A 57294-nucleotide genomic window follows, 5' to 3' on the forward strand; every position below is an offset into this window, starting at 1 on the left:
GTTTTCGCGTCGAAACACGACCCCGATCAGCCCGACGACCCGGATGACCTCGCGTAGGGGGTAGCTGATAAAGGTCGCCGCGAAGGTGCCGGCTACAACAATGCCCAAACCGGGCAGGTTGAGGAAGCTCTGCGGGGATTCCGCAGTAAAGAATAGGACGGTGGCAAGCAGCAGGATGCTTGAGAAGATGCCAATCAGCGTTGATGGATTCATGATCCCCTGATGAATAACTGATGAATAAGCTGCGGAATGGATTAAGCGCTGCCCGCTCCTTCATGGAGCTGGGCGCGCAGTCGGCTCAATGCTTGGCTATGGAGCTGACAGACGCGCGATTCGCTGACGCTGAGCACCGCACCGATCTCCTTGAGATTGAGCTCTTCCTGATAATAGAGCGCCATTAACAGCTTCTCCCGTTCGGGAAGCGCATCGATCGCCGCAATCAATCGGCTCCGCTGCTGTTGGTCGACGAGCTCGGCGAATTCGGGATCAGCGGGCCTGCTCGCGGCACCCGGCTCGACGCCCTCTTGGACCATCTCCTCGAACGGCAGGAACTGACCATTGTTGGTGTCGTTGAGGAGCTGGTGATAGTCGGCCAGATCCATCTTGAGCTCAGCGGCGATCTCGTGCTCGTCCGGCGCCCGGCCCAATCGCTGCTCGAGCTGTCGTACGGCCTCATCGAGCTCGCGGGCATGGCGGCGGACGCTGCGTGGCAGCCAATCTCGGCTGCGCAGCTCGTCGAGCATGGCGCCGCGAATGCGTTGGCTCGCGAAGGTCGCGAAGCTTGCGCCCTGGCCCGCATCGAAGCGCCCGAGCGCCTCGAGCAGTCCTAAGGTCCCCGCTTGGATCAGGTCGTCTAGCTCGATACTCGATGGCAGTTTGACCTGCAGCGCGAGCGCTTGGCGGCGAACTTGCGGCAGATATTCGGCGATCAGCTCGTTCTGGTCGATCTTGCCTTTCGCGGTGTACATCCGGCTGGCCTGTCTGCCCTCAGGGGGCTTTGTGCTCGTAGTTGACGATGACCTGCAGCCCCTGCACCAAAACGGCCCGGCGTTGGCCCGGTCTCAGCGAAAAGCGAAAACGGAGCGGCTGATCTGCCGGCAATCCCATCAGCCCAGGGCTCCTGCCGCGCGCAGTCGGCAGCAGGATGCAGTCACCCGCCTGACAGAGCCGTGCTTGCACGGTGAGACCCACGGGTGCCCGGATACGCCACATCACCTCGCGGATCAGACTGCCGTTCGGGACCTCAACCGGCGGCGACAGCGGATCGGAAACGGTTTCACGGTCGCCCGCGATGACCCGAAGCGGCGGGGCCGACGCCACCCAGCTTCCATCGGCAACCGCCCACTCGGGGCCGAGCGACAGCAGACCGATGGCTAACGCGCAGATCACCCGCACAGGCCTGTTCGCGCGCGCGCCCGCCATCATCGCCTTTGGTCTTCTCACCGTAACCTGACCTGACCTCGAGCGCATGCTGCTACTTGCCCCCGATCAGCTGGGTCACACGCAGGGTTCGATCATCCGGGATCTCGGCCTGCGACATCACCACCAAATGCCGGAGGCGCCGGCGCAGGAACCTGGCCAGCACCGCGCGGAGACTGTGCTGCACCACGAGCACCGGCGGATCGCCAGCGGCCTCTTGGCGGGCGAGGGCCTTCTCGGCCTGTTGCATCAGGGTTTCGGCGAGCCCTGGCTCGAGCGCGCCATTGCCGCTCATCGCCTGCAGCAGCACCTGCTCGAGCTGCGTATCGAGCCCGAGCACCCGCAGCTCGCGCTCACCGGGGAACCATTGCTGAACGATTGCGCGCCCAAGGGCGATGCGGACCACGCCGGTCAGCTCCCCGAGGTCCTGGGTTCGGGGCGCATGTTCGGCGAGCGTATCCAGGATGCTGCGAAGATCGCGGATCGGGACCTCCTCGAGCAGCAGGTTCTGTAGCAGGCGTTGGAGCTGCGTCAGTGAGATCAGTTTCGGCACCACCTCTTCGACCAAGCTCTTCTGGTCTTCGCCGAGCTTGTCGAGCAGGTTCTGGACCTCCGCGCGCCCGAGCATCTCGGCGGCATGCTGATGCATCAGGTGATTGAGATGGGTCGCGACCACGGTGCTGGCATCGACCACCGTGTATCCGAACACCTGGGCGTGCTCGCGCTGGTTGCTGTCGATCCAGACCGCCGGCAGTCCGAAGGCCGGGTCTTGGGTCGGGGTGCCCTCGAGCTTGCCGGTGACCTGGCCGGGATCGATCGCCAGCCACTTGCCGGGGAAGACCTCGGAGCGGCCGATCTCGGCGTCCTTCAGCGATACCAGATAGGCGTTGGGCTTGAGCTCGAGGTTGTCGCGGATATGCACGACCGGCGGCAAGAAGCCGACATCCTGTGCGAACTTCTTGCGCACGCTCTTAATGCGGCCGAGCAGCTCGCCTTGCTGGCGCTGATCCACTAGCGGGATCAATCGGTGGCCGACCTCGAGCCCGAGGGTATCGACGAGCTGCACGTCGTCCCAGCTCGCCTCCGGCGCCTCCTGCGGCGCAGGCGGGGGCTGTTCGAGCCCTTGCTCGACCAAGACCTGCTCGCGGTGGCGCAACAGATACCAGGCCAGACCGCCGAGCAGGGCGGTGAAGATCAGGAACACCAGGTTCGGCATGCCGGGGATCAGGCCGAGCATCCCCATGATCGCGGCCGCCAGGATCATCACCTGCGGATTGACGAACAGCTGGCTGATCATCTGCTGGCCGACGTCCTGCTCGGTGTTCACCCGCGAGACGGTGACGCCGGCGGCCGTTGAGATGACCAGCGCCGGGATCTGCGCAACGAGCCCGTCGCCGATGGTCATCAGCGTATAGGTCCGCGCTGCGTCATTGAAGCTCATATCGTGCTGCATCATGCCGATCAGCAGCCCGCCGATGATGTTGACGACCATGATCACCAGGCCGGCGATCGCGTCACCGCGAACGAACTTGCTCGCGCCGTCCATCGAGCCGTAGAAATCGGCCTCCTGGGCCACGTCTGAGCGGCGTTTGCGCGCCTCGTCCTCGCCGATCAGGCCGGCATTGAGGTCGGCGTCGATGGCCATCTGCTTGCCCGGCATCGCGTCGAGCATGAAGCGCGCGCCGACCTCGGCGATGCGTCCCGCACCCTTGGTGATCACCATGAAATTGATGATGACCAGGATCAGGAAGACCACCAACCCGACGGCAAAGTTGCCGCCGACGAGGAACTCACCGAATGCCTCGATGACCTTGCCGGCGCTGGCGCCGCCTTGATGCCCCTCCATCAGGATCACTCGGGTGGAGGCGACGTTGAGCGAGAGCCGCAGCAGCGTCGTGAACAGCAGGATGGCCGGAAAGGCGGCAAAATCCAGCGGCTTCTGGGTGAACATGCTCACCAGCAGCACCATCACGGCGAGCGTGATGTTGAAGGTGAACAACAGGTCGAGCAGGAATGGCGGCAGCGGCAGGATCATCATGCTGAGGATCAGCATGATCAGCAGCGGTCCGGCCAAGACCTTCATCGGGGCATTGGTCAGCCACCACTGTTTGTCGAGCAGGGCCGCCATTGCGGTCATGACCGCACCTCCTCGCTGGTGCCGCGCTGCGGTGTCTGCATCGTCTCGGGCACCGGCAGGTCCGCCGGCGTTGGGGGCGACTCAGCCCCTTGGTGGTCGCTGTGGCGCAGCCGGAAGGCCCAGGCCATCACCTCGGCGACAGCGGTATAGAGAGACATCGGGATCTCGTCGTCGAGATCGACATAGAAGTACAGGGCGCGTGCGAGCGGCGGTGACGTCAGCCGAGGCACGGCATGCTCGTCGCCAAGCTCGCAAAGGCGCGCGGCAAGGTGCCCGGTGCCCTTGGCGACCACGCGCGGCGCGCTCATGCTCTGCTCCTCGTACTGGAGTGCGACCGCATAGTCTGTCGGGTTCGTGATGATCACGTCGGCTTCGGGCACCTTGCTCATCATCCGGCCTCTTGCGATGGCCTGCTGCTGTTGACGAATGCGCGCCTTGATCTGCGGGTCGCCCTCGGATTCCTTGTGCTCGCGTTTGACCTCTTCCTTGGTCATGCGCAGCTTCTTATTGTGGCTGATCAACTGGTACGGGATGTCGATCAGGATCACGATGACGAGTGTTAGCACCATCAGCGCACTCGCCGCGAGGGAGAGGAGCAGGGCGTTGGCCACGGCCTGTTGGGTCGTCTGGTCCATCAGGTCCATGTAGTGACCGCGCGTGGCGAGCAGGAACGTGACCGCGACACTGCCGACCAGGCCCGCCTTGGCGATGGCCTTGGCGAGCTCCACCAACGCCTGCACGCCCAGCATCCGCTTGAGCCCTTTGAACGGATTCAGCTTCGAGAGCTGCGGCTGCAACGCCTTGGCCGAGATCAGCCAGCCGCCGAGCAAGGCCGGCGAGACCAGCGCGACGACGGTCAACAGCAGAAACAGCGGTAGCATCGCGATCAAGGTGCGCTCGATGAGGTCGGTGGCCTTGGCCAGCATCGGCAAGACCTCGAACGCCTCCCGCCGCTCGAACAGGAAGGCCTGTTCCATGATCAGGCCAAGCTGATCGTAGAGCATCGCGCCCATCAGCCAAAGTGACCCGACACCCACCAGCAGCATCATGAAGGTGGTCAGCTCCCGGGAGCGGGCGACCTGCCCCTCCTCGCGGGCCTTCTCCAGACGGCGCTGGGTCGGTTCTTCGGTTTTTTCTTCGTCGTTGCCTTGTTCTTCGGCCATGGCCGATCACCGAAGACCTGAAACAGGTCTCGCCACTGTGCGCGGTGAACGGGACGTACGAGGCATCAAGGGGCAAGAACGGGCTGGTCGGAATCGATCGCGGAATCTCTTGAGGTGAAGAAGGGGCGCAGCCGGTGACCGCTGCTGGGGCCGGTCAAAACCCGAGCTCGTCGAGCAGTGCGTCGACCTGATCCTGACTTCCGACGACGTCTCCGGCCTCGGGATTGATCTGCGGACCATTGAGCAGGCTTTCATCGCGCTGCCGGTTCTCCGCCTCTCGCTTCTCATCGGCGCGGCGCTGCATCTGGTCCCGGGCCTGACCTTCGGGGACGTTGTCGATCAGCACCTGCACGAGCTGATTCTCGATCTCGCGGATGACCTCCATCATCTTCTTGATCACCTGGCCCGTCAGGTCCTGAAAATCCTGGGCCATCATGATCTCGAGCAGCTCTTTGTTCGTCTCTCCGGTCTTGTCCGGTACCTCGCCGAGATAAGCGCGCGTGTCCCGCACCAGCTGACGGGCCTCGTCGAGCTCGCGCGGCTCGGCAAACCACTCCGCCCAACGCTTATCCAGGGCCTCGGCGCGCTCCCCGAGCTCATCCTGGATCGGCCGGGCGCGATCGATCGCATTCAAGGCGCGGTCGGCCGCTTGCTCGGTCATATTGGCGACATAGCTGAGCCGGTCCCGGGCGTCCGGAATCGCCTCAGCGGCACGCTCGATCTCCTTATCCAGTCCGAGCTCGCGCATGCTGTCGCGTAGCATCCGGGTCAGATGACCGATGCGTGCGATGACACTCTCGATGTTCTGCTGATCTTCAGCGGGCTGTTGTTCAGTGGTCATCGTGTGTCTCCTGCGAGCCCGATTGCTTCTTGCTCAGCACTGTTCACCAGCCAAGCTTCTCGAAGATCTTGTTGAGTTTTTCGTCCAAGGTAGCGGCAGTGAAGGGCTTGACCACATAGCCACTCGCGCCGGCCTGTGCGGCGGCGATGATGTTCTCCTTCTTCGCCTCAGCGGTGACCATCAGCACCGGCATGTTCGCAAGGTCTGGGTCGGCACGGATCTGCTTGAGCATCTCCATCCCATCGAGGTTGGGCATGTTCCAGTCCGCGACAACAAAGTCAAACCCGCCTGCCTTGAGCTTGTTGAGCGCCTCTTGACCATCTTCGGCCTCATCCACGTTGGTAAAGCCAAGCTCTTTCAGCAGGCTCCGCACGATTCGACGCATCGTCGGGAAGTCATCCACCACCAGGAAGCCTATGTTCTTGTCGACCATCGAGGACCCTCTATTCGAATTCACCGGAACCACTAAACGAGCAGCTGGCGACGCCGTGCAGCTGGCTCGACCTCATCCTGTTTTCAACCGCAGCTTGCCGCCTAGCCTGAGTCTATGCATCGGCGCTGGTCAAGTCGACCGCGGGCGCCTCATGATACCAGCGATGCCAAGCACTACCCCGATCTCCGCCGTCGGAATGGCGGGTCCGTTAGCGCCCTATCCTGTCCTGTCTCGTCCGATAAGGTTGAGACGCAGGCGGCATCTTTGACAAGCCGTGTTGACTAGACCCGTTGGGCGCGCCCGGAAGCAGCCGCCAGCGCGATCAACCGCTGCGCGATCTCGTCGAGTGCGACGATCTCGTTCGCGGCCCCCATTGCGATTGCTTCCCGCGGCATCCCGAAGACCACGCAGCTCGCCTCGTCCTGGGCGATGGTGGGGGCCCCGGCCTGGCGCATCTTGAGCAGGCCGGCGGCGCCGTCCTTACCCATTCCGGTCAGGATCGCGCCAATCGCGTTGCGCCCGACGTGCTGCGCGGCGGAGAGGAACAGGACATCGACCGACGGCCGATGCCGGTTGACGGGCGGGCCGTCGTCGAGTCTCGCGACATAATTGGCCCCGTTGCGGTCGACCTTCAGGTGTCTGTCGCCGGGCGCGATATAGGCGTGCCCAGGGATGATCCGCTCGCCGTCCTCTGCCTCCTTGACCGATATCTGACTGAGCCGGTCGAGCCGCTCAGCGAAGGAGCGGGTGAAGCCCCCCGGCATGTGCTGTGTGATCAGGATGCCGGGGCTGCTGGCGGGCAGAGGCTCGAGCACGCGCCGAATGGCCTCGGTCCCACCAGTGGAGGCGCCGATGATCAGCAGCTTTTCACTGGTGATGATCGGCGCCTTCAGGCGCTCCGGCGGTGCCTGTTTGGGCTGCAGCGCCTGGCGCGGCCGCGAGTGGGCCGCAGCGCGGATCTTATCGGCGATCTCCTCGCTGTATTCCTGCATACCGCGACGGATGCCGATCGACGGCTTGGCGACGAAATCGAGCGCACCGAGCTCGAGCGCGCGCAGGGTGACCTCGGACCCGGCCTGGGTCAAAGAGGAGACCATCAGCACCGGCATCGGGCGCAGCCGCATCAGACGTTCCAGAAAATCCAGACCGTCCATGCGCGGCATCTCGACATCCAGCGTCAGGACATCGGGGTTGTGGCGCTTGATCAGATCGCGCGCGATGATCGGGTCCGATGCGACCGCGACGACCTCCATATCCGGTTGGCTCCCGATGATCTCGCTCAACAGGTCGCGTATGAGTGCTGAGTCGTCGACACAGAGCACCTTAATCTTGGCTGAACTCAAGGCCCTGGGCCTCCTCTACCACAAAGTCGGGCGATGCGGGGGGCGTCGCCACGAGCTCGGCACACTGTCGATGCCAGCATGGCGGAAGCTGGCCGAACGTTAAGCCCCCGCGCTGGCTGAGACCAAACAGTTCAAGCAAGGGTATAGATGGTTTGGCCTCGAAGTCGGAAGGCGTCGCTGATATGCGAGAAGTTTTCGGAATGGCCCGCGAACAGCAGCCCGTCTGGTTTCAACAGGGGGGCAAAACGGCCAAGGATGCGTGCTTGGGTTGGCTTGTCGAAATAGATCATCGTATTGCGACAGAATATTGCATCAAAGGGTCCTCTGACCGGCCATTGTGACCCCATCAGGTTTATCGTCTGAAACTCGACCATCGCCCGGATCTCGGGCCGCACTCGGGCCAATCCAGCTTGGCCGCCTGTGCCGCGCTGGAAGAAGCGCTTGATTCGGGCCTCTTCGAGCTTGTGTACCTGCTCGAGCGGATAGATACCGGCCCGGGCCTTCGCCAGCGCCTCGGTATCGATATCGGTAGCGACTACCTTTGCGTCGACCGTCCGGTTGCTGAAGGTCTCGGCCAGCGTGATGGCGATCGAATAGGGCTCTTCGCCGGTGGAGGCTGCCGCACACCAGATGCGCACACTGCCGGTGCGGTCGCGGACATGCGCGACGAGCTGCGGAAAATGATGGGCTTCGCGGAAGAAGGCGGTCAGATTGGTCGTGAGCGCATTCGTGAAGGCCTCCCATTCTTGAGAATCGGGCCGGCGCTCGAGACGCGCGAGGTAGTCGCTGAATCGCGTCAGACCATAGTGTCGGAGCCGCTTCGCGAGTCGGCTGTAGACCATCTCCCGCTTGTGCTCGGCGAGGACGATCCCGGCCCGCTTATGGATCAGCTCCCGAACCCGCGCAAAATCGGCCTCAGTCAGCTCGAGATCTTTTTCGACCGAGCCGTAGGACGACCAGCCGGTGTTGCCGACACCCGGTTGTTGCGCAAGTTCGTTCAAGCTGCCTCCCGTGCCTTCAAGCGTTCCGGCGTTACCTTCCGTCTCCAAGCAAACCAGTTTTTTCGCCGGGCCACCATGATACTGCGCACACGTCATTGACTCGAGCGTAGTGCTGCAGCTCTATTCTGGCTAGGGAGGTGCGTCGATGAGCTGTTTGATGTATCGGCTATTCTGTCGCTGTTCTCGATCCGCTGAAGAGTCGGTTCAAGCCGAGGTCCTGATCTGACTGGGCTGGACCCCGCTGCGGCCGCGCGTATCGTAGAGCGTCTTCTCTGAGATCGCGTGGATCAGGTCGAGTATCTGCCGGTTGCGCTCGAGGCGCATGGTCACCATCGCCCCGACGAGCTGATTGAGATGGGCGGCGCGCTCGCTTGATGCGCGCACTGCGTTCCATGCGCCCAGGCAGCCCGCGTCCGCGGCGGCTCGGCGTGCGCCGGCATCACCTTCGGGATAGCCCTGGGCCGCCTGCTCGGCGCGGCGTTCCTGTTCCGACTGCTCCAGATCGACGAGGAGCGTTTGCTTGTCCGCGGCAAGGCGCTGAAGCAGCTCACCGTCGATGCTGCCATTCGCCAGCGCCTCGCGCTCCTGCTCCAGCAGTGAAATCAAGGCGCCAAGATGATCGTACTGGGTGCGCAGCAGCCTGATCAGACTCATCGGTGTCACCTCCCGAGCAGGCCCTGTACGCTTGCAATGAGGCTGTCGGCAATGCGGTCGGTCCGGATATCGAGCCTGCCGTCACGGATTGCCTCGCGAATGGCCTCGACCTGCGCGACATTGATATCTTGATCCGTTCCGCCCGTCTCGCGATGGAGGTGGGTCAGCACGGCTGGGTCGGGCTTGGCAGAATCTCCACGCATCGGCCCCTGGACCTTGCCGGGCGACTCCTGAGCAGGCTGTTTGACGGGGAGCAGAGGATGGTTGGTATTGATTTTCAAGTCGGTCGCCTCTTGCGCGGTGCTTATTAGGAACTATCGGCCTGAGGGGCCTTGACTTTAATATTCGATCACGAGTCGCGCCTTGTCGACGACGCGCGCCCGCACCAGCTCCCGATCGGGGAACCGGACCCGGACCAGATCGCCTGCGCCGCCCGGGTCCAGTGCCGTCCCTTCCCGGGTGACGCGGAAGTTGGACCCGCGCGCCTCGACCACGACCTGGTCACCACGCTCGACCAGCGGCTTGATCTCGAACTGGCGGTGTTGAAGCGGGACACCGGCGGCCAGGTTGCGGCGCGCGACCTGGCCGATCACGGATTCGGGCTCGCGCACCGCATCGCGCGGCAACCGGCTCAGGTTACCGTGCTCCGATCTCAGCATCGCTGGCATGACCTGGGACCCCGCCGAGAGCGGCTGCTTGAGCACCGGGTAGCGCCCATAGACGTCGATCTCGGCCTGCAGGTATCGAACCTGGCGACCGTCGTCGCCGCAGCGCACACCGACCGAGACCCGCCCGCCGAGCGAATCCGACGGCCGGGGCAGGAACGGCTCCGGTGACGGACAGGGTGGCAGCTCGGCGGAGGGCGGGTGGACCTCAATGACCACCTCCGCGCCCTGATCTCGCGTCTGCTCGTACAAGAAGCGCTCAACGGCCTCCAGTGCCGGCTCATCCGCTCGCTCGTCTGCTTGCGCAGGCGTGTTGCCCACGAGCCCGAGTGCGAGCGGGGCCGCGAACGCAGTGGTGCCGAGGATCAGGCCAAGATCGCGGCAGAAGGCGGGTAGATCGCGCAAAGGCATGATAATAGCTGGCTGGCGAGAGGGACTGGCGCCGTCGCCCTCGCGACGTCAGCAAGGCGGCATGTCTTATCAGCGACTTGTCGCGGGCGAAGTGTCGAAATGATCACAAAAGCCGAGACTATTCGAGGCTTCGACCTGGAAAGCTGCCGACTATGCTTTACACTCCGTTAGACAACCATAGCCCCCGGGAGCGCGGATGATCGATCAGCTCGCAGCGGCTTTCGACTATCAGCAGAAGGTGGTGGCGCTGCACCAGGAGCGCCACGAGATCCTGGCCAGCAACATCGCCAACGCCGACACACCGAACTATAAAGCGCGCGACATCGATTTTGCCAGTGAGCTCAAGAAGGCCGTCGAAGGCGAGCGGCGCACCTCGACCGAGGGATTGGCGCTGGAGCGGACCTCGGTCCGGCATATCGCGGGGCAGGCCGAGTCGCTCTCGAGCCTTGACGATAACCTGATGTACCGCATCCCCGCGCAGCCGAGCCTGGACGCCAACACGGTCGAGATGGATCAGGAGCGCACGCAGTTTCTAGACAACGCGATGCGGTACCGGATCGGCCTGACCTTGGTCAACCGGCGGATCCAAGGCCTCAAGGAGGCCATGCAGCCCGAGTAAGGGCGCCGCCATCTCCATAAAGCGTTTCTCCTCCGCAACAAGGCCCGCTTATATCCGATGTTTTCTGTCTTCGAGATCTCCGGCTCAGCCTTGCAGGCGCAGTCACAGCGCATGAACGTCACCGCGAGTAATCTCGCGAATGCCAATAGCGTCACCGGCCCCGAGGGCGAGCCCTACCGGGCCAAGCAGGTCTTCTTCGAGAGTCTGGCGACCAATCCGAAGGGGATCGGTGGGGTGCGCGTCCGAGAGGTGCAGGAGGACCCAGCGCCGATGCGCCTGGAGTATCGTCCGGATAGTCCGCTGGCCGATGAAAACGGCTATGTGCAGATGCCGAATGTCGAGCCGGTGCATGAGATGGTCAACATGATCTCCGCCTCGCGCTCCTATCAGGCCAATGTCGAGGTCATGAACACCAGCAAGCAGATGATTTCACAAACACTGAGCATTGGAGAGGGCTAGGTAGATGATCAACGGAATCGAAAGCCAATCGGCGGCCAGTCGGGCCAGTAATGGCGGCACCAGCCTGCCACTGACCCAGTCTCAGGAACTGCGCGAGAGCTTCTTGGAGCTGCTCACCACGCAGCTCCAGAACCAGGACCCGCTGAATCCGCTCGAGAATGCCGAGATGACCTCGCAGATCGCGCAGATCAACACAGTCAGCGGCATCGAGCAGCTCAACCAGACACTGAAGATCATCACCGGGCAGATCGACGCCGGTCAGGCACTGCAGGCGGCCGAGCTGGTCGGCCAAGGCGTGTTGATGCCGGGTAATCGGGTGCTGTTGCAGCAGGATGAAGAAGGCGATGCGGTGACCACGCCGTTCGGCATCGAGATGGAGCAGCCCGCTGAGAACGTCCGCGTGACGATCACCGGCCCTAGCGGTGAGGTGGTCAATCGTTACGACATCGGCTCGGTTGCGGCCGGCGTTCAATCCTTCACCTGGGACGGGCTGACCAGCGAAGGGGCGGTGGCCGCTTCCGGAGCCTACACCGTCTCGCTGGAGGCAACCGATGCCGATGGTGAGGCCGTCGATGCCGAGGCGCTGAACTATGCCCAGGTGCAGGGCGTGACGCCACAGGATCAAAACGGGCAGGTGCGCCTGGATCTCGGCGGCGTCTATGGCCAGATCGCCCTCGATGACATCCGCATGATCCTTTGATTTCCGTCTAGCCAGTGGAGCGGAGTAATAACCAATGAGCTTTTCCCAAGCACTTAGCGGCCTGCGGGCACAGTCCGAAAGTATCAAGGTCATCAGCAATAACATTGCCAACTCGCAGACCGTCGGTTTCAAGGGTGCCGATGTACTCTTCTCCGATGTCTTTGCAGGCGCTGCTAGTAAGGTTGGTCTCGGAGTGGCGGTGGCCGGCGTCGTGCAAGACTTCCGCTCGGGTGATCTGGAGAACACCGGCCGCGAGCTGGATTTAGCGATCGCCGGCCAGGGCTTCTACCGGCTGGAGAAGCCTGGTGGCGAGGTCGTCTATTCGCGCAATGGCCAGTTTAATCAAGATGAGAATGGCTTTCTGGTCAATGGCACTGGCCAGTTCCTGACCGGTTATGGGCTCTCTGACGCGAATGATCCTTTCTCGGAAGTAATCCCCGGCGGCGCCCCTCAGCGGCTGCAGATAACCTCCGACGACATCCCGGCCAATGAAACAGCTGAGGTAAGCGCGATCTACAATCTCGATGCCTCTACGGAAACGGGCGTTAACCTTCAGACCGCAACGGTCGATGACGGCGCGGGTAACCAGGAAGACGTTGACTTTGACTTCTCCTCGAGCTTTACGGCCTTTGATTCGCTTGGTAACGAGCGAACTATTACGACCTATTTTCAGAAAACAGGTGATAATCAGTGGGCTGCATGGGTTGCGCTTGACGGTGTAATAAATGGGTACACCGCAGCCGGGGCGCCGGGCAACAGTACGTTCGATTTAACGTTTGACTCAAGCGGGATTTTGACTGATACCGGCGCTGGGAATACGGACCCAATACCGCTTACATTTCAAGCCGCTAACTATGCGCTCGACGGTGCGGAAGACCTAGATTTTGAGCTCGACCTTGTCGGTACTACTCAGTTCAGTAATGATTCTGTTCAGAATAGCCTAACGCAAGACGGCTATAGTTCAGGATCTCTCGTCGGGATAGAAATACAAGAGGACGGTACTGTTACACGTATTTTCAGCAACGAGGAGCGTCGAGATGCTGGTCAGATCGTGCTAACCAACTTCATCAACCCTGAGGGGCTGCAGCCCGATGGCGACAACGCGTGGCGCCAAACCAGTACGTCTGGCGAGCCAGTCCTTGGCGCGGCCGGCACCGGGGTCTTCGGTACGATCGCGTCTGGGGTTTTAGAGAACTCGAATGTCGAGCTCGCTCAGCAGCTTGTCGATCTCATCGTCTCGCAGCGCTCGTACCAGGCCAACTCCTCCTCGATAAGCACTCAGGACGAGCTGCTGCAGACCGTCATTAATCTGTGACGCCTTTGATCTGCGCGAGATCGTCTTTCGGCTTTTCAGTTCATCATCTGGGCCCGGTCACCGCGGCCCAGTCGACTCCTCGAGGCTAAATGGACCGCATCCTCTACACCGCAATGAGCGGCGCCAAACAAGGCGTGGATCGTCAGGCGGTTATCAGCAACAACCTGTCGAACGTCAGTACGACTGGCTTTAGGGCGGAGCTGTTCGCCGCGCGCGCGGTCCCCGTTCAGGGAGAGGCTGCAACACACACGCGGGTCTCGGCAGTCGCGTCGACCCCGGGCAGTGATTTCAGCCACGGTCCGTTGACGACGACCGGACGTCCGCTTGACGTCGCGCTCGATTCGCGCGGCTGGATCGCCGTTCAGGCCCAGGACGGGTCTGAGGCCTATACCCGGCGTGGTGAGCTGCAAATCGATAACAACGGTGTGGTCAATATCGTCGGTCGGCCGGTGATCGGTGAGGGCGGGCCGGTCATTGTGCCGCTCGATTCGCAGGTCTCGATCGGCGCGGACGGCACGCTCGGCGCGATTGGGCCGGGACAGGGGCCGGATGCGCTCGTCGATGTCGGGCGGATCAAATTGGTTGACCCGGGCGAGCAGCGGCTGATTCGCGGTGATGACGGCCTGTTTCGCCCGCCCGAGAACCAGGACGGCGAGATCCTTCCATTACCGCGTAACGAAGAGGTTCGTCTCGTCAGTGGCACCCTGGAGGGGAGCAATGTGAGCGCGGTCGAGGCCATGGTCGCGATGCTCGATGCATCTCGGCACTACGAGATGCAGATGTCCGCGATCAGTAAGGTCGACGAGAACGCCCAGCGTGCAAATAGTCTCTTGTCAATACAGGGCTGAGTTTCAGCCTGAAAAACGTTAAAGGAATTCGCAGCATGATCCGTTCCCTGTGGACCGCGAAGACCGGCCTCGAGGGCCAGCAGACCAAGCTAGACGTCATCGCGAACAACCTCGCGAACGTCAGCACGAATGGTTTCAAGCGCTCGCGTGCGGTCTTCGAGGACCTGCTCTATCAGAACCTCCGCCAGCCCGGTGCGCCGAATAATGTTCAGGATCGCCTGCCGTCAGGACTGCAGGTTGGAAGCGGTGTGCGACCAGTCGCGACCGAGCGGCTTCATACGCCAGGCAGCCTCGAGAACACGGGTAACTCGCGGGATTTGGCGATCGACGGAAGAGGGTTCTTCCAGATCCTGATGCCGGATGGAACCATTTCCTACACGCGGGACGGTAGCTTTCAGTTGGACGAAAATGGCCAAATGGTAACGGCCAATGGGCTTCCGCTGGAGCCAGCGATTTTCATCCCCGAGAATGCGCTCTCCTTATCCATCGGTGAGGACGGCATCGTCTCGGTTACCCAGCCCGGTATTCCGCAGGATCAGGAGATTGGCCAAATTACATTGGCTACCTTCATCAACCCGACGGGCCTGCAGAGCATGGGGCGCAACCTGTACCAGGAGACCTCGTCCTCAGGACCTCCAAACGAGAACATTCCGGGGTTCAATGGTGCTGGATCGTTGCTGCAAAACTATGTTGAGACCTCGAACGTGAACGTGGTCGAGGAAATGGTCAGCATGATCCAGTCCCAGCGCGCCTACGAGATCAATAGCAAGGCTGTCCAGACCAGTGATGAGATGCTCGCGCGGTTGGCGCAGCTCTAACCGCAGGGGCGAATCCCTCGAGGACAATGAGACATCCTATCGTTGGACTGGCCATATTATCGGCGATGCTGCTCGTTTTGAGTGGTTGCGCGCAGCTGCCGCGCCGGTCGGTCGTTAGCCCACCAGAGCCGGTCAGCATACCGGATGCACGGCCTCCAGTGGCCAACGGCTCCATCTTCCAGGCCCAACGGGGCGTTCAGCCGTTGTTCGAGGATCGGCGGCCGCGGATGCCAGGTGACATTCTGACCATTGTGTTGGAGGAGGAGGTCAGCGCGACCAAGAACGCGGAGTCCAACGCCAATCGGCAGGGCTCCACCAGCCTGGATTTCGCTGAGGTTCCGCCCTTCATCACCGAGCGGATCGCGGAACTCGAGGATCTTGGTTTCAATGTTTCTGGCGCGAATGATTTCAGTGGCGGTGGTGATTCGCGGGCAAGCAATACCTTCGATGGAACGATCACCGTCACGGTCGTCGAGGTGATGCCGAACGGCAACCTGCGCGTACGTGGCGAGAAGCACATCGCGATCAATCAGGGGGCGGAGTTTATCCGCTTCTCTGGAGTGGTGAATCCGCGCACGATTACCGGTGAGAACACGGTGGCTTCTACGGCGGTCGCCGATGCACGCATCGAGTACGTTGGTGACGGTTATATCAACGAAGCGCAGCACATGGGGTGGCTGCAACGCTTCTTCTTGAACGTGTCCCCCTTCTGATCGTGGCTGATCGGCGCGAGGGTCTCTGTAAAATGTTACCAAGACCATTCTTGACGCTTAGGCAGCAGATGAACCGAGTAAAGAGAACTTCACTACGTATCCCAGCCGTCCTGCTTAGTAGTCTGGTTTTTAGCTTTATTGTCGCGCTACCGGCATCCGCTGAACGGATCAGTGAGCTAGCCGATTTTGCGGGCGTTCGCGACAACGCGTTGGTCGGCTATGGCCTCGTCGTCGGTCTGGATGGCACCGGCGACCAAACCATGCAAGCACCGTTTACCGGCCAGAGCCTGACCAACATGCTCTCTCAGTTGGGTATCTCGGTCCCTCCAGGCACCAACATGCAACTGCGGAATGTGGCGGCGGTGATGGTCACTGCCGATCTGCCTCCGTTCTCGCGTCAGGGGCAGCGGCTGGATGTCAATGTTTCGTCGGTTGGTAACGCGCGTAGCTTGCGCGGCGGTACCCTTTTGATGACGCCTCTCAAAGGTGCTGATGGCGAGATCTATGCAATCGCCCAGGGCAACCTGCTAGTACCAGGCGCCGGAGCTCAGGCCGGCGGCGCGGCGGTCCAAATCAACCAGCTTGGGGGCGGGCGTATCCCGGGCGGGGCTCTAGTAGAGCGTGAGGTCCCGCTAAACCTGGGCGCGAACAATGGGATACTGGAGCTTGTTCTGAAAGAGGCCGATTTCGGCACCGCGAAGCGCATCGTTGACGCCATCAATGACGAATTTGGCTGTGTGATGGCGAAGGGCGTGAATGGCCGAGTCATTAAACTGAATGGCCCCCCGACCGACAATATGCGTGTCAACTTCATGGCCCGGGTCGAGAGCATTCAGGTGACGCCGACCGAGGCACCTGCAAAGGTGGTGTTCAATTCGCGGACAGGCTCGATCGCGATGAACAGCGCTGTGACACTCCGTCGAGCGGCGGTGGCGCACGGTAACCTCGCTGTCACCATTGATACACAATTCGCCGTGAGTCAGCCGCCACCTTTCAGCGGCGGCGAGACCGTGGTCGTTCCCGACACTGAGATCACGATCGAAGAGCAGGACGCCTATCTACGGATGGTGGGCGGGGCGGATCTGACCGAGGTTGTGAGTGCGTTGAACGCCCTCGGGGCAACCCCGCAGGACCTGATGGCGATCTTGGAGGCGCTGAAGGCGAGCGGCTCGCTTAGGGCAGAGCTCGAGATCATCTGATGCGCGCAGACGGCGCAGCCAGTCAATTCGCTCTTGATATGGCGGGCTTGCAACGCCTGCAGCAGAGTGCTCGGCAGGATCGCCCGGAGGCGATCCGCGAGGCGGCTCAGCAGTTCGAGGCGCTGTTCCTGCACAGGCTGGTCAAGGGTATGCGCGATACCGTGCCGACCAGTGATCTCACGAACAGCAAGCAGACCGAGTTCTATCAATCACTGCTTGATCAGCAATGGTCGCAGACCATGGCCGAGCGCGGTATTGGCTTGGCCGATCAACTGGTTGCGCAGCTCGAAGCAGAAGGGACAGCCCGCTCTGCCCGAAACGATTTTTCACGGCCTTCTCCTGCGGTGTCCGAAGCGAGCGCGAGCGCGGAGGAGCCCGCTTCACTGATCGCCGGTATCCCGCGCGGTACACCCCAACCGCTAACGAATCCGGTGCCGGCGAGCGCCACGCGCAACGAAGGTGCCACGCAGGCGGGTGGTGAATCGTCGTTTGCGGGCTCGGCACAGGCCGGTGCATCGGCTGATCAGCCCCAGCGCTTCCTCGATGCCTTCGGCGGTCGCGCGACAGGTCCGCTAGTCGGGGGGTCACCGGACGATAGTGATCAGGTGACGGCGGGCGGCCTGAAGAATGGGCAAGGTGATGCCTCGGCAAGCCTGCTTCAGGGCTGGCGCCGGCCTACAGGGGAGCGCCCGGCTAGCTCGGGCAGCGTCGGCGTCGGGCTGTTTTCCGGATTGGGGAAGCACTCGGAGCCGGCTACCGATGTGCTTGCGGAACATGTACAGGCCTTCCTCGAGCCTTTGGCTGGGCCGGCTCAGGCCGCGAGCCGTCGCACCGGTGTGCCGGCTGAGCTGATCCTGGCTCAGGCCGCGCTCGAGACGGGCTGGGGCCAGTATCAGATCCTGACGCCGGAGGGGCAGAACAGCCACAATCTGTTCGGAATCAAGGCCGGCAGCCAATGGCAGGGCCCGACGGCCGAGGTCACGACGCACGAGCATATCGAGGGTCAGCGCGTGCGCCTCCGGGATCGGTTCCGTGTCTATGAGTCGTTTGAGGCGGCCTTTACCGACTATGCGAGCCTCATCAGCGAGAGCCCGCGCTACAACGCAGTAACCACGGCCCCCAATGCTGAGCACGCGGCGCGTGAGCTTCAGGCCGGCGGCTATGCGACAGACCCCGCCTATGCCGATAAGCTGATCAGCATCATGGAGAGCCTCGGCCCGGTCGTCTCGCAAGCGTCGCGCTCTCCGATCTTCTTCAGTTATTGACCGGTGGCAGGCACCAGCCGCTCAAGATTGCCTTCGGTTTGCCGATAAACCGGTTAGAACACGGGCTTGAGACATCGCTGCCGGAAACAAACAGCATGAGCATCTACTCCATTGGGCTCAGTGGCCTTAACGCGGCTCAGAATGCCCTAAAGACCACGAGCAACAACATCAGCAACGTCTACACGCCCGGCTACAACCGGGAAGTGACCATCCTCCAGGAGAATGGTGCCTTGCCGACGGGCGTGCGCGTGACTGAGATCCAGCGGCAATTCAATCAGTTCGTCGCCGAGCAGCTCAACGATTCGCTGACAGAGACTCGTAGTCTCGAGGCGTATCAGACTCAGGTAAGCCAGATCAACAACCTGTTGGCTGACCGTGAGGCAGGTCTCTCGCCGCTGATGCAGAACTTCTTCTCGAGCCTGGAGGATCTGGCGTCCGCCCCGTCTGACCCGGCTTCGCGCCAAGGTGTCCTGGGGACCGCGGAGACGATGACCGCGCAGTTCCGGGCCTTCGATGGATACCTTGACGACATGCAGCAAGGTGTCAACGGCCAGATTCGCGATGAGGTCACCCAGATCAACAACCTCACCGAGCAGCTAGCCGGGCTCAACCGTGAGATCGCGCTGGCGCGTGCAAGCCGCGGTCAAGCCCCAAACGGCCTGCTCGATCAGCGCGACCACGTGATCGAGCAGCTCAACGAACGGATGAATGTGCGGCTCAACATTCAGGACGGCACGACCTACAACATCGGGCTGCCGAATGGTCAGCAGCTCGTCACCGGGACCAGCGCCTTCGAGCTGGTCGCCGTGGATTCCCCTAATGATCCGCAGCGCACAATCGTCGCCTATCGAGACGGGTCTGGTAGCAATGCCAGCGTCATTCCGCTCGATGAGGGCCTGATCACGGGGGGAACGCTCGGCGGGCTCATGACCTTCCGCAGTGAAGCACTCGATAAGACCCAGAATCAGATGGGTCAGCTCGCTGCATCCTTGGTGACCGGATTCAACGACCAACACCGCCTCGGGCAGGATTCCAACGGCGATCAGGGGGCCGATTTCTTCGGCATCGGCCAGCCCCAGGCCTTCTCGAATGACCGCAATAACGGCACCGCAGAGGTGACCGAGGTGATCTTCGACGAGCCGAATATCGATCAGTTGCGTGCGACCGACTACGAGGTGCGGGTTATCGATGCGAGCGTCTCGCCACCCGAGTTTTCTGTCGTTCGCAAGGACAACGGCGAGGCACTGGCCGAAGCCCCCGCGGGGCAGGCGCCCGCGGCAGGGGAGTACGCATTCGCTGATCCCAACGGCGACGGCACCGATGCGACGCTGACCTTCGGTGGTGTTGTCCTCACCTTTGACGATTCGGACCTCCTTGCCGACAACGATCGTTTCGAGGTTCAGCCAGTGCGCCGGGCAGCCGGCGACATGGACACACTGATCACCGAGCTGGACGAGATCGCTGCCGGCGCATTGGTCGCGACCGAGGGCGATATGGAGATCAGCGTGCTGACGGCCGCCGAGGGGGCCTTCGCCGGAGCGCCGCCCGAGTATGAATTGGAATTATCCGACGCCGGTGGTCTTCAGTTTGCGAGCACGTCCCTGTCAGTCCCCGCAGACGTATTGGTCAACGGGGAAACGCGGGTTGTCGATGCGGACGGCGTCGTGCGCAATGCCGATGACACCGCCGATGCGGTACTGGCTGCCGGAGATCGGGTGACTGTCGACGGTGTCGGTTTCCGCATCGATGCGCTTCCGGAGGCCGCTGCCTCACCGGCTGAACTGACACTCCAAGAGGCGGCTTCCGGGCCGGGCGACAACCGCAATGCGATCGCGTTACAGGACCTGCAGAGCGAGGATCTGGTTGCCGGCCGGGCGACCTTGACACAGGCCTATGCCAGCATGGTTTCGGACGTCGGCAACCGCGCCAATATCGTTCAGGTCAACCTGGAAGCAAGCCAGGGGATCACCGAGCAGATCGAAGCGCTTCAACAATCGGAGTCTGGGGTCAACCTCGATGAGGAGGCCGCGAACCTGATCCGGTTCCAGCAATACTATGCCGCCAACGCTCGGGTGATCGATACGGCCTCGACCCTGCTCGACACCATCTTGGGCTTGCGCAACTAATCTCATTCTGGGTCTCTCAGCCATGATGCGTATCAGCACCGTCACCATGTTTCAGCAGAGCCTGACCTCGATGAACCGCCAGCAGAGCGAGTTCCTCAAGGTCGGGCAACAGATCGCGAGCGGCCGCCGGGTGGTCACGCCTGCCGACGATCCCCAGGCATCATCCCGTGCCGTGCGCGTCTCGCAGTCGCAAGCCGTGACGCAGCAGAATACCGATTCCCGTGTCAGCGCGCGTAATACCCTCGCGCAAAGCGAAAGCGTGCTCAACAGCGCCACTGATGTCGTCATTCGGGCCAAGACACTCCTCGTGCAAGCGGCGAGTGATACGCTCAGCGATAGTGACCGGAAGGCTGTCGCGTCGGAGCTGCGCGGCCTTCATGAGACACTGCTTGGTCAGGCTAACGCCACCGATGGTAACGGGACCTATCTGTTTGCCGGCTATCAAGACGAAGGGCCCCCCTTCATTCGTGCAAGCTCAGACGCTGGGATGGTGGGAGTCGAATACCGCGGCGATGATCAGGTCCGCGAGCAGCGAGTCGATGCGTCGCGCATCATGCCGGTAACCGATAATGGCAAGATGCTGTTCCAGAGTGTGGCAAGTGGGTCGACCTACGTCGCGCGAGCTGAGAAAACGGCCCCCAATCCCTCTGATATCGATCTCGGAACCCAGGTCGGGTATGTCCGCAACGAAGGCTCGGTCACTTTCTCCGGGCCGACGCGTGTTGATGCAAGCCACGCCAATTTCGGCGATGACTTCAGGGTCGAATTCAATCGCAGTAGGGTCGATGCGAGCGCACTGCTCAATGACGGCGTCGTGGATGTCTCACAGGGTGAATTGACGGGTTTCACGCCAAGCGTTCTTACCGACTCGAGTGACATCGTCAATGCCCTTGAAGCGACGAGTGAGATCGTGAGCGTCGTCGACCAGAGCGCTGCAAATGACGGCTCCGAGCTTGTGGTGACCTTTGCCGAAGGGGTAGCGGACGATTTCGACTTTACACTCGAAAGCGCAACGAATAACCATACCGCAGCCTTTACCAATGCCATCCAGGTTTCCGCTGTAAAGGTTCAAGAGGTCGATGCGAGCAGTTTGCTCAGGGATGGGAACGTGAGCCTGTCTGCAGGCGCGTTGACAGGGTTTACCTCTGCGGCCTTCAATGAGTCGGGGGAACTAATCGAGGCGCTTGAGGCAACCGATGAAATCGTTCGCGTTGTCGATAAGAGCCCTGACAAGGGCGGTTCCGAGCTCGTCGTCACGTTCGCGGAAGGATTGTCGAACGACTTCAGCTTTACGCTGGAAAGCGCGGATAACGGCTATACGGCTTCGTTCAGCAACGATGATACGGAGTTGCTGGGCCCACAAGACTACGAGTCCGGGGAAACACTGACGTTCGGCGGCGTCAGCATCGCGGTGGAAGGCGAACCGGCCGTCGGCGATCAGATCCAGGTCAGACCAGCTGATGACGCCCTTGCGAACCAAGATCTGTTCAAGACCCTCAAGGATGCGATTGATGTCTTAGAGATCGATCAAGCCGGCTTAGAAAGCAACCATGCCCACGTGCACAATACCATCGACACGATGATGCGCGAGCTGGACAACGGGCTGGATAATATACTCACGCGGCGAGCATCAGTTGGCGCGCGACTGAACGAGCTGGACGTGGTCGACACCGCCAGTAGCACGCGCGCGCTCAATTTCGACCGGACGATGTCGGAACTGGTCGATTTGGACTACGGGGAGGCTGTCACAGAGTACAGCCTGCGTCAGGTTGGGCTTCAGGCCGCCCAACGCGCCTTCGTTGACATCCAGGGCATGTCGTTGTTCGACTTCATGCGCTAACGTTCATGGCAAGGTGCCACCGCAGACGATGCATTTCGCGTGATTCACGGTCACGGCTATAGCCATTCCACGTGATCACCGGCCAGAAAGCGCCGGAACAGTCAGCACCGATGGGCTCAGCTTGTCCCGGAAACCAGGGCGAGTGACTATAACAGCAATATCGTGCCGCTTCGTCTGATCCGGACGCCGAAACGGCCGCACATCCGCTTGACCAAGGCGCTCAGTTAGAGCGGCGCCAGCATATCCAGGAGTTGCTGCTGCTTCATCAGCGCATGAGCGAATAGCCGCTCCAGGAAGGCCGTGATGTCGTTCATCATCACCATCAGCAGGAACATCCCGACCAGCAGCTGAGTCGGGAAGCCAATCGAGAACACGGTCAACTGGGGTGCTGACCGGTTAAGGATACCGAGCGCTAAGCTGATCGTGATCAGCGGGCCAACCACCGGCAGGGCCAGCAGGGTGCCGGTCGTAAAGATGACCCCGCTGTAACGCGCGAGCATCTCGAATGCGCCGGGATTGAACCCGCCCAGCCCGATCGGCAGCGTCTGGAAGCTGGTTGCAAGGATCTCGAGTACGATCAGATGGCCATTGAAGGCCAGGAACATCAACAGCGTGATCATCAGCAGGATGCGCGAGAGCACGACCATGTTGGTGCCGCTGCCCGGGTCGAAGAAGGTCGCAAAGGCTAGACCCATCTTCAGACCGATGAAGACCCCGGCCGCCTGCACGACGCCAAAGGTGAACTGCATCACCATCCCCATCGCCAGGCCGATGATCACCTGCTCGACCATGATCCAAACGCCGGCCCAGGACAGGATCGGCACGTCGGGCAGCGGCGGTATGACCGGTGCAATCACGATCGAGATCGCGACAGCGAGGCCGACCTTGGCCTCGTTCGGCACACTGGAGTGGCCCCAAAGTGGCGAGGCGGCAAGGAAGGCGGTGATGCGCGTGAACGGCCACAGGAACGCCGCCAGCCAGGTCTGCAGCTGATCGAAGGTGACCTCGAGCATCACGGTTGGTCGGGGTGCGTGCCGGCTAATCGAACAGTCGGCGCGGCCGGCGCCGTTACGAGAACATCCGCGGGACCTCGGTAAAGAGCTTGCGGGTGAAGGTGGTGATCACCTGCAGCTGCCAGGGGCCTGCGAGCACGAGCACCGCGAAGACCGCCAGGATCTTCGGGATGAAGGTCAGGGTCATCTCGTTGACCTGGGTCGCCGCCTGGAACAGGCTGATGAGCAGGCCGGTCGCGAGCGTCGTCAACATGATCGGGCCGGCGAGGAAGAGCGCGACGCGCATCCCCTGATAGGCGAGAGTCATCACTTCTTCGGGCTGCATGGCTCTGATCTCCCCGTCTGTAGATTAGAAATAGAAGCTCTCTGCCATCGAACCGAGGATGAGCTGCCAGCCGTCCACGAGCACGAACAGCATCAGCTTGAACGGCAATGAGATGATGATCGGCGGCACCATCATCATGCCCAGTGACATCAGGGTGCTCGCCACGACTAGATCGATGATCAAGAATGGGATGAAGATCGTGAAACCGATCTGGAACGCCGTCTTGAGCTCGCTCGTGACAAAGGCCGGGACCAATATACGCAGCGGGACATCCTCTGGCCCCTGCATCGGCTCGATCTCGGCCAGGCGCGCGAACATGGCGAGATCCGGCTCGCGCGTTTGCGCGAGCATGAACTCCTTGAACGGCCCCTGCGCGCGCTGCAGAAACTCCCCGAACTCGATCTCTTCAGCGCTCAGCGGCGCCCAGGCATCCTGATAGACCTGATCGAACACGGGCGCCATGATGAAGAAGGTCAGAAACAGCGCCAGCCCGAGCAGCACCTGATTCGGCGGCGCCGCCTGCGTACCCATCGCCGTGCGCAGCAGGCTGAGCACGATGATGATCCGAGTGAAGCTGGTCATCATCAGCAACAGCGCTGGCAGGAACGCCAGGGAGCTGAGCAGCAACAGCGTCTGCAGCGAGAGCGACCACCGCTGCCCGCCGTCGTCCATCGGCTCGCTGATCAGCCCCGGGATTTGCTGCGCCTGGGAGGGTTCCACCCACAGCAAACCGATGCCGGTCAGCAATAGGAGCAGGGTGGAGGATCGCAAGGCCCAAAGCAGCGCGGCCTTCATCGCAGCCCGATGTTGTGCTTGAGCGCTTTGGCAAAGCGCGTCGCGAAGGAGTCGTCAGGCTCGAACTGGGGACCATTCATCTGGCTATTTGCCCCTGGCACCTGCTCAGACGACGGGGCAGGGAGCTTGTGCAGCCGGGTAACCTGACCGCCACCGACACCGAGCACCAGCCAGGTGGAGTCCACCTGGACGATCACGACCCGTTCCTTGAGCCCAACCGCGGTGCTGCCGATGACCTTGAGCGCTGCACCGCCACCAGCCGGGGCCGCGCGAAAGCGGCGCACGATGAAGGCGGCCGTTAGGATGATCAGCACGATCACCAGCAAAGCGACGCTGAGCTTCGCCAACTCGGCAAAGCCGACCAGGGTATCGCCGCTGGCGACCTCGTTCATCGGTTCAGCTTCTGGACGCGTTCGGACGGACTGATGATCTCGGTGATGCGGATGCCATACTTGTCTTCGACGACGACGACCTCGCCCTGAGCGATCAGGTAGCCGTTGATCAGGATGTCCATCGGCTCGCCGGCAAGCCCATCGAGCTCGACGACAGAGCCCTGCGCCATCTCCAGCAGCTGCTTGATGGTCACCTTGGTCCGACCCAGCTCCACCGACAGCCGCACCGGGATGTCCAAGATCATCTCCAGATCCCGGCTCTCGGTCTTCTGGCCCGACTGCTCTAACGGCCGGAATACGCGATCGCCTGCCGCCTCGGCCGCAGCCTGCGACGAAGCAGTCGTCTCAGACGGCGCGCTGGCGGGCGGCTCATCGCTCGGCGGCTCGGTCTCAGCACTTGGGGTCTGCGCTTCCTGCTCGGCCATCGCCGCCGCCCAGAGTTCCTCTTCACCGCCGTCGCTCCTTTCGGGCGTTTCGCTGTCGGCGGTCTCAGCGGCTTCCTGCTCGGCCATCGCCGCCGCCCAGAGGTCGAGATCGGCATCGGTCTCTCCAACGCCCTCGTCGCCTTCCTGGTCGGCCACCTCTTCCTCGGGCCGCTTGGCCTCGTCCTCGGGAGCCTGATCCGCGGAGCGCTCGTCCCCGGCCGTCTGCTCGGTTTCGTCTTGATCAGTCATGATGTGTTGCTTTGGTCTCCGACCGCTGGGCGCGACGTCTGCTGATGAATGCGTCTTCAGCCTCGAGCGGTTCCTGCTGACGCGCGTGGTCGATCATCTGCACCACTCGCAGCGCGCGGCGGTCGTTCTGGCTACCGTACTCGCATTCCATGACGGGGATACCGTCGACGCTGGTCAAGACCGTGTCGGGCAGCTCGATCGGCAGGATATCCCCAACCTTCAGTGAGAGCACTTGATTGATCCGCGAGGGGATCGTCGTCAGATTCGCGACGAGCTCGATCTGCGATTGCCGCAGCTCACCGGCCATCCGCCTCCCCCAGAGATTGTCTGGGTCCTGGCCACCGTCCCGGAGCGGATTGCTCAGGATGTCGCGCACCGGCTCGATCATCGCGAACGGGATACAGATCTGGAAACTGGTCGCGAGGTTGCCGACATCGATATTGAATGAGGTGTTGACGACAATCTCATTCGGTGAATTGGTGATGTTCGCGAACTTCGACTGCATCTCGCTGCGGAGATAGCTGATCTCGAGCGGATAGATTGGCCGCCAGGATTCGCTGTAGGCGTCGATGGCCAGTTGGAGCATGCGCTGAATGATGCGCTGCTCCGTGTTGGTGAATTCGCGGCCTTCGGAGCGCGTCAGAAACCGCCCATCCCCGCCGAAGAGATTGTCCACGACCATAAAGACCAGGGTTGGCGGAAACACGATCAGTGCCGAGCCCTTGAGCGGTCTCATCGCGATGATATTGATATTGGTCGGGACCGGCACATTGCGCGAGAAGTCGCTGTAGCTCTGATACCGCACCGTGTCGACGGTGATGTCTGCGCTGCGGCGCAGGAAGTTGAAGATCGCGACCCGAAAGTGGCGTGCGAAGCGCTCGTTGATGATATCGAGCGCGTGCAGCCGCTCGCGCACCACCCGATGCTGCGTGGCCGGGTCATAGCGGCGCATACGCGACTGCGCGCCCGCCCCTTGCTGTGCGGAGCCTTCATCGTCGCCGCTGACCCCCTTCAGGAGGGCATCGATCTCTTCTTGCGACAGTAAGTCGTCTTGGGACATAAAGCCAGTCGCGGGCTACTGCACGATGAACTCGGTGAACAGGACTTCGTCGATGACAAGCTCAGGTTGATCCTCGGCCAAGGGAGGCGACGTGAGCGTCGCGACCAGCCGATCGGCCAGCTTCTCCTTGCCGGTAGCGGTGGTCAGCTCGTCGACCTGCTCGTCGGAAAGCTTCATCAACAGGCGACTGCGCACCTGCGGCAGATATTCCTCGAGCATCGCTTTCGTCCGTTGATTGCCGACCTTGAAAGTGATGCCGATGTAGAGCAGCCGGCTACTGCCGGTCGAGCTGCTCAGGTTGATCGTGAACGGCTCGAGCTCGACGAAGATTGGTGGCTCGCGCTCCGTCTCCTCGGTTGCCTGATCGCCGTTTGTGCCGCCTGCGTCTGACTGCCAGGCCAGGTAGGCCGCAACGACTGCAGTGATCAGCGACAGCACGACCAGTACGATCATCAGCCACAGCAGCTTGTTCGAGCCAGTCTTGGAATCCGCCACGCTCTGATGGACCTCCTGATGAGCTACCGCATCAAGTATGCGGGAAGGGTGAAACGCGCAAAAGAGGGAATAGGCGCTGGAACAGCGCCCATCTTATCGAATGGAAGACGCCGAGACTCCTCGGCTAGGCGTAGAGATCCACCCGGCCATCCAGCTGGATCGCCGTCGCGGCAGGTATCTCGTCAAATAGAGGCTCGTCCGTGCTGCCCGACAAACCAACTCCCTCCCTATTGCCCTGTCCGTCGTGTCCAGCCGATTGAGGGTTGGACTCTGGATGTTGCTCTCCAACCGAGGTCTCCCCCAATTGGATACCCTGTTCCGCCAGGGCCTCACGCAACTGAGGGATTGCTTGCTCGACTGCACCCCGGACCTGCGCGTTTGCAGACAGGAATTGGATCTGCGTGCTCTGCTCAAAGACCTTCAGCGAGACCGTCAGCGGCCCAAGCTCTGGCGGGTTCAGCCGGATCTCGACCTTTTGCTCACCGCCGCGCTGAGTCAGCATCACCAGCTGCTGGCCGAGCTGCTGCGGCCAAGCCGAACTCGTCAGCGGCGCATTGATACCTGCCGTCATCGCGGAGGCGCCGGTGCCAGACGCCGCGCTCGTCGCGGCAGCTTGACCGCCCAGCATGCCGCCTGCCAGGTTCATGCCGTCAGTGCCTGATCGACCCAGGCCAGAGCCCGAACCAGAGCCAGAACCGGCCCCACCGTCGCGGCTTGCGATCGCGGATAGGATCGCGTCTCGGAATCCGGCCGGCAATGACTCCGCGTTCTGCCGTTGGCTGGACCCATCAAGCAGCGCCTGCACGCCCTCGGCTGTCAACGCGCCACGCTGAGCACTATTGAGCGTGAGTGGTTGATTGAGCCGGGTCTCGTTACTGAGCCACTCCCGCAGCTGCCCTCGAAGCTCGGACAGATCAACGCGAAGACTGTCACTCGATGACCGTCCCTCACCCTGTTGGGCCGCCAACAGGGCGTCAACCTGAGCGAATAGCTGCTCATCCATCTGCGGCGAGCGTTGTGGTGCCAGGCCGGATGCGGCGCCGTCAAGCAGCGCATTGTGTTGCCGTTCTGCCAGATCCCCGATCAGCCCAGCCTGCTCGGCGGTGGAGCCTATTGAGCCCATCTCGCGCCAGCCGGCGAGCAGCGCCTCCGCTGCCTCGGCAGGTCGATCACGGCTCAGCGCGTCCATGACCTGCTGGCGCACAGTGTCGGGCAGCCCTTCAGCCAGATTGGCGATCAGGTCAGTCTGTCCCTCGGCGCCGAGCTGCTGCCATTCGCTGAAGAGCGATTCACTCACTAGGGTTTGCCCCGCCTCGCCAGGTAAGGCGTCGTTCAGCAGCGCGAGCAGTTGCTCGCGCTTACTGGCGGGGAGCTGTTCCTCCAACGAGCTCAGCAAGGCCTGCATCGCGCCCTGGGGCAACGTCTCAGCTGCGGCCGGTCCCTGCTGACCTGAAAGCTCGGCAGCATCGGCCAGCTGCTGGAGCACTGCCTGCCAACCGCCTGCGCCGCTGGCGCTGTCCTGCATGCTTGCCGGCAGTAGCGAACCTTCTTGAGAGCGAACAGCCGCCGACGGCACCGCGTTCGCGAGCCCGCGTCCGGGGCCCTCCGCTGCAACAGGTGTCACGAACCCAGCGCCGCTCAGGCCCGAACGCCCGCTAGCGGAATCCTGCGATGCACGGGCCAACTGTTGCGCAAACGCACCTGCCTCGGCCGCGGCCTCGGCAGGTTTGTGACCCGTTGTCTGGTTGGAGCCGGAAGCGAGAAGAAGCTGGACGTCGATCAAGATCATGACCCTCAGGCATCCTGCGGACGAAGGCGGCGCCGGACCTCGCGGTTCGTCACCAGCTCATCGCTCAGCCGCTGCTCTCGGCGAGCCTCTGCACGCTGTTCCTCCAGCGCGCGCCGGGCAGCCAAAGTGTTGTAAGAGGATAGCCTAGATTGCTCGTTCTGCCACCTCTTCTGCGTGCTGGATACGCGTTTTTGCTGGTCAGTTAACGCTTTGCGCGCCCGCACCAATGCGTCGTCCAAGGCCCCCAGGAACTGTTGGTAGTTGAGCATCGTGGCCGAATCGATCCCGTCGCACATGGCCTGCTGAAGGCGTTTCGCGTACTCGTCGCGATAGGCGTCGAGGGACTCGAGCTGCTGCGCGACCAGACGCTCGTTGTTGCGCTCATTGGCCAGCGCTTGCCCCGCTTGGTCGCGAGACTCCCGAGCCAACTCGGTGAGTGTCTCAAGTGGTGTCGGTGCGACCATTCAGCCTCCTGTTCTCCCGTTACTTTTTACTTTCCAACCACCGCAGTGAGCGCTTCGCGCGCATCTGAGATGCTTGCTGCCTGATCCATACCTTGCTGCAGGAAGGCCTCGACCTGCGGATAACGCTTCACGGCTTCGTCGAGACCCGGATCATGTCCCGGGCTGTAGGCGCCAACGCTGATCAGATCGCGGTTACGGTGATAGCGCGAGAAGAGCTGCTTGAACCGCTGCGCCTGGCGCTGCTGGCGCTCATCCACGATCGCCGGCATCGCGCGGCTGATCGAGCCCTCGATATCGACCGCCGGGTAGTGCCCGGCGTCGGCCAGCGCTCGTGAGAGGACGATATGGCCATCGAGGATCGCGCGCGCTGCATCGGCAATCGGGTCCTGCTGATCATCACCCTCGGTCAGCACCGTGTAAAACGCCGTGATCGAGCCGCCGCCGCGCGACGCGTTCCCCGCGCGCTCGACCAGGTTCGGCAGCTTTGCGAAGACCGAAGGCGGATAGCCCTTGGTCGCCGGCGGCTCGCCCACAGCCAGCGCGATCTCACGTTGGGCCATCGCGTAACGTGTTAGCGAATCCATGATCAACAGTACCGCAAGCCCTTGATCCCGAAACCATTCCGCGAGCCGCGTCGCATAGGCCGCGCCCTGCAGCCGCTGCAGCGGTGAGGTGTCCGCCGGTGCCGCAACCACGACTGCGCGCCGGCGTCCTTCCTCGCCTAAGATATTATTGATGAAATCCTGGACCTCACGGCCGCGCTCGCCGATAAGTGCGACGATGATCACATCTGCGCGGGTATAGCGGGCCATCATCCCGAGCAGCACCGACTTGCCGACGCCAGAGCCCGCGAACAGCCCCATGCGCTGGCCGCGCCCGACACTGAGCAGCGCATTGATCGAGCGGATGCCGACGTCAATCTGCTCCTCGATCGGTGCCCGCGCGAGCGGGTTCAGCGGCTTCACGGTCAGATGTCCGTGCGGGGCATCGTCCAGCGAGGCGAGCCCGTCCAATGGCTCGCCGTTGCCGTCCACCACGCGGCCGAGAAGCGGCTCACCGAGCGGGAACCGACGCGCCGCGCTGCGCGTTCCCTCGCCAAGCGCGAATACCCGCGCACCCGGCTGCAGGCCCGTGATGCCCGCCAGCGGCATCAAGAACAGCTTCTCGTCCGAGAAGCCGACGACCTCGGCCTCCGCGAAGCGCTCGTCGTCATCGCCGGAGGAGGGAAGCTCGATCAGGCAGCCCCCTCCGAGCGGCACCTGCAGACCGACGGTCTCGATCACTAGGCCGGAGGCACGCATCACCCGTCCACTCGTGCGCCAGCGTTGAATGCTCTCGACCCGCGTGCGGACGCGGCCCAGCGATTGGTGCCAGCGTCTGATGTGAGGGTTCTCGGCGACCGTGCTCATTGCCCGCTGGGATTGTCCTTGGGCGCGGCTTGGGGTGCGGCTTGGGGTGCGGCTTGGGGTGCGGCTTGGGCGGCGTCTTGCTGAGGGCGAGATTGCTCTGCAGCCGGTTCTTTCGCGCCAGGTTCCGTCTCAGGCCGCTTGGAGACGGCCTCCGCGGCCGCCTGCAGCGCCTCCGCCTCGGCCACCTGCTCACTGGCTGGACGGCGCCGCCGCACCTGCTGCTGAACCGACTCCCAGCGCGACTCCCAGGTCGCGTCCAGCTCACCGTGCTCGCTGGTGACGCGGCAGCCACCGCGGCTCACCTGATCATCCGGCTGCAGCGCCCAGCCGGCCGCCTCCAGCTCTTGCCCCAGCCAATCACTCACCAGGGCATGGTCCTCCGGATGGAGCCAGAGCCGCGGCTTTCCATGCATCGTCGGCTCCGTATGCAGTAGCGCGCGCACGAGATCCACCACCTGCTCCGGGCGGGCATCCAGCGCCTCGGCGGCCAGCTGTCGCCCGGTGGCCAGCGCAAGGTCCACGATCTCGTTGGCCAGCTCATCGTCGAGCTGAGCCAGCGCCTCGCTGAACTGGATGGCCAGATTGCGCAACGGCTCCAACCGCTCGGCGATCTGCGCCTCCAGCTCCGCAGCGGCGGCCTCGCGCCCTTCTTGTAGGCCCTTCTCGTAACCCTCGGCATGTCCGGCCTCGAGCCCTTCGCGGCGCGCCTGTTCACGGGCCTGCTCCCGCTCGGCCTCCAATGCCTTGCGATGGGCCGCCTCGCGCCGACGGGCAGCGGCCTTGGCCTGCTCGGACGCTGCCTGCGCCTTCTTCGCCGACGCACCAGGCTCAGTCTGGGCCGCGCGCGCCGTATCGCGTTGATCCGCCGAGCGGGCGACCTGGCCCGACGCCTCGCCAGAGGCCGACGGGGAGGCTGATGAGTCAGCACCTGCCGAACCAGCTGACCGGCCTTGCCGGCCGCTCGGTCGATTCGACTTCGCGTCTGTTCGCGGGGCCGCATTCGTCCCGGCTGCCGTACTCGGCCGCGATGGCGTATCGGAACGGGCCGCCGCATCAGGCCGCGATGCCGCATCAGGCCGGAAAGACGCATCCGACCGAGTCTTCGAATCATCCCGGGCCGCCGAATCAGACCGGGAAAGCGGGCGCTGCCGACCAGCCGGCTCCTGCGGCCTTGGCGGCGTCAGCTGGTTCATCTCCCAGCGTCTCCAGGGCACATCCTGCTCGTGCACCACCTTGGCGTCGGTCCTAGACATAGCTGTCGTCGGCACCGCCGATCACGATCTCGCCGCTCTCGGCCAGGCGCCGTGCCACCTGCAGGATCGCCTTCTGCTCGGCCTCCACCTGCGAGACCCGGATCGGGCCGCGCGCCTCCATGTCCTCGCGCAGCATTTCGGATGCCCGCGACGACATATTGCGCAGGAAGGTGTCCACCAGATCCTCCGGCGCCCCCTTGAGCGCGACCACCAGGCTGTCGGTGTCGATCTCCTTGAGCAGCAGCTGAATGCTGCGGTCGTCCAGATCGATGAGGTTCTCGAACAGGAACATCTCGTCGATGATCTTCTGCGCCAGGTCCTCGCTGTGGGCGCGCACCGTCTCGATCGCCGCCTCCTCCTGGGTAGAGTTCATCATGTTCAGGATCTCGGCGGCCGTGCGCACGCCGCCCATCTTGCTGCGCTTGAGCGTCTGGCCGTCCAGCATTCCGGTCAGCACCTCGGTCAGCTCCTGCAACGCCGCCGGCTGCACACCGCTGAAGGTCGCCACGCGCAGCACCACATCGTTGCGCAACTTGTCGTCGAACAGCTCCAGCACCGCGGCGGCCTGGCGGCGGTCCAGATGCACCAGCACCGTGGCGATGATCTGCGGATGCTCGTCGCGGATCAGCTCCGCGACCATCGACGGCTCCATTAGATTGAGCGTATCGATGCCTGTCCCGCCGGCGCGGCTCTCGAAGATGTCCTCGAGCAGGCTGGCCGCGCGATCCTCGCCGAGCGCCTTGTTCAATACGGCGCGGATGTGCTCGCTGGAATCTAGGTCCAGCGCAATGAAATCCTCCTGCTCCTCCTGAAAGGCCGTCAGCACCGCGTTCATCTCCGCATGCGAGACCTGCTCGATGCGGGTCATCTCGGTGCTGACCTCTTGCACCTCCTGCGGCGACAGGTGCTTGAACACCTCGGCGGCGCTGTTCTCATCGAGCGCCAGCATTAGGATCGCGCTGCGCCGGGCGCCGCTCATGCCCTCCAGCGGGTCCCTATCGGTGTTCTCTTGCGCTGGGCTCATGTGTTCCTCAACCAGTTGCGAATGATCAGCGCGACCATACGCGGGTCAGTCATCGCCTTCTCGCGCAGATCGCCCAGCTTCTGTTGATAGCTCTGCGCCTTGTCGCGCCGCCGCTTCTTCTCGTAAACGACTGCGTCTTCATCCTCTTCCTCGCTTTCCTTGCCCTCCGCATCCTCGTCGCCAACCGTCGTGCTGAACTCGGGCTCGGGCGGCTGCGGCGGCCGCGTGTAGTGCTTGATGAAGGGTCTGAGGATCAGGAAGTAGAGCAACAGCAGCACCAGCAGCACGAACAGCGGCTGCCCCAGCATCTTCGCCAGCTCGATCAGCTCCGGGTCTCTCCACCATTCCGTTGCGCCGTGCATATCCAATCCGGTAAAGGGGCTGTTCACGACCTCGATGCTGTCGCCGCGCTCCGCGGAGAATCCCATAGCCTGACGTGCCAAGCGCTCGATCTGGGCCAGCTCCTCGTCGCTCAGCGGTACCTGCTGCCAGGCGCCGGTCTCGTCCTGCTCGCGGTGATAATCCACCACCACCGCGGCCGAGAGCCGTCTTAGCTGCCCATGCTGGTGGCGAACGTGGGTGACGCTCCGGTCCACCTCATAGTTGACGACATCGTCCCGTTCCAGGCTCTTGGTGCCAGCAAAGGGCGAGGGCGGCGCCTCACCGTCCTCTTCCTCGCCGTCGGCGTTCGCTTCCTCATCCGCAGCCGTCTGCTCCTCGTCCTCATCCGGTGGCGGCAGGTCGATCGGCGAGGGCGCCACCCCGGGCGGCGTATTGCTCAGCGCGCCGGGGATGCCGCCCACCAGGTCGTCGTCGCCAGTATAGCTAACGTTGGATTGGCGGCTGCGGACCGCGGCCTCGTTCGGCGGCTGGTTCGGCGCGTACTGCTCCGAGGTCTCCTCGCGCCGCGAGAAATCGATCTGGGCCGAGACCTGCGCCCGCACCCGCTCGCGCCCGAAGATCGGCATCAGGATGTTCTCGATGCGTCGCTGATAGGTGCGCTCGACCTCGTTCTGATAGACCAGCTGGGTCCCGTTCGGGCCGTCCGGAGGCTGGTCCTGCGAGAGCATGCGCCCGCGCTGATCTACCACCGTCACCTGGTCCGCCGCCAGCTCCGGCACGCTATGCGAGACCATATGCGTGATCGCATCCACCTGCGCCTGGCTCAGGGTTCGGCTACCGAGCAGCGTCAGCACCACTGAGGCCTTGGCCGGCTCGCGATCGCGCACGAACACCGACTCCTGCGCCATCGCCAGGTGCACCCGCGCGCGCTCCACCGGCGCCAGGGACTCGATCGAGCGCGAAAGCTCGCCCTCCAGCCCGCGCTGATAATTGATCTGCTCAGCGAACTGGCTGATGCCGAAGGGCTGATCCTCCATCAGCTCGAAGCCGATATTCCCGCCGCGCGGCAGGCCCTGCTGGGCCAGCTGCAACCGCAGACTATGAACCTGATCGCCCGGCACCAACAGCGCCTGCCCGCCCTGGCTGAACTTGTACGGGACGCCGCGCGCATCCAGCTCGGTGATGATGGCGCCGCCGTCGGCCTCGTTTAGATTGCTGTAGAGCACTCTGTAGTCTGGCGCCTGCGACCAGAGCAACAGTGCCGCTGCAATCGCTATGGTGGCAGCGCCGGCAATGATCAGCCCGGCCAGCGGGCCGCCACGCAGCAGGCCGGACAGCCGCTGCCGCCACCCCTTCGTCGCAGCAGCGTTTCCGGTGCGCGCGTCGCCGGCTGGCGCACCGGCCTGCGCCGCACCTGCCTGCGCCCCACCGGCCTGCGCCGCATCAGGCTGTGCTGCAGTCGTGGTGCCGTTGGTCACGTTTGCTTTCCGCGCAACGAGTTAGGCTCCGTCCTGTGTGGCATGGTTACGGGGCACGCAGAGATTGAACGGTCGGGTATCCTAACCCGAAGAAGAGGGCCGTCCTTGTGCCGAGAGTCTCAACGCAGTCTCATCAAGGCGCCTAGTATCGGATGAACGCGACCCGAGCAAAGACCGAAATAGCCCAACCGATCTGTGCCAATTGAGGCGTTCGGCACCCGAACGCCGCTGCTACACTTCGAGGCGAGAATTGTACAGTAAGTCTGCGGTTGCGCTGCAAACCTGACGCAACGCGTACTTGAGGTGCGCTTGTCGCACTGACTTGAACAGAGGAGAGCGAACCGGTATGAGCACCGCGCCTGCCCTTGAATCTGCCCTCACGGCGATGCGCGCGCTTGCGGCGGAGGCGGGCGGTGGTCCGCGCCAGGCCACCCCGCTGCCAGGCGGAGCGGGTGGTTTTGCCGGCGAGCTGCAGGCCGCCATCCAGCGGATCAACACCCTGAAGCTCGAGGCCGCCGACAAGGCCAAGGCGTTTCAGGCTGGCGACCCGGATATCTCGCTGAATGATCTGATGATCGACATGCAGAAGGCCAGCGTCGCCTCCCAGTTCGGCCTGCAGCTCCGCAACCGGCTAGTCACGGCCTATCGTGACGTCATGAATATGCAGGTCTAACATCAGTGGAAGCCCAGTCGACTAAACTGAGCCGATGGCTGCCACTGAGGCCAACACCGACAACACCCAGGCGGCAACGGTCTCAACCAAGCGCGACCAAGACAGTTCCTGGAAAGAAGCCCTAGAACGCTACTTCCTCGAGTTCCTCGCGCTGCTATTTCCCGCAATCGACCAGTCAAACCGCTGGACGACACCGAGCCTGAGCGCTGGGCGGAACTGGAAGCCAGCGACAACGTCTTCGCACTCGTGGCGATGGTGCCGATCACTCACGAACCCGTCAAGCAAGCGATGAGCCGAATCCGCGAGCTCAGCGCCGACGAAAAGGCGCGCCAGCTCGCCTTTGAACGCGAACGCGCTTCACGACGAGGTCTCTTTTCTCAATGAGGCAAGGCGAGAAGGCATTCAGGAAGGCCGCCAGGGAGGCATCGAACGCACCCTCCGCAAGCTCTTCACATTGGACCACCGCCTCGTGCGTGACCGCTTGGGCCAGCTCTCGCTTCCGGATCAGCACGGAGTCCGGCAACATCTCGCACGCTTACTGCAGGAACCCCATGACCATCAGTAGAGCTGTGCATGCCGGATGGCGACCTGATGGCTTGCCCCAAAAGCTCCAGTTGGCGGTCTTATAGCAGGTGCCACGGAAGCCCAATGACGACCGTTCAGTCGTCAGCCTTGCCGTACTCAGGGACACCAACCGCCAGTTCGCCCCACGAGCGCGCCTTGATCCTGCAGCGCTTCCGCCTCATCGACTTCAGGTCGAGATCGTCTCAGGCGATCGCGCCTCCCTGCAAGCCACCGTCGACCGGCTGCTGCGCCTGATCCAGGCCGACCCCAACAAGGCGCAGCTTGCACGCGAATCTGCTAATATCCAAATTCCTTACTTCATTACCTTGAGAGCCGGTATGCTTGCCAAACGCACAAGCAAGAACCAGGTCACCTTGCCGAAGGCCGTTGTGCAGCAGGTTGGCGAGGCCGACTACTATGACGTGACCGCACAAGAGGGGAAGATCATCCTCACCCCGGTCCGTCTTCAGCAAGCCGATGCCGTGCGCACCAAGCTCGACGAGCTCGGTCTCACTGCTGCGGATATCGATGAGGCCATCGCCTGGGCAAGAAGGCGCCCGTGAGCCGAGTCCGTGTGGTTATCGACACCAATTGCCTGGTATCGGCCTTGATCTTCTCGGGCGGTCGATGCGCTTGGCTGCGCCAGGCATGGCAAGCCAAGCGCTTCATTCCGCTCGCCAGTCAAGACACCGTAGGCGAGCTCTTGCGCGTGCTGAGCTATCCAAAGTTCAACCTCAGCCGCGACCAACAAGAGGCGCTGCTCGCTGACTATCTGCCCTTTGTCGAAACCCTGCAGATCGAAGCGACACCGGCAGAGTTGCCAGACATCCGCGATGCTGACGACCTCATGTTCTTAGCGCTCGCCACCCTCGGCCATGCCGATGCCTTGGTCAGCGGCGATGGTGATCTTCACGCCATCAAGTCACAGTTTCACATCCCGATCATGACAGTCACTGAGTTTGCCGACTGTCTTGATGGCGACAAAGATTCGACGCCGAGTCCCAGGACTGATCGTCCATAGCGCCATTGACAGTCCGCTCAGTGGCATCATCCCGGTCGACATCGCCCCAGGCGACCGCGCCTCCCTGCAAGCCCGGTTATCGCGTCCCGGTGCTCGCTGCTACACTGACGACGTTGGACCCGGGAGAGACAGGCGATGGACACCACCTATGACGAGATCATGAGTCTGTTTCGGGAAGTTGCCGAAGCACAGAAGGACGTGTCGAAAACACTGAAGGAAGTTGCCGAAGAACAGAAAGCACTGACGGAAGCACAGAAGGATACCGATCGCAGATTCAAGGACACCGATCGCAAACTCAATCAACTCGAGCAGCTCTTCACCAGCCAGTGGGGCCGACTGATGGAAGCCCTGGTGGAGGGCGATTTAGTCAGGCTACTGACCGAACGCGGGATCGCCATTGCCGACACTACCACCCGGCTCAAAGGCAAACGACCCGATGGCGGCAACTATGAATTCGACATCATCGCCCACAATGGCGAGGTGGTCGTGGTGGTCGAGGTCAAGACCACCTTGCGTCCCGATGATGTGAAAGACTTTCTCAACAAGCTTAATCACCTAAAGACCTGGATACCGCGCTACGCCGGCAACCGGCTCTACGGCGCGATGGCCTGGCTCACGGCCGATGCCGGAGCCGAGGCCATGGTGGAAAACCGCGGGCTGTACAGCATCCGAGCCACCGGCGATTCGGCGAGCATTCTCAACGCTGCCGAGTTTCGACCGCGCGCTTGGTAGCATTCCCGAGTCGGTATCCAAGCGCTTGGAGCAAGCCACGGACGAGCAACTGGACACTTGGGTCGAGCAGATCCTCACCGCCAACTCGCTCGGCGACCTGTTTACGGCAAGGTGATGACCGCACCAGCCTCGAGCCCGCGCACGCTCATTACCACCATGCGCCTTCTAACCAGCTAGGCTAAACCGTGGTCCGTCCCTGAGGTATCCTGAGGTATCCCCAAAACTTTATCTTTGGAATCAAGCCAATGGCAAAACGGGTGCCGCTGGGGCTAGTCTTGATCTTTAGCATGTCTTCAAGCCATTGATGAGTAGCTAGAATCGCCATCGGCAAGAGTCTGCGATAACCACGACCCACTTTCGGCGCTGAAGCGGATGACCAACGGACCTGAAAAAGCGAGCCAGCCAGACTTTGAGCTGCTTGATCCCAAGAATGACTACGTTTTCTTCCGCATCTTCTCCGAAGAGCCGGAACTGCTGGTTGACCTAATCAATGCCGTGCGCAGCCATGAGCCGCCGATTATCGAGGTCAGCTTGCTCGATGCGCGCCTGAACCCCGAGCACCTCAGCGGCAAACGCCTGATCCTCGATCTCAAGGCCATCGACGAACAGGGACAGCGCTACAATATTGAGATGCAGGTGCGACGCTTCCCCGTCTGGAGCGCCCGTGGCACCCTCTACCTGGCGCGGATGCTCAGCGAACAACCCGGTGTTGGCGACGACTACCGCAAGCTCAAGCCGGTGATCGGCATTCACCTGCTCGACTTCGCCCTGTTCGATCAGCCCGAGCACGCCGATCAAGCGCTGTGGTGCTTCGAGCTGCGCGACCGCACCCGTCCCGACGTGCGCCTCGGGCGCGAACTGCAGCTTAACATGGTCGAACTGAGAAAAGCCGACCGCCTCGGCCATCTACCCGAGCGCCTCTCGGCCTGGATCACCTACTTCGAACACTGGCAGGAGGAGACCCTGATGAGCAGCCTAAGCCATCCCCCGGTGCAAAAAGCCATCGGCAAACTGCGCGCCATGAGCGCCGATGAAGAAGAACGCTACTGGGCCGAAGCACGCGAAAAGGCCCTGCGGGATGAGGTGACCTTGCTCGCTATGGCGCGTGAGGAGGGCATGGAGGAAGGGCGCGAAGAAGGGCGCGAGGAAGGGCGCGAGGAAGCGACGCGCAAAACAGCCCGCAACCTCATCCAACTCGGTGCGCTCAGTGACGCCCAGATTGCCCAAGCAACCGGCCTGACACTGGCCCAAGTCGAAGCTCTGCGTGCATCCGATTAGGTATCTTTAGCTTGGCAATCCGTTGGCATCGTAGCCGATGATCTCCTCGGTGCTGCGTGGATCGAATTCTGGTGAAGCCGTGCAGCGTCGGCTGACCATCTAAGCAGAGGATAACCTGCCGTCTTTTCGAGTGATTTTCTGGGGATACCTCAGGGTCTGTCCCGGTTTGCGCGCGTCCCGGTTTGTGCGCCGGTTTGTGCGCGCGGTTTGCCAAGGCCACCTGCCGAAGATAGACTTAGTCGACTCCTTAGTCCATATCAGTCAACCTGTAATGACCACCATTGTCAACGTTCACGAAGCAAAGACCCATTTCTCAAAACTCCTTGAGCAGGCCCATCGTGGCCAAGAGATCATTGTCGCCAAGGCCGGTAAGCCTTACGCCCGGCTGTTGCCACTTGCCAACGCGGCACCGCAGCGTCAACCGGGCCGACTGGCGGGCAGGGTGGATGATGCCTTCTTCGAACCCTTGCCCGAGGAAGAGATTCGCGCTTGGGAGGCTGAATGATGCGGGTTTTGCTCGATACGCACGCCTTCCTCTGGTGGGCAACGAACAACCCGCAGCTATCGGATAGAGCCCGTCAGGTTATCGCGGACCCGGACAACAGCATCTACGTCAGTGCTGCGAGTGCATGGGAGATCGCCACCAAGCAACGCATTGGCAAGCTCAAGGGCGTACCGGATGCGACCACTCGCTTCTCGGAGCTCGTGGCGGCAGATGGCTTTGATCACTTGCCAATCACTCACCTCCATGCGCTACGCTCCGGAGGCTTCAAGGTTGCTCATCGAGATCCTTTTGATCGGATGCTTGCAGCGCAGAGCGAGATAGAACATCTACCATTGCTCACTTGCGACCCCGCCTTTGAGCAATTCGGCATCAAGACCGATTGGTAATGCCGCACACCTCCGCACCAAACGCGTCCACTTCCAAACCGCCTCATAGCTTCCGCCAGCCAGCAGCCCGCTCAACAACCAGTCCTAACCCCATATCCAACCACCACGACACCGGCTACAAAGAGCTCTTCAGCCACCCTGAATTCGTCCAACAGCTCATCGAAGGCTTCGCCCCGCCCGAGATCGCCGCCCTGATGGACTTCAGCACCCTCAGGAACCACAGCGGCAATTACATCACCCGGCTGTTCGAGGAGAGATTCGAAGACGTCGTCTGGTCGCTCGAGGTGCACTGGCAAGGCCTTACCCAGCGCCTGTTTCTCTATCTCCTGATCGAATTCCAATCCACCGTCGATCCCTCTATGCCTTTGCGCATGCTGCACTACGTCGCTTGCTTCTACCAACACCTGATCAAGACCAAGGTCACCACGCTCGCTCAAGGGCTGCCCCCAATCCTGCCGATCGTGCTCTACAATGGACTCGATCGCTGGAGCGCCGCTGATGACATCAGCGAGCAAATCCGCCCTGAGCCACCGCAGTTCCTCCGCGCCTGCCAACCCCACCTGCGCTATTACTTGATTGACGAAGGGCGCTACACTTCCGAAGCAGCTCAGCGCCATCGACAGCCCGCTCAGTGGCCTCTTCCAGGTCGAGATCGCCTCAGGCGATCGCGCCTCCCTGCAAGCCGCCGTCGATCGGCTGGTGCGCCTGATCCAGGCTGACCCCAACAAGGCCCGCCTTGATCGGCTCATCACCCGCTGGCTCAAGCGTCATCTTCAGCGCCTTGGCGCGAAGATCGACCTCACACAGGTTCATTCACTCATCGAGGACAAAGCGATGTTGGCCGAAAACCTACAACACTGGGCAGAACGCGAGCGCGAAGAAGGCCAAAAAGCAGGCGTGGAGGGCACCCTCCGCAAACTCATCACCCTCAAATTCGGCGAGATACCGGAGTCGGCATCCAAGCGCCTGGAGCAAGCCACGGACGAGCAACTGGACGCCTGGGTCGAGCAGATCCTCAGCGCCAACTCGCTCGACGACCTCTTCACGACAAGGTGATGGCCGCGCCAGCCTCGAGCGCGAGCCCGCGCACGCTCATCACCACCATGCGCCTGCTAACTAGCTAGGCTAAACCAGATTGGCGACCACCGAGACCAACACCGACAACACCCCGGCTGCAACGGGCTCACCCAAGCGCGACCAGGACAGCCCCTGGAAAGAAGCCCTCGAACGCTTCTTCCCCGAGTTCCTCGCGCTGTTATTCCCGGACATCCACGCCGAGATCGACTGGAGCACCCCCTACCGCTCGCTCGACAGCGAGCTGCAGCAGATCACCGGCGACGCCGACAGCGGCCGACGCTACGCCGACAAACTCATCGATGTGCGCACCCGCGAAGGTCACGACCTCTGGGTGCTGGTCCACGCGGAAGTGCAGGGTGCGGCCCAAACCGCGTTCGCCAAGCGCATGTTCCAGTACAACTACCGCATCCGTGACCGCCACAACCGTTCAGTCGTCAGCCTCGCCGTGCTCAGCGACACCAATCGCCAGTTTCGCCCCGCGAGCTACGAAGACGGGCGTTGGGGTTGTCGCCTCCTGTTTGAGTTTCCAACGGTCAAACTACTCGACTACACCGAACCCGAGCGCTGGGCAGAACTGGAAGCCAGCGACAACGTCTTCGCCCTAGTGGTCATGGCGCAGATCCGCGCCAAAGTGACCGACGATGCCGAAACGCTCAAAGGCTGGAAATTCCGCCTCATCCGCATGCTGTACGAACGCGGCTACGAGCGCCCCTTGATCCTGCAACTCTTTCGCCTCATCGACTGGATGATCCGCCTGCCCGAGGGCCTTGAAGCGGACTTCCGCCAAGAACTTTATGCCTACGAGGAGCAACAACGCATGCCATACGTCACCACAGTTGAACAAGCCGGGATTGATAAGGGCATCAAGATTGGCGAACAGCGTGGCGTCATCATCGGCGAACAGCGCGGCGTCGTCATAGGCGAAGCCAAAACACTCCTCCGCCAACTCACCCGCAAGTTCGGCCCTGACTGCGCCGAGCGCTACCGCGACCGCATCGAAGCGGCCGATGTCGAGCAGCTTGATGCCTGGCTAGATAACATCCTCACCGCCGAGACCCCAGAAACCATCTTTCACTGAGACGCGGCGCCAAGCGGCATCATCGACGACCTCTTCACGACAAGGTGATGGCCGCGCCAGCCTCGAGCGCGAGCCCGCGCGCGCTCATCACCACCATGCGCCGGCTAACCAGCTAGGCTAAACCAGATTGGCGAACAGCGCAGCGCCAAGCCCGGCCTAAGCCCTCTGGCCGCTCGCTGGCTGCTCGGCGAGCACCGAGCCGCCAAACGCTCAAGACAGCACACACCCAGCCGCCAGGCGCCGAGCCCCCAGAAGCCCTCAAGCCCTCAAACCTGAAGATTCACCCGGCCACCGCGGGCGGCTTGGGTCATCTCGGCGATCTGCTCGGCCAAGCGCATCACCTCCTCCGGTGGGATCTGGCGGATCACCTCGCCTGATTCGCTATCCACAATGCGTGTGATCAGGCGCTCGCCGGGCGGCTCGCTCATCTCGAACTGCATGCCATAATTGTTCATCACCTCGTTCACGCGCCGGATCGGCTCTTCGAGATCACTGCGGCCTGGGGCCTGGTTGCTCTCGGCGTCACTCAGTCGACTGCCGGCGGCCGGCAGCGCCTGCAGCAAGCCCTCCAGAAGCTGGCGCGGGTTGAGTTGGTTGACCGGGGCACTATTCGGTGCGGTTTGGCTGATATCGGTGATGGCACTGGACAGGGGAGTCCCCAAGTGCAGCCATTTGTGGTCAATACCTCGCCGCTCATCCATCTGGTGGAGGCTAGCCTGCTGCAGTTGCTCGCTGATGCAGCGCCGAGCGTTTGGGTGCCTGAGCCGGTTGCTCAGGAAATTCGCGCCTACGGGAAACATGCGCCAAGGGCTTGAACATTACCGCCGCCTGCGCGAGCCCAACCAAAGCGGCTGCTGGACACTGCTCGAACGACTCCACCTCATCTTCCAACGCGAGGCATCCGAGATGGCCTACACCCTGCAAGACTTCATCCGCGAGACCCATGAACTGGTGATCGAAGACGCGCTCAAGCGCGACCCCGACGCGATTCTCAAGCGTCTCGATCCCGAGCAACGGCTCAAAGGGCTCGACCCCGAGCAGCGACTCAAATGCCTCGACCCCGCCATCATCGAAGCCTGGCTGGCGAAACAGCGCCGAGATCAATGAGAGCGCTTCCGCCTTCCGACAACATCCACAAAAGTCCGGCTCGCTCCCGAAGTCTGGTTGGACAATGTCCGGTGTCGTAGCCACTCATCGAGCGACGATTCACCGCAGGAAAATCCCCAGGCTAGTGTTCGGTCGACAACGGTTGCGGTGGCAAAAGGCTCTGGGTCATGTCGTCCCGGTATCCCAGGGGGCCTCGATCGCCATCAGCCGCTCCAGACCGACATTGGGTGTCGGCGGTGCGTCGAGCGCAGCGAGGAATTGCTCAAATTGATCCGCATCCAGACTGAAAAAGGCTCGGTCAAGCAGCACGGATTGGGCGCGCTCACAGGCGGCTTCTAGCATAAAGGTCGCCCGCAAGCGGGCTCCTACAGTGCTGACGGCCCAGGTGGCAGGATTAGGTGGCAGGAAAAGGGTCTCGGCATTTCTGCCGCAATGCACTAGAGCAAGCCACGAACGCGCAATTCCGCGGCATCAGCCTCTTTGGCCTGAGCACAGGGGCCGCCACCCAGGCCGAAAACCGCAGCACACCGCTGGCTGCGATGCTTCAACCGCGGTGCTTCAACTGTGGTGTCTTGCAGCGCCCACCCGAGCAAAGCCCAGAACCGGCTCAGGCCTCCAGGTTGATGAGCCCGCCGCGCGCGGCCTGCATCTTATCCAGCTGCTCGGCGACCCGCAAGACTTCCTCCGGCGGCACCTGACGAATCAGCTCGCCGGACTCGCTATCCACGATGCGGATCACCATCCGCTCGCCCGGCGGCTCGGTGAGCTGGAACTGCACGCCATACTCGCTCATGACCTCATTGACGCGCTGCACGGGCTCCTCGAGCTCGCTGACGCCGGGCGTCTGACTGCTCTCTGCCTCCGCCAGCAGGCTGCCGACGGTTGGAACCCCGTCCACCAGCGCCTCGATGCGCTGGCGCGGGTTCAGCTGACTGACCGGGGCGGTGTTCGGTGCCGTTTGGCTGATATCGGTAAGCGCGGTTGACATGGCGTTCTGACTCCCTAGGTGACAAAGGCCGCAGGTGTGGCGTTGGTGCAGGAAGCGCCACAGGCTGCGAGGGCGAGACTGGTTCTAGGGGAAATATCGGCAGTTGGCGAGGAGACTTTAGCGCGGAGGGCCGCGGCTGAGAACAAGGGCAAAGAATCGACGGATTGATGCAATTTTCGGTCTCCTGCCCTTAAGTCTGGCGCGCTTCGGCCGTTAACCTAGGCAACGGCCAACAATGGTGCCGTTGCGGCAGGCCCGGCGATCAACGTGATACGCCTTTACCTGGCGCCTACACCACGTAACGGAAGGAGCGAACCATGTCCGTCATTAATACCAACATCACCTCGCTGATCGCCCAGCAGAACCTCGGCAAGAGCCAGAGCGACCTCACCACCGCGATGGAGCGCCTCTCCTCCGGTATGCGCATCAACAGCGCCAAGGACGACGCCGCTGGCCAGGCCATCGCTAACCGCTTCACTGCGCAGATCAATGGCCTTACCCAAGCCCAGCGCAACGCGAATGACGGTATCTCGATCGCGCAGACCAGCGAAGGCTCGCTCAATCAGATCAACGACAACCTGCAGACCATCCGCACGCTAACCGTGCAGGCGCAGAACGGGACCAACTCCGAGTCTGACCTGCAGTCCATCCAGGACGAGATCGATCAACGCCTGGCTGAAATCGACCGTATTTCGGCCGAGACCGATTTCAACGGCGAAAGGGTGCTCGCCGAAGGCGTTCAAGACCTGCGCGTGCAGGTTGGCGCCAATGATGGTCAGACCATCGACATCGGTCTGCGCCAGGTAGACGTTTCCACCCTTAACCTGAGCGGCTTCAATGTCGATGGCGTTGGCACCGCGAACAGCCTGGCAACCGAGGGGCAGATAACGGCTGACGGATTCGTGGCCCAGAATGATGCCGCGAATTCTTACGTCAACGCGACATACAATAGCACTGCAAACGTTGCGAATGGCGGCGTTGGCCTGGCGCTGGCCCAGCTTGAAGATGGTGGAACGGTGACGGGAACCAACGCAACCGGTGACAACGTCACCTATACGTGGGATGCCGACACCGAGCTATTCACTTTCAGTGAGACTCGGGGGGTCACTGCGGCTTCGTTTGCTGACACACTCACGCCAGCAACCGGTGAGACTGGCGCACTGACCATTGAGGGTCCGAGTGGTACGGTCGATGTGAATGTCGATTCCGCTGGCAATGTCACCCGTGCCGGCGATGGCGCAGCCCTCTACTTCAATTCGAGTACCGGTGACCTGACCGAGAATAATACCGCAGGCTCCAACCTCGCCGCGATCAGTGACATTGCAGCCTTTATGGACGCAGGCACCGCCGCTGCCGGCGATATGACCATCCGTGACGGTTCGGTGAACTACGTCTCGACGACGACTGCGAACGAGATCGACGTCCAAAACGACACTCTGACCATGGCGGAACTCGAGGACAGGATGGAAGCCCGGGGTGATGCTAACCTAGTCGGTTACGACGTTGATGTGGACGGCGGTACCGGCAGTGGTGCGACCTACTCGTTCATCGCGGCCGGATTGTCGGACGGTGGTTCGACCCTCTTTGTCTCAGGATTTGACGCAGAGAAGATCGCGACGACAGCGACGGCGACCGTCTACCAGGGCGATGATGGCTCCTTCACCGATGGTGCAGCCAACCTTGTCTACGCGACTGAGAATGGAACGCTAACGTTTGATGAGGTGAGCGGTGCAACGGCAACGGAAAACCCGCTCGCAACCCTTGATGCAGCCTTGGCCAACGTTGATAGTCTGCGCTCCGAGCTTGGTGCGGTGCAGAACCGGTTCATGGATGCCATCACCAATCTGTCGACCAACACGACGAACCTCTCCGCTGCTCGCTCGCGCATCGAAGATGCCGACTATGCGGTGGAAGTCGCCAACATGACGCGGGCTCAGATCCTGCAGCAGGCCGGTACCAGCGTCCTGGCGCAAGCCAACCAGCTGCCGCAGAACGTGCTTTCTCTGCTGGGCTGATCAGCCTGATGGCCTCAGCAAGAGGCTGAACGCGCTCAAAGGCCCCCGCCCTGGGGGCCTTTTTTGTTTAGACTCAGCAGGAGGCCCTCCTACGAAAGAGTTCAACCATGCCACCGCATACCGCCCACCGTATTCCTTCCGAACAGCGCCAGCGTTTCGAGCATTATTTCCGAGGCAGTAATAACCTGAGGGCTGCAGATCTCGCTGAGACCTTCAGCCGCAACTACCCGCAGGACCCATTCGCTTGGCAGGCTTTGGCGCAAGTCAAACAACGGCAACAAGATTACGAAGGCGCGGTCACGGCAAGCCAGCAAGCCTGTGCACTGAGTACCGACGCTGCCCGAGCAGCAGCGTTGCTGCAGCTCGGTCGTGCCCACTTTGGGCTTGAGCAGTTTTCGGAGGCGGAGCGCGCCTTGAACGAGGCTGTCGAGCTGGACCCCGAAAACGCCGAGCTCTATTTGATGTTGGGCCATGTCTACTACGCCGAAAGACGCGAGACGAAGACCATAGACGCATTGGATCAAGCGCTTGCGCTGAATCCGAGCTCAATAGCGATCCTGGCTCTGCGGATTCACGCCTTCTCTCGAGCACGGCGCTACGCGACGGTCATGCGCGACTGCGACGCCTTGATGGCACTCAAGCCGAAGGAGGCGACCTATTACAATCTGGTCGGGACCAAGTATCAAGATATCGGCCGTTTCGAGAAGGCCCGAGACTATTATCACGAGGCGCTCCGCCGCGACCCGCAAGAGCTCGGTGCAGCGTCCAATATCCTTACGGGCATGCACTACGACCCTGCGGTGAGCGCCCGCGAGATCTATGACGCTGCGCTGAACTGGCGGCGGCGCTTCCCGGTGGCGGCGCAAGCGCCTTCGCCAATTGACAAGCAGCCGGCTCGCCGCTTGCGGGTTGGTATGCTCTCGGCCGGGTTCCACTCGCATCCCGTCGGGCTGATGATTCTCCCGGCAGTCTTGAACGTCAAGCGCCGGAATCTTGAGTTCTACTACTATTCGCTCGATCCCAAGGAGGATTTCGTCACGAAACAGCTGCAGCGCACAGCGAGCGAATGGCGGATGCTGGAAAAGCAAAGCCTCGATGAGCTGGATGCCACCATCCGCAAGGATCAGCTCGACATCCTGATCGATATGGCAGGACACAACGAGGGTAATCGGCTAACGGTGATTGCACGCAAGCCAGCGCCTCTCATCGTGAAATGGGTCGGTGGCTTGATCAATACGACGGGGCTGGGGGCGTTTGACTATCTTCTCACTGATCGGGTCGAGACACCTCCAGGTGTTGATGATTGGTATGTCGAAAACCTCGTGCGCCTGCCAGATGACTACGTTTGTTACAGCATTCCGCCCGATGTTCCCGCTGTCGTATTCCCAGAGGTTAACGACCTCCCTGCGCAACGCAATGGCTACGTCACCTTCGGCTGCCTAAACAATCCGACCAAGATCAATCTCGAACTGCTCGCCCAGTGGGCTAGTATCATGCAGTCGGTGCCCGGAAGCCATCTGCTGCTCAAAGGCGGCCAGTATGAGGATGAGGGCTTTTGCCGGCGTATCCGCGACCGCTTGGCCGAGTTCGGCATCGCGCCTGAGCGCGTCGAGCTGGAAGGCTCGACAAAGCACAAGGAGTTCATGAGGACCTACTGGCGCATCGACATTGCCCTCGATCCTTGGCCGTATTCCGGGGGGCTCACCACCTGCGAGGCACTGGTGATGGGCGTGCCGGTGCTGACGCGTCCCGGCCCGACCTTCGCCGGTCGCCACGCCGCGACTCATGTCACCAACGCCGGGTATCCGGAGTGGGTTTGCGAGAGTTGGGAGTCCCTGCAGCGACGTGTACTCGAATTGGTCAGCGATCTTGATGAGCTGGCCCGTATTCGGCGTCGCATGCGTGACCAGGTGATGGCCTCACCGCTGTGTGACGGGAAACGTTTTGCCGAAAATCTGGATGCCGCCTTGCGTGCCATCTGGCAGCGGTATTGTGAGGACAAGGCGCCCGCTGCCCTCAACTTTACCGCGCAAGGCGAATGCCAGTTCGCCGGCGACACCGCGCCGGTGGTGCTGCGCCATCCGGTTCCCTACATCACTCCGCGCGTGCTCGCGGAGCGCCGCTTTAACTGGCAATTGCCAGCCAAGCTGGTGGTAATCGACAGCAGCGCTAAGCTGTTGCGCGACGATGGCATCGAGGAGCTGCTGAAGCTCGATGCCTTCGGGATCGTCGCGTTCGACCCTGGCGGTCTGCTCAAACGGCCCGAGCGCTTCAGCGAGAGCGCCGATGTTCAACTGGTGCCGCACGCGCTGCTCGGCGACGGTCAGCCCGCCACCCTGTATGCCTGCTTAGACCCGGCGCTGAGCAGCACGCTCAAGCCGCTGCCTGCCGAGGAGTTGCCGCCTGGCCAGCGCCAAGGCGTGCAGGTGCTTGCCAAAATGCCGATCAGCACCGTGGCGCTGAACAGCGTCGCCGGACTGGAAAGCCTGGACTGGCTCATTCTCGATCACCTGAGCGATGCAAGCGCGATCCTCGAGCATGGCGATCAAGCACTGAAGGATAGTCTGCTGATCCAGGCACGCATCGCCTTCCAGCGAACGCACGAGCGACAACCCACGTTGGCCGAACTACAGCGCTGGGTGACGCGCCGTGGATTTCGCTTCTATCGCTTTAACGACATGGCGCACGACACCCATCTGCCCGCGCGGGATGACCTAGTCAATCCGCAACGCAGCGAGCTAGTCAGCGCCGACGTGCTGTTCCTGCCTAATCAGGCGCGAATGGCTACGCTGAGTGAGGCTCAGCGTCTGAAACTCGCTTTCCTGCTGCATACCGTGTTCAACGTCAAGGATCTCACCTATACACTGCTAGCCGAGGTGGATGGGAACAGGGCCGAGGATTACCTGCTAGCGCAGGGGATGGTGAAGGAGCCGGATGTCAACATGAGAGTCGAGGGGGTTGCTGACGCGGATGCCGATGACCCCGGCGAGTTCGTTTTCGATTGATGGTTGCTATGAACGCCTCCCGAGAGCGTCCGGAGAACAATGCCAAAGCGGCTGAATGATGGTATACCTAAAGCGGAAGGCTCGACTGAACGCTAACAGTTCGACTGGCTCGATGAACGAGCACCGAAGACTCCGATAAAGCGCCTGAGCAAACTGTGCAGTCCCACTGGACCCTCAACCTCAAGAACGGCCTCAAGGTTAACGTCCCGGCCGATCTCGAGAACCCGGTTACCCTGACGCTGCTGGAGCTGGAAGACTGGCCCGAGCCCGACTACGCCTTCTGGTGCCAACTGGCCCAACCCGGTCTGCGCGTGCTCGATGCCGACACCGGCTACGGCCTCTACGCGCTGGGCTTGGCTCAAGCGCTGCACGGGCAGGGCAGGGTACTGGCGCTCAACCCTGATCCGCTTTTCGCCCGCAGCGTCGCTGATAACGGCCTGCAAGCGCTGATTCAAACCGAGGAGCCGAGCGAGCACGCCAGCACCAGTTCACCCAGCGTCAGCAGCGAAAACAGTGGCGAGACAGACAGTTGCCGCAGCGAGACAAACGACGACGGCAGCGATCACGGTGAAGCTGCCGCCTTCGACCTAATACGCCTCGGCCCGACAACCAAGCTCGACCCAGGCTGGATTCAGCAGGCCGCCCCGCTGCTCATGCTGCCCAGCGATAGCGCCGCCCTGGCCGACCTGCAAGCCGCTGGTCTCAGCCTCTACCGACTGATCCCGGTCCTTAATGCCTTGGTTTTGCTGCAGGATGCTCCCGTCGCCAACTGCACCCAAAACGGAAGCCCCGACCTGCTCACAAACGCGGATACCAACCACGAAGCCGACGGTGAAACCGCGCCCAGTGCAGGATCAGGGCTAGAAAAACCGGCTACTCTTTATGCCTGTAACGCCACGCGTGCCGCCTGGCTGCGTGGACAAGAGCGGATGATCCGGCCCGCCTGATGCCGCGCCGTGGTGACCTCAACGCTTCCCGGCCCAACCATGCACAGTCGACGCCTGAAACCGACGACATCGCCGCCGCCTACGACGCCGACGCCTGAGACATTGCCGCAGCGTGATCGCAGCGGCCGCTGTGTGCGTTTCCGAAAGGCCGCAGATGCGGCTCGAACAGGTCCCTAACCCGTCGTCTTCTTGATGCACGCCAACAGGCCCGCCATGCACGCTGAAGAACCCCTTTGGCCGCAAGCCCTTGCCCGCTACCCCTTCGCCGCCAGGTTACTCCCGGGCTGGCGCGAGCAGGCCGCCGACCTGCCCGCAGACTACCAAGCTGCGCTCGATGATGCGCTGACCGCCTTCGACCTCGAGCGCCCGCTCGGCGAGCGCTATCAGCGGTTATTGGCCAGCCAAGCGCATCTCCTCCGGCTCACAGCAGCGCCGGACGCCGCTCATGACGAAGCATCCAAACCCGAAGACGCCAGCAATACCTCCGCGCCTGTCGCCCCCATCGCCCCAACGTTGTTGCGCATTCGCCTGCATCTCGCACTTGGTGAGCCAGCGCTTGCCCGGCAATGGATCGACAGGTTGCTGCACCAGCTTGATGGCGATGCTGCAACAAAGGCCGCAGTCGATACACTGCTCCGCGGTTGGCCTTGCCTCCCCATCAGTGCAGCCTTCGACACCTGCGCGCCCGGACAAACGGAAGGCGATGTGGCCATGGTCAACGGCACCAAGGCCAGCGAGACCTCCACCAAAGCTGTGACCAGCGGCGAGCCCTCGCGAATTGATGCCGACGCCTGGCGCGACTGGCTGCTCGCGCAACTGCTCGACACCCAGGCGCAACTGACCCGCGCTCAGCGTCATGCCGAGCCCGAGACCGCGCTGCCGCTGCTGGTCAAGCGCCGCCGGTTGCCCTGCGCGGGCATCGAGAGCGAGCGCCGGCTGGCCCTAACCGCGCTGCGGTTGGGCAAGAAGGTGACCATCAAGCCCGAGAGTCGGTTGGTGACTAAAGGCCAGAACCCGCAGCTGTGGATACAGCTCGGTGAAAGAGCCAACAGCGAGCCACCGCGATCTGGCGCCAATCAGCCCGCTGCCAAAGCTGAGCCGATACCGGCGCGCCAACCGGCCCCCGCCAAGCCAAACCAACGCAACGCCAAGCCAGCCGCGGCCCAGCCGACGCCCGCCGCTGCGTCCAAGCACAGTCCAACGCGCAAGCAGCGAACGCCAGCACGGCTCTGGCAGCTCAAGGAGCCAATTCGCGTGGTCGACATCGGCGCCAATCCCATCGATGGCACACCCCCCTATGCCAGCCTGCTCAAGCAGGGCGTCATCAGGCTGGTCGGCTTCGAGCCCCAGGCCGATGCTTTAGCCAAGCTGCAGCAGATGAAAGGGCCGCACGAGACCTACCTGCCGCATGCGGTCGGTGACGGTGGACAAGCCACCTTGTACATCTGCCAAGCGTCCGGCATGACCTCGACGCTGAAGCCCAACAACGCGGTGCTCGATCATTTTCAGGGCTATCCCATATGGGGCAAGATCAAAAGCACGGCCGTGCTGGACACCGTCCGCCTCGATGACGTGACCGAGATCACCCACATCGACTGGCTCAAGATTGACATCCAAGGCGGCGAGTTGACCGTCTTCAAGCATGGTGAACGCAAACTCAAGGACGCCTTGGTGATCCAGACCGAGGCCAACTTCATCCACCTCTATGAAGGCCAACCGCTGTTTGCGGATATCGATCAATGGATGCGCGCGCATGGCTTCATGCTGCATACCCTGCTGGAGCAGCGCCGGCGGTTGTATGCGCCGATGACCATTAACGGCGGCATCCATCAAGGATTGAATCAGCTAACCACGGCGGACGCCGTGTATATACCCTCGTTCGATCGGTTGAATCAATTAACGACAAGTGATCTCCTGAAACTCGCTACCATCATGGATGAAGCCTATCACTCCTACGACTATACGCTGCAACTCTTAGGCTTGATTGATAGCGGAGGATCAAGGTCCCAAAAGGCTTATGCTCAGCGCTATCAGGAACGGCTAAAGCACATTAAGCTGACTGCGGATAGCCCCCCCCCATTCAGTCCAGCGCCAACGTCAAGCGCTGATGCCGGAATGTTACTGCTTCGACATCCGCGAAGTTATCTCAATGGGCTTGATTGGGAACAGTCGCTGCGTTCAGGGGAAAGTACAGTTAAGGGTAAGCCAGTGCCGTGGGTGACCTATCCGTTCCTGCATCTTCTTGACAAAAGGATAAGGAGCAACTTCAAAGTGTTTGAGTATGGAAGCGGCAACTCAACGCTCTGGTTGAGCTCGCATGTGGAAAAGATCGTTTCTGTTGAGCACGATGCTGGCTGGTACCAGAAGATGAAGGGGAAGATGCCGGGCAACGTTGAGTATATTTACCATACGCTTGACTATGGTGGAGCCTACGGAAAAGAAATCACGAAACCCCAGTATAAGGGGGTGTTCGACATCGTATTTGTGGACGGTCGAGATCGCGTCAACTGCCTGCGCAATTGCGTCCATGCGCTCAAGCAAGACGGGATCGTGATCCTGGATAACGCAGAGAGGCCCCAGTACAACTCAGGCTCGGAGTCCCTTCTGCAGCAGGGATTCAAGCGTATCGACTTTATTGGCATGGGACCAGTTAACCTTGCAGCCTGGTCAACCGCTGTTTTTTATCGCGCGCGTAACTGTATCGGGTTGTAGGCTCTAAGACCCTTTTTGCGAATTTTGCCATCTTTTATTGTTGCGCATTTACCAGAGATTCCAAATGCCAAACAAACGCTCACGCTTCAGCGAAAAGTGGCGAGAAAAGAAGAGCAATAAGCAAAGCAGGAAACATTTGCCGACGATGCGCTTCCAGCAGGCGCTGTCTGCCGAGCAACGCGGTGCCCTGGAAGAGGCGGAGACGGGGTATCGGGAAATCCTTGCTCAGCAGCCTGACCACACCGATGCTATGTACCGCCTGGGCGCCACCTTGTACCGGCGCGGCGATGCGCTGGGAGCTGAGGCGCTTATCCGTTGCGCGATCGAAAAGAACAATCGGGTTGCGGCCTATCATTACGACCATGGCATTGTATTGAAGTCGCTCTTCCGTTTGGACGAGGCGCTGAATGCGTTTGATCTGGCCTTGCGGATCAAGCCCGATTATGCCGAGGCTCATAATAACCGCGGTATTACGCTCAATGACCTTGGCCGCAAGGAGGAGGCACTGCGGTCATATGATCAGGCACTCCACCTGAAGCCGGATTTTGCAGAGGCAGTCAATAACCGCGGCATTGCGCTCAACGATTTAGGGAGATTGGATGAGGCATTGGAGGCTTACGATCAAGCTCTGTCGATCCAGGAAAAATTCGCCAAGGCGCACAACAACCGCGGTAACTCGCTCAAAGCGCTTGGGCGATTGGATGATGCGCTACACGCGTATGATCGGGCTCTGCAGATTCAGCCTGATTACGCTGAGGCGCATAATAACCGTGCAGCAGCCCTGCAGGCGATGGGGTGCACGCAGGACGCACTTGATGCTTACGGTCGGGCTTTAGATACGAAAACAGATGATGCCGTTGCATTGAATAATCAGGGCAATGCACTCAAGGAGCTTGGGCGCCTAGATGAGGCATTGCTGGCTTACGAACAGGCGCTTCGACTCAGACCCGATTTCGCAGAGGCACGCTCGAATGAACTCTTTGTTCGCTCGGCGTTACAAGAAGGTAATGACGAGGATTTTCTGGGCTTGGCGCGTCGCTATGGCAGTCGGTACCAGCGTTCGCTACCGGTGTTAGCTCATCAGCCAGTGCCTATCGTTGGGCGTCGACTACGTGTTGGCTATGTCTCGGGGGATTTTCGCCAGCACGCCGTCGCCCATTTTTTCGAGCCCGTGTTGGCCGCGCATGACCGTACGCGCACCGAGCTCTGGGCGTATACCACCAATGGGCAGCAGGATGCAGTGACTGCGCGTATCCGCGGGCTGGTAGACCACTGGCAGTCGATCGTTGGCTTGTCGGATGAGCTCGCTGCCGAGCGGATTCGCGGCGATGGGCTGGATATCTTGGTGGACTTGTCCAATCACACCGAGCACAACCGGCTCGGTGTCTTTGCGCTGCGTGCTGCGCCGGTGCAAGTGGCGTATTTAGGGCATTTCAGCACGACCGGCGTCGCTGAGATCGATTATTGGATTGGTGATCCGCAGCAGACACCGCCGAGCATGGATGCCCACTACAGCGAAACGGTGTGGCGGCTGCCGCGCGTCGCCCATGTCTACAACGGAGCTGAGGTTGCGCCGGCGCCGAGCTGGCAGCCGCAAGAGGACGGCACCATTCGGCTTGGCAGCTTCCATAATCCCGTCAAGTTCACGCCGCGAACGCTGGCCCTATGGGCACGCTTACTTCACGCACTGCCTCAGGCCAAGCTGGTGCTCAAGGCCAAACAGTGGGCTGATGCCGGCCGGCGCGAGCAGCTTGCTGCGGACTTTGCGGCCCACGGTATCGGCGCCGACCGGATGGAGCTGCGCGACCACACCGCCACCCCGGACTGGTCGGCGCATATGCGTGCTTACGATGGCCTCGACATCGCGCTCGACCCCATCGGCCCTTGGCGCGGCGCGGCGACCAACTGCGATGCGCTTTGGATGGGCGTGCCGGTGATCACCTTGCGTGGCGAGCGGGTAGGCTCGCGCCAGACAGCGTCCTTGCTGCAAGCGTTGGGGCGGACGGAATGGATCGCCGACGATGAGGACAGCTATATCGACAAAGTCGTCGCCCTCGCGCGCGATGTCGAAGGGCGCCGGGCCATGCGGTCCACACAGCGCGAGCAGATGCGCGCCAGCCCATTGTGCGATGCCAAAGGATTGGCCCGAGCGTTGGAGGATGCCTATGGCGCGATGGTGCAGCGTTGGTGCGATGCGCGCGGGGCAGAGGAGCCTTCTGGAACGCGTGTGCATGGACCGATTTGGCGCGGTACGCCAAAGGCACCTGCGGAATCCAGCATCCCGACGGCGAGCCAAGGCCCAACTCCGGTTTACCTCATCCACGCGCTTGCGCGCTCGGGCGGGACGCTGATCAGCCGCTGCCTCGGCGCTATGAACGGTGTCTATCTATTCAGCGAAGTGCACCCGCAATCAGCAGCGGCGGCTCGCCATGTCAGTACGGCGGAGCAGTTCGGCCTGGAGCATCAAGCGCGAGAATGGTATGGCCTATTGGACACCCAGGAAGGCGTGCAAGACGCCGGCCGCTCGGAGTATCCCGACCGGGTCGAACAAATTGCCGTGCGCGTCGCTGAGCACGGCGGTCAGCTAGTGCTGCGTGATTGGTCGCATTTGGATTTCCACGCCGTCCCATTTCTATCGGCGGCAACCCATCGCAGCACCCATGCCGAGCAGTTAGCCGGACGCTTTCCACTGCGCCGCATCAGCCTAGTGCGGCATCCTGTTTACCAGTGGCTGAGCTTGGAACGTCTCCCGCTGATCCGCGGGCGATTGACGCTTACTGACTTCATGACGGGGTATCTGGCCTTTGCACGGTTGGCCGCAGAGACTGGCTTTATCCGGCTAGAAGACTTCGTGGGCGATCCCGATACGAGTTTGCGCCGACTCTGCGATCAACTGCATCTGCCGTTCGATCCGGGCTACCGCGAGCGCTGGCCGGACAACCGCTGGGTAACAGGTGACTTCACCAGCGCCCGTATGACCCCCAAGGAAATCCTCCATCGATCCAAGATCATCAATGCCGACGTGCTGGCTCAGTTCGATGTCCTGCCCGAGTACCACGAAGCGCTCAAGCTCCTCGGGTATCGTTCGCCTCAGGCTGGGCAACTGCAGGAGGCCGACGAGTTGGTAGAGCGGGCAGTGGCTGCTGACGGCGCCACCGTTGGGGCTCCGTAGCAGCTACTCGGCGGGCGACTAGCGACCCGATTACTAAGGCCACGTTCGGGCGGCGGTCAATAAATTCCGATCTTGGCCAGGGCTAGGCGATGGCGAATCGGCCGCCATTGGTTCATGACGTTGATGATGTGCTGGACAGCGGCGTTCGCCACACGATTCGCGGTAGCTTGATCGCCCGTCACCGTTGCGAAACGCTGCGCATCTCCGATAGCACCGTGCCAGTTCGCCATCAGATTCAAAAGGTGGCGCTCTTGAAGTTGAATCCTTGCAGTGTCGGTTTGGGCGTCCTCAATTTGGAATCCTAGCGACATATTGCCCCCATGCCGGCGCCAATCCAGCAGCGGTTCCTTGCAGAATGCCGCACCGGTTAGCATTAGCCCGCGCAGAGGATACAAGAAGTCAATGTTGCGCGAGCCGACCGGTAGGTGATTGAAGGTATCGGTCAGGCGGCGGTGCCAAGCGATAGCAGCACCAAAGCAGGTGGGATTGTCGCCCGTCTTGAGAAAGCCCTCGAGGGTGATCTCCGGCGTTTTCTCGTACAAGCGGTGATAACCCATGGGTTCGGCAAGAGCACTGATCCTGCGTGCTGAACTAGCTAGAACAGTGGCATCTGTCTCACGCCATAGCTCAACCAGTCGGCTGACGCGATGGGGATATTGGACATCATCGTCGCATGCCATCACGATGAGTTCGCCAGACAGCTTGCCAGCGACCGAAGGCAGATGGTCGAGGAATAGGTTATGCTCATTGTGATTGAGGGTGATCTTGTGCGGGCCCCGATAGTCCGCGACCGCGGCCTCGACCCGTGCCCAGGTATCGTCCTCCGACCCGTCGTCGGAGATGAACAATTCCATGTTCGGATAGTCCTGCGCCAAGCAACTGGCGACCGCCTCCGCCACGAAGGGTTCGTGATTGTAGGTGGTTAACAGCAGCGTGACGCGGGGGGCTTGTGTTGGCGTGCTGGGGGTCAGGGTCATGAACGCATCCGATTAGATTAGCGGTCGACGAGGCGCACGAACAGCGCGCCGCCGGCATAGAAGCTGCGGGCGAGGCGGGGACCGAGGGCGGTGCAGAATTCGTCGGCCGCGCGGCCAGGGCCGTCGCCGTGCGACCAGTAGTAGTCGTCGAATACCACCCAGGCGCCGGGCACCAGCCGGCCGGTCCACAGGTCGCGGTCGTGGGCCACGGCGTCATAGTCATGGTTGGCGTCGATGTGCAGGAAGGCGATGCGGCCGCTATAGGCGGTGGTGCCGAACAGGTCGGAGGTCACCGCCCGGTCGCGGGTATAGCGCGCGAACGCCTCGTCCGAGGGCAGGCGCAGGCGGTTGAACCGACCCGGCCGGGCCAGCGGCACCATGTTGACGTCGAAGGAATCGGCGACCAGCGACCAGTCCATGTCGATCGCTGCTGCCGCCAGGGCCGGCGGCAGAGATGTCTGCACAGCGGTTTCGCCGTGCCAGGCATCGACCACCAGCACCGGGTTGGCCCGGTCGGTCAGGTTGAGCGCCTGGAGCAGCACCGCGGTCGAGCGGCCGAACAGGGCGCCGATCTC

General features: G+C 62.0%; 59 protein-coding genes (2 of these 59 running past the window's edge). 28 read left to right on the forward strand and 31 right to left on the reverse strand.

Going from position 1 to position 57294, the window contains the following annotated elements; all coding sequences use genetic code 11:
- The 12 genes from CKO40_RS01770 to flgA all read right to left on the reverse strand — a co-directional run.
- A protein-coding gene (locus tag CKO40_RS01770) for a motility protein A (protein WP_200344164.1) crosses the window boundary here: on the reverse strand, positions 1-213 show its beginning. Its footprint begins 597 nt before the window's first position; 213 of the gene's 810 nt are visible here — the first part of the coding sequence; it begins with the start codon at positions 211-213; its stop codon lies beyond the left edge, outside the window.
- A gap of 41 nt (positions 214-254) precedes the next feature.
- The gene (locus CKO40_RS01775) at positions 255-968 is read right to left on the reverse strand and encodes an RNA polymerase sigma factor FliA (RefSeq protein ID WP_200344165.1); all 714 of its coding nucleotides are present in this window, start codon (positions 966-968) and stop codon (positions 255-257) included.
- A gap of 19 nt (positions 969-987) precedes the next feature.
- Positions 988-1443: a flagellar protein FlhE gene (locus CKO40_RS01780; RefSeq protein WP_200344166.1), complete on the reverse strand. Its 456-nt coding sequence runs from the start codon at positions 1441-1443 to the stop codon at positions 988-990.
- Positions 1444-1474: 31 nt separating this feature from the next.
- Entirely contained in the window at positions 1475-3547 is a 2073-nt protein-coding gene (flhA, locus tag CKO40_RS01785) for a flagellar biosynthesis protein FlhA (protein WP_200344359.1), read from the reverse strand.
- 5 nt (positions 3548-3552) lie between these two features.
- Positions 3553-4719 (reverse strand): flagellar biosynthesis protein FlhB, encoded by a 1167-nt coding sequence (gene flhB, locus CKO40_RS01790; protein ID WP_200344167.1) that lies wholly within the window; start codon positions 4717-4719, stop codon positions 3553-3555.
- Between the two features lie 154 nt (positions 4720-4873).
- Positions 4874-5560 (reverse strand): protein phosphatase CheZ, encoded by a 687-nt coding sequence (gene cheZ, locus CKO40_RS01795; RefSeq protein ID WP_200344169.1) that lies wholly within the window; start codon positions 5558-5560, stop codon positions 4874-4876.
- A 43-nt stretch (positions 5561-5603) separates the two neighbouring features.
- Entirely contained in the window at positions 5604-5993 is a 390-nt protein-coding gene (cheY, locus tag CKO40_RS01800; RefSeq protein WP_200344171.1) for a chemotaxis response regulator CheY, read from the reverse strand.
- Positions 5994-6274: 281 nt separating this feature from the next.
- Positions 6275-7336: a protein-glutamate methylesterase/protein-glutamine glutaminase gene (locus tag CKO40_RS01805; RefSeq protein WP_200344173.1), complete on the reverse strand. Its 1062-nt coding sequence runs from the start codon at positions 7334-7336 to the stop codon at positions 6275-6277.
- A gap of 131 nt (positions 7337-7467) precedes the next feature.
- A complete protein-coding gene (locus CKO40_RS01810; RefSeq protein WP_476702795.1) occupies positions 7468-8337 on the reverse strand; it encodes a CheR family methyltransferase in 870 nt (289 codons plus the stop codon).
- A 204-nt stretch (positions 8338-8541) separates the two neighbouring features.
- Positions 8542-8991, reverse strand: coding sequence for a flagella synthesis protein FlgN (locus CKO40_RS01815; RefSeq protein ID WP_200344177.1), 450 nt, complete (start codon positions 8989-8991; stop codon positions 8542-8544).
- A 5-nt stretch (positions 8992-8996) separates the two neighbouring features.
- Positions 8997-9272 carry a flagellar biosynthesis anti-sigma factor FlgM gene (locus tag CKO40_RS01820; protein ID WP_200344179.1) on the reverse strand — a complete coding sequence of 92 codons (276 nt, stop codon included), beginning with the start codon at positions 9270-9272 and terminating at the stop codon, positions 8997-8999.
- 57 nt (positions 9273-9329) lie between these two features.
- The gene (flgA, locus tag CKO40_RS01825) at positions 9330-10061 is read right to left on the reverse strand and encodes a flagellar basal body P-ring formation chaperone FlgA (RefSeq protein ID WP_200344181.1); all 732 of its coding nucleotides are present in this window, start codon (positions 10059-10061) and stop codon (positions 9330-9332) included.
- 202 nt (positions 10062-10263) lie between these two features.
- Between flgA and flgB the strand changes: the two genes are divergently transcribed.
- From flgB to flgL, 11 genes are all read left to right on the forward strand, one after another.
- Entirely contained in the window at positions 10264-10686 is a 423-nt protein-coding gene (gene flgB / locus CKO40_RS01830; protein WP_200344183.1) for a flagellar basal body rod protein FlgB, read from the forward strand.
- A gap of 57 nt (positions 10687-10743) precedes the next feature.
- Positions 10744-11145 (forward strand): flagellar basal body rod protein FlgC, encoded by a 402-nt coding sequence (gene flgC, locus CKO40_RS01835; protein WP_200344185.1) that lies wholly within the window; start codon positions 10744-10746, stop codon positions 11143-11145.
- A 4-nt stretch (positions 11146-11149) separates the two neighbouring features.
- Entirely contained in the window at positions 11150-11845 is a 696-nt protein-coding gene (locus CKO40_RS01840; RefSeq protein ID WP_200344187.1) for a flagellar hook assembly protein FlgD, read from the forward strand.
- A gap of 34 nt (positions 11846-11879) precedes the next feature.
- Positions 11880-13160 (forward strand): flagellar hook protein FlgE, encoded by a 1281-nt coding sequence (gene flgE / locus CKO40_RS01845; RefSeq protein WP_200344189.1) that lies wholly within the window; start codon positions 11880-11882, stop codon positions 13158-13160.
- Positions 13161-13249: 89 nt separating this feature from the next.
- Entirely contained in the window at positions 13250-14008 is a 759-nt protein-coding gene (locus tag CKO40_RS01850; protein WP_200344191.1) for a flagellar basal body rod protein FlgF, read from the forward strand.
- A 35-nt stretch (positions 14009-14043) separates the two neighbouring features.
- On the forward strand, positions 14044-14826 hold the full coding sequence (gene flgG / locus CKO40_RS01855; RefSeq protein WP_200344193.1) for a flagellar basal-body rod protein FlgG: 783 nt from the start codon (positions 14044-14046) through the stop codon (positions 14824-14826).
- A gap of 158 nt (positions 14827-14984) precedes the next feature.
- The gene (locus tag CKO40_RS01860; protein WP_338074097.1) at positions 14985-15539 is read left to right on the forward strand and encodes a flagellar basal body L-ring protein FlgH; all 555 of its coding nucleotides are present in this window, start codon (positions 14985-14987) and stop codon (positions 15537-15539) included.
- A gap of 68 nt (positions 15540-15607) precedes the next feature.
- Positions 15608-16738 carry a flagellar basal body P-ring protein FlgI gene (locus CKO40_RS01865; protein ID WP_200344197.1) on the forward strand — a complete coding sequence of 377 codons (1131 nt, stop codon included), beginning with the start codon at positions 15608-15610 and terminating at the stop codon, positions 16736-16738.
- Positions 16739-16776: 38 nt separating this feature from the next.
- Entirely contained in the window at positions 16777-18003 is a 1227-nt protein-coding gene (gene flgJ, locus CKO40_RS01870; RefSeq protein ID WP_207173320.1) for a flagellar assembly peptidoglycan hydrolase FlgJ, read from the forward strand.
- 95 nt (positions 18004-18098) lie between these two features.
- Positions 18099-20129, forward strand: a complete 2031-nt coding sequence (gene flgK / locus CKO40_RS01875; RefSeq protein WP_200344202.1) for a flagellar hook-associated protein FlgK — start codon at positions 18099-18101, stop codon at positions 20127-20129.
- Positions 20130-20151: 22 nt separating this feature from the next.
- On the forward strand, positions 20152-21969 hold the full coding sequence (flgL, locus tag CKO40_RS01880) for a flagellar hook-associated protein FlgL (protein WP_200344203.1): 1818 nt from the start codon (positions 20152-20154) through the stop codon (positions 21967-21969).
- A 224-nt stretch (positions 21970-22193) separates the two neighbouring features.
- Here flgL and fliR read toward each other — a convergent pair whose 3' ends face one another.
- From fliR to fliF, 13 genes are all read right to left on the reverse strand, one after another.
- Entirely contained in the window at positions 22194-22982 is a 789-nt protein-coding gene (gene fliR, locus CKO40_RS01885) for a flagellar biosynthetic protein FliR (RefSeq protein WP_200344205.1), read from the reverse strand.
- Positions 22983-23037: 55 nt separating this feature from the next.
- A complete protein-coding gene (gene fliQ / locus CKO40_RS01890; protein WP_200344207.1) occupies positions 23038-23307 on the reverse strand; it encodes a flagellar biosynthesis protein FliQ in 270 nt (89 codons plus the stop codon).
- 24 nt (positions 23308-23331) lie between these two features.
- Entirely contained in the window at positions 23332-24078 is a 747-nt protein-coding gene (gene fliP / locus CKO40_RS01895) for a flagellar type III secretion system pore protein FliP (RefSeq protein WP_276570762.1), read from the reverse strand.
- A gap of 20 nt (positions 24079-24098) precedes the next feature.
- Positions 24099-24494, reverse strand: a complete 396-nt coding sequence (fliO, locus tag CKO40_RS01900; protein ID WP_200344211.1) for a flagellar biosynthetic protein FliO — start codon at positions 24492-24494, stop codon at positions 24099-24101.
- On the reverse strand, positions 24491-25168 hold the full coding sequence (gene fliN / locus CKO40_RS25575; protein ID WP_476702796.1) for a flagellar motor switch protein FliN: 678 nt from the start codon (positions 25166-25168) through the stop codon (positions 24491-24493). The genes fliO and fliN overlap by 4 nt, the downstream gene beginning before the upstream one ends.
- On the reverse strand, positions 25161-26228 hold the full coding sequence (gene fliM, locus CKO40_RS01910; RefSeq protein WP_200344213.1) for a flagellar motor switch protein FliM: 1068 nt from the start codon (positions 26226-26228) through the stop codon (positions 25161-25163). The genes fliN and fliM overlap by 8 nt, the downstream gene beginning before the upstream one ends.
- Positions 26229-26243: 15 nt before the next feature.
- Positions 26244-26723, reverse strand: coding sequence for a flagellar basal body-associated protein FliL (gene fliL, locus CKO40_RS01915; protein WP_200344215.1), 480 nt, complete (start codon positions 26721-26723; stop codon positions 26244-26246).
- 124 nt (positions 26724-26847) lie between these two features.
- On the reverse strand, positions 26848-28209 hold the full coding sequence (locus CKO40_RS25070; RefSeq protein WP_207173322.1) for a flagellar hook-length control protein FliK: 1362 nt from the start codon (positions 28207-28209) through the stop codon (positions 26848-26850).
- 308 nt (positions 28210-28517) lie between these two features.
- On the reverse strand, positions 28518-28976 hold the full coding sequence (gene fliJ / locus CKO40_RS01925) for a flagellar export protein FliJ (RefSeq protein WP_200344219.1): 459 nt from the start codon (positions 28974-28976) through the stop codon (positions 28518-28520).
- 26 nt (positions 28977-29002) lie between these two features.
- Entirely contained in the window at positions 29003-30385 is a 1383-nt protein-coding gene (gene fliI, locus CKO40_RS01930) for a flagellar protein export ATPase FliI (RefSeq protein ID WP_200344221.1), read from the reverse strand.
- Complete coding sequence (locus CKO40_RS01935) at positions 30382-31638, reverse strand: flagellar assembly protein FliH (protein WP_200344223.1); 1257 nt, start codon at positions 31636-31638, stop codon at positions 30382-30384. The genes fliI and CKO40_RS01935 overlap by 4 nt, the downstream gene beginning before the upstream one ends.
- Positions 31631-32662: a flagellar motor switch protein FliG gene (gene fliG / locus CKO40_RS01940; RefSeq protein ID WP_242476716.1), complete on the reverse strand. Its 1032-nt coding sequence runs from the start codon at positions 32660-32662 to the stop codon at positions 31631-31633. The genes CKO40_RS01935 and fliG overlap by 8 nt, the downstream gene beginning before the upstream one ends.
- Positions 32659-34482, reverse strand: a complete 1824-nt coding sequence (fliF, locus tag CKO40_RS01945) for a flagellar basal-body MS-ring/collar protein FliF (protein ID WP_200344225.1) — start codon at positions 34480-34482, stop codon at positions 32659-32661. The genes fliG and fliF overlap by 4 nt, the downstream gene beginning before the upstream one ends.
- A gap of 346 nt (positions 34483-34828) precedes the next feature.
- Here fliF and fliE point away from each other — a divergent pair, with 346 nt between their 5' ends.
- The 10 genes from fliE (at position 34829) to CKO40_RS01990 (ending at position 41796) form a co-directional block, all read left to right on the forward strand.
- Positions 34829-35155: a flagellar hook-basal body complex protein FliE gene (gene fliE / locus CKO40_RS01950; RefSeq protein WP_200344227.1), complete on the forward strand. Its 327-nt coding sequence runs from the start codon at positions 34829-34831 to the stop codon at positions 35153-35155.
- 902 nt (positions 35156-36057) lie between these two features.
- Positions 36058-36282: an AbrB/MazE/SpoVT family DNA-binding domain-containing protein gene (locus tag CKO40_RS01955; RefSeq protein WP_200344229.1), complete on the forward strand. Its 225-nt coding sequence runs from the start codon at positions 36058-36060 to the stop codon at positions 36280-36282.
- Positions 36283-36293: 11 nt separating this feature from the next.
- Positions 36294-36740, forward strand: a complete 447-nt coding sequence (locus CKO40_RS01960; RefSeq protein ID WP_338074098.1) for a putative toxin-antitoxin system toxin component, PIN family — start codon at positions 36294-36296, stop codon at positions 36738-36740.
- A 135-nt stretch (positions 36741-36875) separates the two neighbouring features.
- A complete protein-coding gene (locus CKO40_RS01965) occupies positions 36876-37472 on the forward strand; it encodes a hypothetical protein (protein WP_242476717.1) in 597 nt (198 codons plus the stop codon).
- Positions 37473-37844: 372 nt separating this feature from the next.
- Positions 37845-38750 (forward strand): Rpn family recombination-promoting nuclease/putative transposase, encoded by a 906-nt coding sequence (locus tag CKO40_RS01970; RefSeq protein ID WP_200344231.1) that lies wholly within the window; start codon positions 37845-37847, stop codon positions 38748-38750.
- 271 nt (positions 38751-39021) lie between these two features.
- Positions 39022-39255: a type II toxin-antitoxin system Phd/YefM family antitoxin gene (locus CKO40_RS01975; RefSeq protein ID WP_200241652.1), complete on the forward strand. Its 234-nt coding sequence runs from the start codon at positions 39022-39024 to the stop codon at positions 39253-39255.
- Entirely contained in the window at positions 39255-39641 is a 387-nt protein-coding gene (locus tag CKO40_RS01980; protein ID WP_200344233.1) for a type II toxin-antitoxin system VapC family toxin, read from the forward strand. Before CKO40_RS01975 ends, CKO40_RS01980 begins: the two co-directional genes overlap by 1 nt.
- Positions 39641-40360, forward strand: a complete 720-nt coding sequence (locus tag CKO40_RS01985) for an Rpn family recombination-promoting nuclease/putative transposase (protein ID WP_242476718.1) — start codon at positions 39641-39643, stop codon at positions 40358-40360. Before CKO40_RS01980 ends, CKO40_RS01985 begins: the two co-directional genes overlap by 1 nt.
- Positions 40341-40697: a DUF4351 domain-containing protein gene (locus CKO40_RS24035; protein ID WP_338074099.1), complete on the forward strand. Its 357-nt coding sequence runs from the start codon at positions 40341-40343 to the stop codon at positions 40695-40697. The genes CKO40_RS01985 and CKO40_RS24035 overlap by 20 nt, the downstream gene beginning before the upstream one ends.
- A gap of 79 nt (positions 40698-40776) precedes the next feature.
- Positions 40777-41796, forward strand: coding sequence for an RpnC/YadD family protein (locus CKO40_RS01990; RefSeq protein WP_200344235.1), 1020 nt, complete (start codon positions 40777-40779; stop codon positions 41794-41796).
- Between the two features lie 266 nt (positions 41797-42062).
- Here the strand turns inward: CKO40_RS01990 and CKO40_RS01995 are convergent, their stop codons facing one another.
- Positions 42063-42497, reverse strand: coding sequence for a flagellar protein FlaG (locus CKO40_RS01995; protein WP_200344237.1), 435 nt, complete (start codon positions 42495-42497; stop codon positions 42063-42065).
- A 3-nt stretch (positions 42498-42500) separates the two neighbouring features.
- Here CKO40_RS01995 and CKO40_RS25580 point away from each other — a divergent pair, with 3 nt between their 5' ends.
- Together CKO40_RS25580 and CKO40_RS02000 are read left to right on the forward strand one after the other, a co-directional pair.
- Positions 42501-42611, forward strand: a complete 111-nt coding sequence (locus CKO40_RS25580) for a hypothetical protein (RefSeq protein WP_476702797.1) — start codon at positions 42501-42503, stop codon at positions 42609-42611.
- On the forward strand, positions 42595-42903 hold the full coding sequence (locus tag CKO40_RS02000; RefSeq protein WP_338074100.1) for a hypothetical protein: 309 nt from the start codon (positions 42595-42597) through the stop codon (positions 42901-42903). Before CKO40_RS25580 ends, CKO40_RS02000 begins: the two co-directional genes overlap by 17 nt.
- Before the next feature lie 165 nt (positions 42904-43068).
- Here CKO40_RS02000 and CKO40_RS02005 read toward each other — a convergent pair whose 3' ends face one another.
- Together CKO40_RS02005 and CKO40_RS02010 are read right to left on the reverse strand one after the other, a co-directional pair.
- Positions 43069-43260, reverse strand: coding sequence for a type II toxin-antitoxin system TacA family antitoxin (locus tag CKO40_RS02005; protein WP_242476719.1), 192 nt, complete (start codon positions 43258-43260; stop codon positions 43069-43071).
- Between the two features lie 250 nt (positions 43261-43510).
- The gene (locus CKO40_RS02010; RefSeq protein WP_200344241.1) at positions 43511-43891 is read right to left on the reverse strand and encodes a flagellar protein FlaG; all 381 of its coding nucleotides are present in this window, start codon (positions 43889-43891) and stop codon (positions 43511-43513) included.
- Between the two features lie 317 nt (positions 43892-44208).
- On the opposite strand from CKO40_RS02010, the gene CKO40_RS02015 reads away from it, so the two are divergent.
- On the forward strand, positions 44209-45906 hold the full coding sequence (locus CKO40_RS02015) for a flagellin N-terminal helical domain-containing protein (protein ID WP_200344243.1): 1698 nt from the start codon (positions 44209-44211) through the stop codon (positions 45904-45906).
- A 101-nt stretch (positions 45907-46007) separates the two neighbouring features.
- Here CKO40_RS02015 and CKO40_RS24040 read toward each other — a convergent pair whose 3' ends face one another.
- Entirely contained in the window at positions 46008-46379 is a 372-nt protein-coding gene (locus tag CKO40_RS24040) for a hypothetical protein (protein WP_242476720.1), read from the reverse strand.
- Between CKO40_RS24040 and CKO40_RS02020 the strand changes: the two genes are divergently transcribed.
- From CKO40_RS02020 to CKO40_RS02035, 4 genes are all read left to right on the forward strand, one after another.
- Positions 46260-48911, forward strand: coding sequence for an O-linked N-acetylglucosamine transferase, SPINDLY family protein (locus tag CKO40_RS02020; protein ID WP_420827350.1), 2652 nt, complete (start codon positions 46260-46262; stop codon positions 48909-48911). The genes CKO40_RS24040 and CKO40_RS02020 overlap by 120 nt on opposite strands.
- Before the next feature lie 155 nt (positions 48912-49066).
- A complete protein-coding gene (locus tag CKO40_RS02025; RefSeq protein ID WP_200344247.1) occupies positions 49067-49858 on the forward strand; it encodes a hypothetical protein in 792 nt (263 codons plus the stop codon).
- Positions 49859-50071: 213 nt separating this feature from the next.
- Positions 50072-52570, forward strand: coding sequence for an FkbM family methyltransferase (locus CKO40_RS02030; RefSeq protein ID WP_200344249.1), 2499 nt, complete (start codon positions 50072-50074; stop codon positions 52568-52570).
- Between the two features lie 64 nt (positions 52571-52634).
- On the forward strand, positions 52635-55742 hold the full coding sequence (locus tag CKO40_RS02035; RefSeq protein WP_200344251.1) for an O-linked N-acetylglucosamine transferase family protein: 3108 nt from the start codon (positions 52635-52637) through the stop codon (positions 55740-55742).
- Positions 55743-55798: 56 nt separating this feature from the next.
- Here CKO40_RS02035 and CKO40_RS02040 read toward each other — a convergent pair whose 3' ends face one another.
- Positions 55799-56719, reverse strand: a complete 921-nt coding sequence (locus CKO40_RS02040) for a glycosyltransferase (protein ID WP_200344253.1) — start codon at positions 56717-56719, stop codon at positions 55799-55801.
- Positions 56720-56736: 17 nt separating this feature from the next.
- Positions 56737-57294, reverse strand: the 3' portion of a protein-coding gene (locus CKO40_RS02045; RefSeq protein ID WP_200344255.1) for a class I SAM-dependent methyltransferase. It continues 525 nt past the right edge of the window; the window shows 558 of its 1083 coding nt (coding positions 526-1083); its start codon lies beyond the right edge, outside the window; its stop codon occupies positions 56737-56739.

Origin of the sequence: Halochromatium glycolicum (assembly GCF_016584085.1) — a bacterium.
GTDB lineage: Bacteria > Pseudomonadota > Gammaproteobacteria > Chromatiales > Chromatiaceae > Lamprobacter > Lamprobacter glycolicus.

Bases quoted from the DNA above. Each gene is read 5' to 3' on its own strand.
- flhB (WP_200344167.1), bottom strand. From the start codon at position 4,719: ATGGCCGAAGAACAAGGCAACGACGAAGAAAAAACCGAAGAACCGACC.
- fliN (WP_476702796.1), bottom strand. From the start codon at position 25,168: ATGACTGATCAAGACGAAACCGAGCAGACGGCCGGGGACGAGCGCTCC.
- CKO40_RS01775 (WP_200344165.1), bottom strand. From the start codon at position 968: ATGTACACCGCGAAAGGCAAGATCGACCAGAACGAGCTGATCGCCGAA.
- flhA (WP_200344359.1), bottom strand. From the start codon at position 3,547: ATGGCGGCCCTGCTCGACAAACAGTGGTGGCTGACCAATGCCCCGATG.
- flgG (WP_200344193.1), top strand. From the start codon at position 14,044: ATGATCCGTTCCCTGTGGACCGCGAAGACCGGCCTCGAGGGCCAGCAG.
- CKO40_RS01985 (WP_242476718.1), top strand. From the start codon at position 39,641: ATGCCGCACACCTCCGCACCAAACGCGTCCACTTCCAAACCGCCTCAT.
- fliI (WP_200344221.1), bottom strand. From the start codon at position 30,385: ATGAGCACGGTCGCCGAGAACCCTCACATCAGACGCTGGCACCAATCG.
- flgJ (WP_207173320.1), top strand. From the start codon at position 16,777: ATGGCGGGCTTGCAACGCCTGCAGCAGAGTGCTCGGCAGGATCGCCCG.
- flgC (WP_200344185.1), top strand. From the start codon at position 10,744: ATGTTTTCTGTCTTCGAGATCTCCGGCTCAGCCTTGCAGGCGCAGTCA.
- fliE (WP_200344227.1), top strand. From the start codon at position 34,829: ATGAGCACCGCGCCTGCCCTTGAATCTGCCCTCACGGCGATGCGCGCG.
- CKO40_RS02000 (WP_338074100.1), top strand. From the start codon at position 42,595: ATGCGCCAAGGGCTTGAACATTACCGCCGCCTGCGCGAGCCCAACCAA.
- CKO40_RS01815 (WP_200344177.1), bottom strand. From the start codon at position 8,991: ATGAGTCTGATCAGGCTGCTGCGCACCCAGTACGATCATCTTGGCGCC.
- CKO40_RS01970 (WP_200344231.1), top strand. From the start codon at position 37,845: ATGACCAACGGACCTGAAAAAGCGAGCCAGCCAGACTTTGAGCTGCTT.
- CKO40_RS01935 (WP_200344223.1), bottom strand. From the start codon at position 31,638: ATGTCTAGGACCGACGCCAAGGTGGTGCACGAGCAGGATGTGCCCTGG.
- fliQ (WP_200344207.1), bottom strand. From the start codon at position 23,307: ATGCAGCCCGAAGAAGTGATGACTCTCGCCTATCAGGGGATGCGCGTC.
- CKO40_RS01850 (WP_200344191.1), top strand. From the start codon at position 13,250: ATGGACCGCATCCTCTACACCGCAATGAGCGGCGCCAAACAAGGCGTG.
- fliG (WP_242476716.1), bottom strand. From the start codon at position 32,662: ATGAGCCCAGCGCAAGAGAACACCGATAGGGACCCGCTGGAGGGCATG.
- flgB (WP_200344183.1), top strand. From the start codon at position 10,264: ATGATCGATCAGCTCGCAGCGGCTTTCGACTATCAGCAGAAGGTGGTG.
- CKO40_RS02010 (WP_200344241.1), bottom strand. From the start codon at position 43,891: ATGTCAACCGCGCTTACCGATATCAGCCAAACGGCACCGAACACCGCC.
- CKO40_RS24040 (WP_242476720.1), bottom strand. From the start codon at position 46,379: ATGGCCCAACATCAAATAGAGCTCGGCGTTTTCGGGGTCCAGCTCGAC.
- cheY (WP_200344171.1), bottom strand. From the start codon at position 5,993: ATGGTCGACAAGAACATAGGCTTCCTGGTGGTGGATGACTTCCCGACG.
- CKO40_RS02035 (WP_200344251.1), top strand. From the start codon at position 52,635: ATGCCAAACAAACGCTCACGCTTCAGCGAAAAGTGGCGAGAAAAGAAG.
- fliJ (WP_200344219.1), bottom strand. From the start codon at position 28,976: ATGGTCGCACCGACACCACTTGAGACACTCACCGAGTTGGCTCGGGAG.
- CKO40_RS01995 (WP_200344237.1), bottom strand. From the start codon at position 42,497: ATGGATGAGCGGCGAGGTATTGACCACAAATGGCTGCACTTGGGGACT.
- CKO40_RS01865 (WP_200344197.1), top strand. From the start codon at position 15,608: ATGAACCGAGTAAAGAGAACTTCACTACGTATCCCAGCCGTCCTGCTT.
- cheZ (WP_200344169.1), bottom strand. From the start codon at position 5,560: ATGACCACTGAACAACAGCCCGCTGAAGATCAGCAGAACATCGAGAGT.
- CKO40_RS02015 (WP_200344243.1), top strand. From the start codon at position 44,209: ATGTCCGTCATTAATACCAACATCACCTCGCTGATCGCCCAGCAGAAC.
- CKO40_RS02040 (WP_200344253.1), bottom strand. From the start codon at position 56,719: ATGACCCTGACCCCCAGCACGCCAACACAAGCCCCCCGCGTCACGCTG.
- CKO40_RS02030 (WP_200344249.1), top strand. From the start codon at position 50,072: ATGCACGCTGAAGAACCCCTTTGGCCGCAAGCCCTTGCCCGCTACCCC.
- CKO40_RS01965 (WP_242476717.1), top strand. From the start codon at position 36,876: ATGGACACCACCTATGACGAGATCATGAGTCTGTTTCGGGAAGTTGCC.
- flgK (WP_200344202.1), top strand. From the start codon at position 18,099: ATGAGCATCTACTCCATTGGGCTCAGTGGCCTTAACGCGGCTCAGAAT.
- flgL (WP_200344203.1), top strand. From the start codon at position 20,152: ATGATGCGTATCAGCACCGTCACCATGTTTCAGCAGAGCCTGACCTCG.
- CKO40_RS01955 (WP_200344229.1), top strand. From the start codon at position 36,058: ATGCTTGCCAAACGCACAAGCAAGAACCAGGTCACCTTGCCGAAGGCC.
- fliM (WP_200344213.1), bottom strand. From the start codon at position 26,228: ATGTCCCAAGACGACTTACTGTCGCAAGAAGAGATCGATGCCCTCCTG.
- CKO40_RS01840 (WP_200344187.1), top strand. From the start codon at position 11,150: ATGATCAACGGAATCGAAAGCCAATCGGCGGCCAGTCGGGCCAGTAAT.
- fliR (WP_200344205.1), bottom strand. From the start codon at position 22,982: ATGCTCGAGGTCACCTTCGATCAGCTGCAGACCTGGCTGGCGGCGTTC.
- CKO40_RS01980 (WP_200344233.1), top strand. From the start codon at position 39,255: ATGCGGGTTTTGCTCGATACGCACGCCTTCCTCTGGTGGGCAACGAAC.
- CKO40_RS01975 (WP_200241652.1), top strand. From the start codon at position 39,022: ATGACCACCATTGTCAACGTTCACGAAGCAAAGACCCATTTCTCAAAA.
- fliO (WP_200344211.1), bottom strand. From the start codon at position 24,494: ATGAACGAGGTCGCCAGCGGCGATACCCTGGTCGGCTTTGCCGAGTTG.
- flgE (WP_200344189.1), top strand. From the start codon at position 11,880: ATGAGCTTTTCCCAAGCACTTAGCGGCCTGCGGGCACAGTCCGAAAGT.